The sequence below is a fragment of the Deltaproteobacteria bacterium genome (genome assembly GCA_016235345.1).
GTDB lineage: Bacteria > Desulfobacterota > Desulfobacteria > Desulfobacterales > Desulfatibacillaceae > JACRLG01.
The window spans coordinates 269,979-327,649 of record JACRLG010000002.1 but is presented as its reverse complement, the minus strand read 5'-3'; the positions used below and the strand labels follow the sequence as shown (position 1 = coordinate 327,649).

General features: G+C 58.5%; 49 protein-coding genes and 1 pseudogene (2 of these 50 cut by a window edge). 37 read left to right on the top strand and 13 right to left on the bottom strand.

Annotated elements, in window-relative coordinates; genetic code table 11:
- The 12 genes from HZB23_02170 to hflC form a co-directional block, all read left to right on the top strand.
- Positions 1-774, top strand: partial view of a hypothetical protein gene (locus HZB23_02170; protein ID MBI5843458.1) — the end only. Its footprint begins 1,482 nt before the window's first position; the window shows 774 of its 2,256 coding nt (coding positions 1,483-2,256); its start codon lies beyond the left edge, outside the window; its stop codon occupies positions 772-774.
- Positions 771-2,489 carry a tetratricopeptide repeat protein gene (locus HZB23_02165; GenBank protein MBI5843457.1) on the top strand — a complete coding sequence of 573 codons (1,719 nt, stop codon included), beginning with the start codon at positions 771-773 and terminating at the stop codon, positions 2,487-2,489. Before HZB23_02170 ends, HZB23_02165 begins: the two co-directional genes overlap by 4 nt.
- A gap of 108 nt (positions 2,490-2,597) precedes the next feature.
- Positions 2,598-2,933 carry a hypothetical protein gene (locus HZB23_02160; protein MBI5843456.1) on the top strand — a complete coding sequence of 112 codons (336 nt, stop codon included), beginning with the start codon at positions 2,598-2,600 and terminating at the stop codon, positions 2,931-2,933.
- A gap of 655 nt (positions 2,934-3,588) precedes the next feature.
- Entirely contained in the window at positions 3,589-3,819 is a 231-nt protein-coding gene (locus HZB23_02155) for a cytoplasmic protein (GenBank protein ID MBI5843455.1), read from the top strand.
- 129 nt (positions 3,820-3,948) lie between these two features.
- The gene (locus tag HZB23_02150; GenBank protein MBI5843454.1) at positions 3,949-5,916 is read left to right on the top strand and encodes an aconitate hydratase; all 1,968 of its coding nucleotides are present in this window, start codon (positions 3,949-3,951) and stop codon (positions 5,914-5,916) included.
- A 57-nt stretch (positions 5,917-5,973) separates the two neighbouring features.
- Positions 5,974-7,887 carry a SurA N-terminal domain-containing protein gene (locus HZB23_02145; GenBank protein MBI5843453.1) on the top strand — a complete coding sequence of 638 codons (1,914 nt, stop codon included), beginning with the start codon at positions 5,974-5,976 and terminating at the stop codon, positions 7,885-7,887.
- 93 nt (positions 7,888-7,980) lie between these two features.
- The gene (locus HZB23_02140; protein MBI5843452.1) at positions 7,981-8,253 is read left to right on the top strand and encodes a hypothetical protein; all 273 of its coding nucleotides are present in this window, start codon (positions 7,981-7,983) and stop codon (positions 8,251-8,253) included.
- Positions 8,254-8,273: 20 nt separating this feature from the next.
- Positions 8,274-9,800 (top strand): AmmeMemoRadiSam system protein B, encoded by a 1,527-nt coding sequence (amrB, locus tag HZB23_02135; protein MBI5843451.1) that lies wholly within the window; start codon positions 8,274-8,276, stop codon positions 9,798-9,800.
- Positions 9,801-9,830: 30 nt separating this feature from the next.
- On the top strand, positions 9,831-10,166 hold the full coding sequence (locus HZB23_02130) for a hypothetical protein (protein MBI5843450.1): 336 nt from the start codon (positions 9,831-9,833) through the stop codon (positions 10,164-10,166).
- A gap of 181 nt (positions 10,167-10,347) precedes the next feature.
- Positions 10,348-13,152, top strand: a complete 2,805-nt coding sequence (locus tag HZB23_02125; protein MBI5843449.1) for a PAS domain S-box protein — start codon at positions 10,348-10,350, stop codon at positions 13,150-13,152.
- Between the two features lie 228 nt (positions 13,153-13,380).
- The gene (gene hflK / locus HZB23_02120) at positions 13,381-14,445 is read left to right on the top strand and encodes an FtsH protease activity modulator HflK (GenBank protein MBI5843448.1); all 1,065 of its coding nucleotides are present in this window, start codon (positions 13,381-13,383) and stop codon (positions 14,443-14,445) included.
- On the top strand, positions 14,442-15,395 hold the full coding sequence (hflC, locus tag HZB23_02115) for a protease modulator HflC (GenBank protein MBI5843447.1): 954 nt from the start codon (positions 14,442-14,444) through the stop codon (positions 15,393-15,395). Before hflK ends, hflC begins: the two co-directional genes overlap by 4 nt.
- A gap of 485 nt (positions 15,396-15,880) precedes the next feature.
- On the opposite strand, the gene HZB23_02110 is transcribed toward hflC, so the two are convergent.
- The 6 genes from HZB23_02110 to thrS all read right to left on the bottom strand — a co-directional run bounded on the left by HZB23_02110 (position 15,881) and on the right by thrS (position 24,983).
- On the bottom strand, positions 15,881-17,026 hold the full coding sequence (locus tag HZB23_02110) for a hypothetical protein (GenBank protein ID MBI5843446.1): 1,146 nt from the start codon (positions 17,024-17,026) through the stop codon (positions 15,881-15,883).
- Positions 17,027-17,094: 68 nt separating this feature from the next.
- Positions 17,095-18,090 carry a HEAT repeat domain-containing protein gene (locus HZB23_02105; GenBank protein MBI5843445.1) on the bottom strand — a complete coding sequence of 332 codons (996 nt, stop codon included), beginning with the start codon at positions 18,088-18,090 and terminating at the stop codon, positions 17,095-17,097.
- Positions 18,091-18,512: 422 nt separating this feature from the next.
- Positions 18,513-19,658: a hypothetical protein gene (locus tag HZB23_02100; protein MBI5843444.1), complete on the bottom strand. Its 1,146-nt coding sequence runs from the start codon at positions 19,656-19,658 to the stop codon at positions 18,513-18,515.
- A 70-nt stretch (positions 19,659-19,728) separates the two neighbouring features.
- Positions 19,729-20,724 (bottom strand): HEAT repeat domain-containing protein, encoded by a 996-nt coding sequence (locus HZB23_02095; GenBank protein ID MBI5843443.1) that lies wholly within the window; start codon positions 20,722-20,724, stop codon positions 19,729-19,731.
- A gap of 404 nt (positions 20,725-21,128) precedes the next feature.
- Positions 21,129-22,835, bottom strand: coding sequence for an acyl-CoA dehydrogenase (locus HZB23_02090; protein MBI5843442.1), 1,707 nt, complete (start codon positions 22,833-22,835; stop codon positions 21,129-21,131).
- Positions 22,836-23,069: 234 nt separating this feature from the next.
- A complete protein-coding gene (gene thrS / locus HZB23_02085; protein MBI5843441.1) occupies positions 23,070-24,983 on the bottom strand; it encodes a threonine--tRNA ligase in 1,914 nt (637 codons plus the stop codon).
- 477 nt (positions 24,984-25,460) lie between these two features.
- Between thrS and HZB23_02080 the strand changes: the two genes are divergently transcribed.
- Positions 25,461-25,961, top strand: a complete 501-nt coding sequence (locus HZB23_02080; GenBank protein MBI5843440.1) for a cupin domain-containing protein — start codon at positions 25,461-25,463, stop codon at positions 25,959-25,961.
- 178 nt (positions 25,962-26,139) lie between these two features.
- Here HZB23_02080 and HZB23_02075 read toward each other — a convergent pair whose 3' ends face one another.
- Positions 26,140-27,726, bottom strand: coding sequence for an FMN-binding glutamate synthase family protein (locus tag HZB23_02075; GenBank protein ID MBI5843439.1), 1,587 nt, complete (start codon positions 27,724-27,726; stop codon positions 26,140-26,142).
- A gap of 346 nt (positions 27,727-28,072) precedes the next feature.
- Between HZB23_02075 and HZB23_02070 the strand changes: the two genes are divergently transcribed.
- Complete coding sequence (locus HZB23_02070) at positions 28,073-28,510, top strand: DUF1499 domain-containing protein (protein ID MBI5843438.1); 438 nt, start codon at positions 28,073-28,075, stop codon at positions 28,508-28,510.
- Between the two features lie 213 nt (positions 28,511-28,723).
- Here the strand turns inward: HZB23_02070 and sfsA are convergent, their stop codons facing one another.
- Complete coding sequence (gene sfsA / locus HZB23_02065; GenBank protein MBI5843437.1) at positions 28,724-29,419, bottom strand: DNA/RNA nuclease SfsA; 696 nt, start codon at positions 29,417-29,419, stop codon at positions 28,724-28,726.
- Between the two features lie 77 nt (positions 29,420-29,496).
- Between sfsA and HZB23_02060 the strand changes: the two genes are divergently transcribed.
- Positions 29,497-29,934 (top strand): PaaI family thioesterase, encoded by a 438-nt coding sequence (locus HZB23_02060; protein MBI5843436.1) that lies wholly within the window; start codon positions 29,497-29,499, stop codon positions 29,932-29,934.
- A 13-nt stretch (positions 29,935-29,947) separates the two neighbouring features.
- A complete protein-coding gene (locus HZB23_02055) occupies positions 29,948-31,603 on the top strand; it encodes a phosphotransferase (protein ID MBI5843435.1) in 1,656 nt (551 codons plus the stop codon).
- A gap of 26 nt (positions 31,604-31,629) precedes the next feature.
- On the opposite strand, the gene HZB23_02050 is transcribed toward HZB23_02055, so the two are convergent.
- Genes HZB23_02050 through HZB23_02040 form a run of 3 tightly spaced genes read right to left on the bottom strand, consistent with a single transcriptional unit; the run spans position 31,630 to position 34,569 of the window.
- On the bottom strand, positions 31,630-32,256 hold the full coding sequence (locus HZB23_02050; protein ID MBI5843434.1) for a nitroreductase family protein: 627 nt from the start codon (positions 32,254-32,256) through the stop codon (positions 31,630-31,632).
- A 25-nt stretch (positions 32,257-32,281) separates the two neighbouring features.
- A complete protein-coding gene (locus HZB23_02045) occupies positions 32,282-33,313 on the bottom strand; it encodes a DHH family phosphoesterase (GenBank protein ID MBI5843433.1) in 1,032 nt (343 codons plus the stop codon).
- On the bottom strand, positions 33,310-34,569 hold the full coding sequence (locus HZB23_02040) for a site-specific DNA-methyltransferase (protein MBI5843432.1): 1,260 nt from the start codon (positions 34,567-34,569) through the stop codon (positions 33,310-33,312). Before HZB23_02040 ends, HZB23_02045 begins: the two co-directional genes overlap by 4 nt.
- Positions 34,570-34,827: 258 nt before the next feature.
- Between HZB23_02040 and HZB23_02035 the strand changes: the two genes are divergently transcribed.
- The 6 genes from HZB23_02035 to HZB23_02010 all read left to right on the top strand — a co-directional run bounded on the left by HZB23_02035 (position 34,828) and on the right by HZB23_02010 (position 41,142).
- Entirely contained in the window at positions 34,828-35,802 is a 975-nt protein-coding gene (locus HZB23_02035) for an SMP-30/gluconolactonase/LRE family protein (protein ID MBI5843431.1), read from the top strand.
- 272 nt (positions 35,803-36,074) lie between these two features.
- Positions 36,075-36,515, top strand: a complete 441-nt coding sequence (locus HZB23_02030) for an Hsp20/alpha crystallin family protein (protein ID MBI5843430.1) — start codon at positions 36,075-36,077, stop codon at positions 36,513-36,515.
- A gap of 39 nt (positions 36,516-36,554) precedes the next feature.
- Entirely contained in the window at positions 36,555-38,123 is a 1,569-nt protein-coding gene (locus HZB23_02025; GenBank protein MBI5843429.1) for an AAA family ATPase, read from the top strand.
- A gap of 327 nt (positions 38,124-38,450) precedes the next feature.
- Positions 38,451-38,930: a YbhB/YbcL family Raf kinase inhibitor-like protein gene (locus HZB23_02020; GenBank protein ID MBI5843428.1), complete on the top strand. Its 480-nt coding sequence runs from the start codon at positions 38,451-38,453 to the stop codon at positions 38,928-38,930.
- Between the two features lie 45 nt (positions 38,931-38,975).
- Positions 38,976-39,473 (top strand): hypothetical protein, encoded by a 498-nt coding sequence (locus HZB23_02015; GenBank protein ID MBI5843427.1) that lies wholly within the window; start codon positions 38,976-38,978, stop codon positions 39,471-39,473.
- A gap of 16 nt (positions 39,474-39,489) precedes the next feature.
- Positions 39,490-41,142 (top strand): bifunctional metallophosphatase/5'-nucleotidase, encoded by a 1,653-nt coding sequence (locus tag HZB23_02010; GenBank protein ID MBI5843426.1) that lies wholly within the window; start codon positions 39,490-39,492, stop codon positions 41,140-41,142.
- Here HZB23_02010 and HZB23_02005 read toward each other — a convergent pair.
- Both HZB23_02005 and HZB23_02000 read right to left on the bottom strand, forming a co-directional pair.
- Positions 41,061-42,635, bottom strand: coding sequence for an acyl-CoA carboxylase subunit beta (locus HZB23_02005; GenBank protein ID MBI5843425.1), 1,575 nt, complete (start codon positions 42,633-42,635; stop codon positions 41,061-41,063). The genes HZB23_02010 and HZB23_02005 overlap by 82 nt on opposite strands.
- Positions 42,636-42,845: 210 nt before the next feature.
- Positions 42,846-43,439 carry a DUF4125 family protein gene (locus HZB23_02000; GenBank protein MBI5843424.1) on the bottom strand — a complete coding sequence of 198 codons (594 nt, stop codon included), beginning with the start codon at positions 43,437-43,439 and terminating at the stop codon, positions 42,846-42,848.
- Positions 43,440-43,536: 97 nt separating this feature from the next.
- Here HZB23_02000 and HZB23_01995 point away from each other — a divergent pair, with 97 nt between their 5' ends.
- The 15 genes and pseudogenes from HZB23_01995 to HZB23_01925 form a co-directional block, all read left to right on the top strand.
- Entirely contained in the window at positions 43,537-44,439 is a 903-nt protein-coding gene (locus HZB23_01995) for a hydroxymethylglutaryl-CoA lyase (protein ID MBI5843423.1), read from the top strand.
- Positions 44,440-44,679: 240 nt separating this feature from the next.
- Positions 44,680-45,018, top strand: a pseudogene (locus HZB23_01990) (hypothetical protein).
- A gap of 385 nt (positions 45,019-45,403) precedes the next feature.
- Entirely contained in the window at positions 45,404-46,252 is an 849-nt protein-coding gene (locus HZB23_01985) for a MoxR family ATPase (GenBank protein ID MBI5843422.1), read from the top strand.
- A gap of 9 nt (positions 46,253-46,261) precedes the next feature.
- Positions 46,262-48,049: a VWA domain-containing protein gene (locus tag HZB23_01980; GenBank protein MBI5843421.1), complete on the top strand. Its 1,788-nt coding sequence runs from the start codon at positions 46,262-46,264 to the stop codon at positions 48,047-48,049.
- The gene (locus tag HZB23_01975) at positions 48,036-48,446 is read left to right on the top strand and encodes a pyridoxamine 5'-phosphate oxidase family protein (protein MBI5843420.1); all 411 of its coding nucleotides are present in this window, start codon (positions 48,036-48,038) and stop codon (positions 48,444-48,446) included. The genes HZB23_01980 and HZB23_01975 overlap by 14 nt, the downstream gene beginning before the upstream one ends.
- 119 nt (positions 48,447-48,565) lie before the next feature.
- Positions 48,566-49,033 carry an FKBP-type peptidyl-prolyl cis-trans isomerase gene (locus HZB23_01970; GenBank protein MBI5843419.1) on the top strand — a complete coding sequence of 156 codons (468 nt, stop codon included), beginning with the start codon at positions 48,566-48,568 and terminating at the stop codon, positions 49,031-49,033.
- 5 nt (positions 49,034-49,038) lie between these two features.
- Positions 49,039-49,836: an enoyl-CoA hydratase/isomerase family protein gene (locus tag HZB23_01965; GenBank protein MBI5843418.1), complete on the top strand. Its 798-nt coding sequence runs from the start codon at positions 49,039-49,041 to the stop codon at positions 49,834-49,836.
- A gap of 66 nt (positions 49,837-49,902) precedes the next feature.
- Complete coding sequence (locus HZB23_01960; protein MBI5843417.1) at positions 49,903-50,667, top strand: NAD-dependent protein deacylase; 765 nt, start codon at positions 49,903-49,905, stop codon at positions 50,665-50,667.
- Positions 50,668-50,726: 59 nt separating this feature from the next.
- On the top strand, positions 50,727-52,295 hold the full coding sequence (locus HZB23_01955; GenBank protein ID MBI5843416.1) for an AMP-binding protein: 1,569 nt from the start codon (positions 50,727-50,729) through the stop codon (positions 52,293-52,295).
- A complete protein-coding gene (locus HZB23_01950) occupies positions 52,276-53,241 on the top strand; it encodes a DUF561 domain-containing protein (protein ID MBI5843415.1) in 966 nt (321 codons plus the stop codon). Before HZB23_01955 ends, HZB23_01950 begins: the two co-directional genes overlap by 20 nt.
- Positions 53,242-53,391: 150 nt before the next feature.
- Complete coding sequence (locus HZB23_01945; protein ID MBI5843414.1) at positions 53,392-54,183, top strand: enoyl-CoA hydratase; 792 nt, start codon at positions 53,392-53,394, stop codon at positions 54,181-54,183.
- A gap of 2 nt (positions 54,184-54,185) precedes the next feature.
- Positions 54,186-54,731 (top strand): tetratricopeptide repeat protein, encoded by a 546-nt coding sequence (locus tag HZB23_01940; GenBank protein ID MBI5843413.1) that lies wholly within the window; start codon positions 54,186-54,188, stop codon positions 54,729-54,731.
- 268 nt (positions 54,732-54,999) lie between these two features.
- On the top strand, positions 55,000-55,926 hold the full coding sequence (locus tag HZB23_01935) for a DUF4037 domain-containing protein (GenBank protein MBI5843412.1): 927 nt from the start codon (positions 55,000-55,002) through the stop codon (positions 55,924-55,926).
- Between the two features lie 153 nt (positions 55,927-56,079).
- Positions 56,080-56,598, top strand: a complete 519-nt coding sequence (locus HZB23_01930; GenBank protein MBI5843411.1) for a TRAP transporter small permease subunit — start codon at positions 56,080-56,082, stop codon at positions 56,596-56,598.
- A gap of 78 nt (positions 56,599-56,676) precedes the next feature.
- Positions 56,677-57,671, top strand: the 5' portion of a protein-coding gene (locus HZB23_01925) for a TRAP transporter large permease subunit (protein MBI5843410.1). Its footprint extends 112 nt past the window's final position; only the first 995 of its 1,107 coding nucleotides appear in the window; it begins with the start codon at positions 56,677-56,679; its stop codon lies beyond the right edge, outside the window.

The following is a 57,671-nucleotide window of genomic DNA, read 5'->3' as shown; positions in this document are numbered from 1 at the left end:
GAAAAGGTTTTCGAGTTTCTGTGGCATTTTTTGAAGGAGCACATGCACAGGCAGGAGCGCATAGGCTTCCTGAACTCCCTGAAAGTCCTCATAGACAGCATGCAGGGGCCGGGGCTCGCCCTCTACACCCTTCTCACGGATTTCGTCCACGACCCGGAAACCATCACCTTCTCCGACCGCAACGCCCTGATGCTGGCCAACGTGCTTCTGCGCAAGTTCAACAAGGAGCTTCACCAGGACATCGAAATGACCCCGGAGGAGGTCCTGAACGTGGTGACCGGCCTTGACCGGGACGCCGTGGAGTTTGCCCAGGACCTGATCGACAAGGACCGGGAGCGCTTCTTCCTCAAGTTCCGCCACATTCACGCCACCTTGCGGGAGGCCCTGGACGACAACCCCAGGATCACCGTGCCGCTTCGCTATCTCCTCACCCTGGAGCGCGAGGTTTACATGCTTTTCGCCCTGGTGGGCGGCGTAACCGGGCAGGCCGTACTGCGAAGCGGCCTTTCCGAGTATGGCGACCCGGAATTCGGCATCTACGAGATGGTTCACAGCGCCCAGGAGATGCCCTGGCTGCTGCAAATTTTGAACGTGATCGTTCGGGCCCTGGGAAGGGTGGGGGACGCCTCGGACGGGGTCCTGCTGCACGAAATACGGCCCCGCATGACCAGGCTCATCAACATGAGCCAGGAACAGCGCCACAGGGACCAGGTAAGAAGGCTCATGAAATGGGTGGATGAAAGCGGCATAAAGATTAAAAAGCGCGGGGGATGATGGCCAATTCACCGGAAATGCGAAACGGGCGCGAAGCGCGGCTCACGTGGCGAGAGGCCGTAATGGGGCTCTGCCTGGTTTTCTGCGTGCTGGCCCTTTACCGGCCGGTGCTCGATAACGGCTTCATCAGCTTCGACGATCCGCTCTACGTAACGGAAAACCCGCATACAACGGGCCTCAATGGGGAAAACATCAGGGCCGCCTTTGACCAGTTCCGGGCGGGTTACTGGATACCCGTAACCTGGCTTTGCTACATGGCCGATTTTTCGCTGTGGGGCGACGGCCCGCGCGGATTCCACTTCACCAACGTAATGCTCCACGCGGCGAACACCCTTCTCTTGTTTCTGGTGTTCTTCCGGCTCACGGCCAGCGTCTGGCGCTCCTTTCTGGTTGCCGCGCTTTTTGCCGCGCATCCCTTAAACGTCGAATCCGTGGCATGGGTTTCCGAGCGCAAGGGTCTTTTGTGCGCGTTTTTTTCCTTCGCCTCCTTTCTGGCCTACGATTCCTACGTCCGGAAACCGGGCGTCCTCCGATATGCCCTGGTTTTTCTCGCCTCAATCCTTGCCATGATGTCGAAGCCCGTGGCGGTGGTGCTTCCGGTGCTTTTTCTGATCCTCGACTTCTGGCCCCTTGGACGCTTTTCCAGGCAGGATGGCAGGGCCGGGCGGCTGGTGCTTGAAAAAGCCCCGGTTTTCGCGCTCTCCCTTGTAATCGGCGTTATCACGGTCATCGCCCATGCGGCCTTCGGGGCCCTGAAAAGCGATCTTTCCCTCTCGATCCGGGTCCAGAACGCCTTCATAAGCTACGCCCTTTATCTCAAAAAATTCGTCTGGCCGGTGGACCTTGCGGTTTTCTACCCGCATCCTGCGGGCGGAATATCGATGATAACTGCGGCCTCCTGCGCCCTTCTTCTTCTCGCGGCCACCCTCGTCTTTTTTCAGGTTTCAGCAAAAAGGCCCCAGGTTCTGGCTGGCTGGCTGTGGTTTCTTATCGCCCTTTTTCCGGCCATCGGCCTTGCCCAGGCGGGCGGGCAGGCAATGGCGGACCGCTTCGCCTACATCCCTCTGATCGGGGTGTTTTTCGCCGTCTCGTTTTCGCTTCCCGACGCCTCACGGGGCCTAAAACGCCTTGTTCCGGTGATCTGCGCCTCGGCCCTTGTTTTCTTCGCCGCCGCCACGGTGAGGCAGGTTTCCTACTGGGAAAGCCCAACGGCCCTTTTCGGGCGCGCGGCGGAGGTCACCACCGACAACTACTACGCGGAAAACCGCCTGGGCCTGGCTCTTTCTGAAAAGGGCGAAACCGGCGAGGCCACGGCGCACTTTCAGAAGGCTGCGGCCTTGAAGCCCGGATACGCGGCGGCCCGCAACAACCTTGCCGGAACCTACATGGCAAACGGCGAGTTCGACCGGGCTGCGGACGAATTAAAGGCCCTCCTGAAAATAAACCCCGAAGGCGCGACTCCCGAAATTTACAACAACCTTGGGGCCGCGCTGGCCCAGGCCGCAGACTACGACGAGGCCGCCGTCTGGTTCGGCAAGGCCGCGAAGCTCGCCCCGAAGGACGTCCGCATCCGCTACAACCTGGCCAACACGCTCTTCCTGGCAAGCCGGATCCCCGAAGCCGAGAGCGAACTGAAAGCCGTGCTGGCCCTCGACCCCGCCCACAAAATGGCCAGGGAAAGATTGCAGCAGATAACAGATGGGAAGCAGAGATGATGATGCGGTTTGTTTGATGGCCATATTACACGACTATGCCGCTCAATATGAAATTAGCGATATGTCGAAAATCCAAAAGATTGTTCGTATATGCAGAGAGAATAAAACATGGCAAAAAAACTTTTTTTAATTACAGTATTAATTTTTAGCATTTTTGTAATTGGATGTAAGGAAAAACAATATTCAAAATTGTATTTTATTGATTTTAATTTATATGTTTGGAGCTATATGAAATGTTCATTAAATAATAATTATTATAATTATATTGACACAGAACTACGAGGCGATTTTATTATTAAATTTGAAAATGGAATGATAATATCATCTAAAGATAAGAAAGTATTTTTTTGTGGAAATAGAATTGCGGTAGAGAAAGACTATAGGAATATTGCAATCGATGATGAAGGTGTTCATTATTATGCATTTATACGAATATTTAAATAATTAATTGCCAAATAACTTTGGATGGGAGACAGAAAATGATATGATATAAAAATTTACTGTAATTAATATTAATGAAAAAAAATGAAAAATGTATTATATCGTGGATATATGTTTTGACTATACAAAGAATAGGCCAACTGTGAATAATAAAATTAAAAGATTGATAATTTTTATTTTTTAATTATAATTGGTACGAATGGAGATACGTATTTGAATATAAATAATGATTATTCAATGTTATATTTCAATCGCTATAATTTAACGATTAGTACTTATATGAAATGTTCAATAAATAACAGTGCATTAAACTATTATAAAAATGATTTACAATGTAACGTTATAATAGTGTTCGATAATGGAATGATTTTAACATGTAGGGATAATAATTTAATCTTTTATAATTATAAAAGCAAAATTAAAGTTAATAAAAACGAACTGAATATATATATTGATGATGAAGGTATGCATTATCACTCATCTGTAAAATGGGAAGGATAATCTGTATCCGATAGCTTGGTCTTGTGAGCTTTCCGCTTGCCAAATATTCAAATGAGTACGCATGTGCAAATTGTATCCATCCCCATTGACACCGGCCCTTTTCCCGCCTATTTTCTGATTCATGAATGTGAACGGCTGAAACTTTCGGAGAATATTGATGAATCCCTATAATGCCCAGGGGCAGAGGCCTCAGAATCAATCATCCTTCAAGGAACTGGACGCAACCAGCCTTTACTGCCCGCGCTGCCGCCAGGCCGGGCCGGTGCGCAAAAGGCTCCTCCTGGTGCTTCCCCAGGGCGAGGAGTACGAATACCTCTGCGCCCGCTGCGGAACCTCGGTGGGAATGAAAATCGACAACTCCGCCCAAAACGACCGCCTGATTTATTGACGAAAGCCCCTCTGTTTGATAACTGTTTGCGGATAGCTTTTTTTCGACGCCTGACCGGCCTTCCTCGACTTCCGTACAGACCGGAAATTTTTTTGGCGCTTGAAGTTCAAATAGAACCCGGATGGAACAATGCCCGGAAAAACCATATTCGCAAAAATTCTCGCCGCGCACGGGGTGGAGACCCTCCCCGAACCCGGCCAGCCCTTAGCGATTCCAATAGACCAGACCTTGACCCAGGACGCCACCGGCACCATGGCCTTCGCCCAGTTCGAGGCCCTGGGAACCCCAAGGGTAAAGACCGCGCTTTCGGTATCCTACGTTGACCACAACACCCTGCAGACCGGCTTCGCCAACGCCGACGACCACCGCTTTCTGCGCACGGCGGCGGCGAAATTCGGGGCCGTGTTCTCCGCCCCCGGAAACGGAATCTGCCACCAGGTGCACCTTGAGGAATTCGCAAAGCCGGGCCTCACCCTTCTGGGCTCGGACAGCCACACCGCAACTGCGGGCGGCATGGGGATGCTGGCCATAGGCGCAGGCGGCCTTGACGTGGCCCTTGCCATGGCCGGGGAGCCCTTCACCGCGCCCATGCCCAAAATAGTGGCGGTTCGCCTTACGGGCAGGCTCTCCCCCTGGGTGGCGGCCAAGGACGTGATCCTTGAAATTCTGCGCCGCCTTTCCGTAAAAGGCGGGGTGGGCAGGGTCTTCGAGTATTGCGGCCCCGGAGTGGAAACCCTTTCGGTTCCCGAACGGGCCACCATCACCAACATGGGGGCCGAGCTTGGGGCCACGTCGTCCATTTTTCCGAGCGATGAAAACACGCTGGCCTTCCTGGAAAGCCAGGGGCGGGGCGCTGATTTTTCGCCCCTTTCCGCAGACCCGGACGCGGTTTACGACGAGGAGATGACGCTCGCCCTGGATGAGGTCGTCCCCCTGGCCGCCCGGCCCCATTCCCCGGACAACGTGGCCCCGGTCTCGGAGCTTTCGGGGATGAAGGTGGATCAGGTGATGCTAGGCTCCTGCACCAACTCCTCCTACAAGGACCTGGCAACGGCGGCCCTGATGCTTGCGGGCAAAAGGGTCCATCCCGATCTCAGCCTCGTGGTGGCCCCCGGCTCCCGAAGGGTGCTCCTGGCCCTTGTTCAAAGCGGTCTTCTGGCCCATTTCATTACAGCCGGGGCGAGGATTCTGGAATGCGCCTGCGGCCCCTGCATAGGAACCGGCCAAGCCCCGCCAAGCAGGGGAATCTCCCTTCGCACCATAAACCGCAATTTTTCCGGCAGAAGCGGAACCGCGGACGCGGGCGTTTATCTGGTGAGCCCGGAAACCGCTGCGGCCTCGGCCATAACGGGGGTTTTCACCGACCCGCGCACTCTGGGTGAGGCCCCGAAAGTGGCCATGCCGGAAAGATTCGCCTCAGACGACGCGCTTCTTCTTTCCCCGCCGGGCGAGTGCGACGGGGTCGAGATTCTGCGCGGGCCGAACATAAAGCCGCTGCCCCTGGGACGCGCGGTGGAAGACGGCCTGGCGGGCGAGGTTCTCATGATCTGCGGGGACAACATAAGCACGGACGACATAATGCCAGCCGGAACCCGCATCCTCCAGTTCCGCTCCAACATTCCGGCCATTTCGGAATACGTTTTTTCCAGGCTGGACCAAGGCTTCGCCAAAAGGGCGAAGGAGGCGGGCGGGGGCTTTATAGTGGCGGGCGAAAACTACGGCCAGGGCTCCAGCAGGGAGCACGCGGCCCTGGCTCCGCTGTATCTCGGCATTCGGGCGGTAATCGCCATGTCCTTCGCCCGAATACACAGGGCCAACCTCATAAATTTCGGCATTCTGCCCCTGGTTTTCGAAGACCCCTCCGAAAAGGAAAAAATCGGCCAGGGCGACCGCCTTGTCATACCGGAGGCCCGCGCCGGCCTCCTTTCAAAAAATTTTCTTCTCGTATATAATGAGACGCGCGACCGGAATTTCACGGTACTCCTCGATCTCAACGAAAACGAACGCCAGGCCGCCGCAGCAGGCGGCCGCCTCAACTGGTACAGGCAGAGGGCGGAAGGGCTGTCCTGCCCAGCGCCCGAAACGATATTGGCATGATTTCTCAATAACATTTTTACACGGGCGGGTTTCCCGCAACGGAAAGGGATCGGCGACATGCTTAGCTTCATGCGCAAGCACGCCACATCGTGGGCCATCAAGATAATTCTGGGTTCCATCGTTCTGGTTTTCGTTTTCTGGGGCATGGGCAATTTCGCGCAGGACGATAAGGATTTTGTCGCCACGGTGAACGGCGAGAGAATCACCACGGCCCAGTTTGAACAGGGCCTGAAAAACCTGCGCAACTATTACCAGAACCAGTTCAAGGACAAGTTCAACGAGCTGGAAAAGCAGCTCGATCTTGAGACCAAGACCGTGGACCAGCTCGTGGAAGCCAGGCTCTGGACCCAGGCGGCCACAAGGCTCGGCTTTTCGGTTACGGACGACGAGCTGAGGAAGGAAATAAGCGGGCTTCCCTGGTTCTCGGCCACGGGCGGGTTTTCCGAGGAGCGCTACAAGGAAATTCTGCGCAACATGGGCTACGGACGGGGCCAGTTCGAGGAAAACATAAGGGAGACCCTTTTGCGGCAGAAGCTCCAGGATTTCGCATCCTCGGCGGCCACCGTGAGCGAAAGCGAGATACTGGCCCGCTATAATTCGGACGGACGCCGGATAGCGGTGGACTGGGTGGCCTTCGAGCCCTCCCATTACACCCCCGCCGCATCCTCCGAAAAGGAGGCCAGGAAGTATTTCGAGGACCACGAGGACGATTACCGCACCGAGCCCGTCATGAAGGCCGCCGTGCTGGCCTTTCAGCCCGGAGCCTTTGCGGGCAGGGTGGACGTGCCCGCAGACGACATAGCAGCCTATTACGAGGAAAAGGCATCCGAGTTCGACGCCCCCAAGCAGGTGTCGGCAAGGCACATCCTCATCAAGACCGATCCCAACGCCGCAAAGGAGGTTGACGAGGCCGCGCGCCTGAAGGCCCTGGAACTTGAAAAGCGCGTTCGGTCAGGCGAGGATTTCGCGGAGCTGGCCAAGGCCAATTCGGACTGCCCGTCCAAGGAAAGGGGCGGCGATCTCGGCTTCTTCGATCAGAAGACCATGACCAAGGCCTTTGCGGACAAGGCCTTTTCCATGAAGCCCGGCGAGATCAGCGGGCCGGTGAAGACCGAGTTCGGCTGGCACATCATAAAGCTGGAACAGGTCAAAGAGGGCCACAAGATGAGCCTTGAGGAGGCCTCCGGCCAGATAAGGGCGAGGCTTGCCATGGAAGACGCCGACGAGCTGGCCTTCCAGGAGGCCCAGAAGGCCGAGAGCGCCACCCTTGGCGTTGACAGCCTGGAGGAGGCCGCCAAAAAACTCGGCATGACCGTCATCACCACCGATTATTTCACGAAACAGGGGCCTGCCGGGATGCCCAACGGCGCGGCCTTCGCGGACGCCGCCTTTGAACTGGAAAAGGGCGATTTTTCAGAGACCATCCAGGTTCCGGGCGCATATTACGTGATCCAGGTCCTTGACAAGAAAAAAAGCGCCATACCGGCTTTCGAGGCCGTCAAGGATCGCGTAATGGCCGATCTGGCCAAAAAAAAGGCAGGGGATATGGCCCGGCAGGCGGCTGTGAAGTTCATAGCGGCGACGGCTTCCGGCAAGAGCTTCGCGGAGCTTGCGCCCCTTTACGGCCTTGGCGTGAAGTCTTCGGAGCCTTTCTCGCGCGGTCAGTCCATTCCGGGCATGGCGCCGGACGAGGGCGTCACACGCGAGGTCTTCATGCTTTCAAAGGCCGCGCCCTTTTCTTCAAAACCGGTTCCGGGCAAGGTCGGCTTCATGGTCTTCGCGCTCAAGAAAGAGGAACTGCCGGATCCAAAAGGGCTTGCCGCGAAAAGGGACGAGCTTGTCACCACCCTTATCAGGCAGAAGCAGGCGCGGATACTGGAAGCCTACACCAAGGGCTTAAAGGCCAAGGCGGTGGTGGAGTACGCGCCCGAATTCGAACCCAAGCCGGATGCGCCCGCCCCGGAGGCCTGACGGGGTTTCCGGGAAGAGAGGCCAGGGGCGGTTAAGACAGGAAAAGACACAGAGCGGGAGACCCTTTAAAGGTCACCCTTCAAGGAGGCGGCCATGAAAAAAGACCCAACCCAGGAACACACCAGGATCAAGGTGGTTCCCATAATGACCAAGCGTTGCCCGTTCTGCTCCACCGTCCTGGCCCTTTCGGAGAAGCAGTGCCACTCCTGCAAGCGCAAGGTGGGCGATCCCAACAAGGACGGAGTGGCCAAGGTTCCGGGAGTGTGGAAGACCTACGCCAGCTTCGTTGTCGCCTTTATCATCATGGTTACTTACTTCATGTACGCTCAGGATATCATTAAGGCCGTAAAGGCCATTTTCGGATGATCTGGGGATTTCGCCGGGGCTTGAGACCCCGGCCGGATCCGGCCCGCCCGTGGCGGGAAAGGGCCCTGGCCTTTGTTTTGGGGCTCCTTCTTGCCTTTTGGGCGACCGCCGCCTTTAGCCAGCCGGGTTTCGGGGGCGAAGACCTTCCGGCCCGGAAGGCCGGGCCGGAAAAAAAGGCCCCCACGGTAAGGCTGCCCGCCGTGGCGGGTTCCTATTATCCTCAGGATCCCGAAAAGCTCAAAGAGGCCATAGAGAACTTTCTGGGCAGTGCCGTGCGAAGGAAGGTTCCGGGCCGGATACGCGCCCTGGTGGCTCCCCACGCGGGCCACGTCTATTCCGGGCCCGTGGCCGGGTCGGCCTATGCCGCGCTTTCGGAAAAATACCCGCAGGTGATGATCCTTGCGGCCAGCCATTACGCACGCTACTACGGGGTTTCCATAAGCGACCGGGACGCCCTTCGCACCCCTTTGGGCGACATCCCGGTTTCGCCAGTCGCAAGGGCCTTGAAGGCCCTGCCCGGCTTCATCACCAACCAGGAGGCCGAAAGGCCGGAACATTCCCTGGAGGTCCAGCTTCCCTTTCTCCAGACGGTGCTGGGTGGGGATTTTTCCGTCATACCCCTCATCCTGGGCGAGGTGGACCCAAAGGTGCTGGCAAGGGCGCTTCTTCCCTTTGTCACGGAAGACACCCTTCTGGTGGCGTCCACCGACCTTTCCCATTACCTGCCATACGACCGGGCAAAAGGACTCGACGCCGCCTGCGCCGCCTCCATTGAAGGCCTCGACCCGGACGGAGTGGGCGAGTTTTCGGCCTGCGGAAGGCTGGCCGTGCTCACGGTCATGGAAATCGCCCGCATCAGGGGCTGGAAGGGCAGGCTCATTGATCTCAGGAATTCCGGCGACACCACCGGAAGAATGGACCGGGTGGTGGGCTACGCCGCCATAGCGTTTTATACGGATGGAACGGAGGAGAGAGAAGGCATGGAATCCAGCGTTTCCCAAGAAGACCGTTCGGCCCTCCTGGCCCTGGCCCGCACCGCAATCACCTCGCACCTGATAAGGGACGGGCGGGTCAAGCGCCCGGAAAATCCGTCCGCCGTGCTGAAACAGAAACGCGGCTGCTTCGTTACCCTCCATAAGGGTGGCCAGCTAAGGGGCTGCATAGGAACCATCGAGCCCGTTGTGGCCCTTTCCGACTGCGTGGAGCAAAACGCAATAAACGCGGCCTTTCATGACCCGCGCTTCCCGTCCCTCACTGCGGCGGAGCTCTCCGAGATAAGCATAGAGGTCTCGGTGCTTTCGGTTCCCAAGCCCCTCGAATTCTCCTCGCCCGAAGACCTTCTGAAAAAGCTCAAGCCGGGCGTCCACGGCGTGATCCTCACATCCGGGCACAGAAGGGCCACCTTCCTTCCCCAGGTGTGGGACCAGATAGTGAACGCGGAATCCTTCCTGATCCATCTGTGCGTAAAGGCGGGCTGCACCCCCAATTGCTGGAAATCCCCGGACATCAAAATAGAGACCTACGAAGCCGAATATTTTTCCGAGTGAAAAAACCGTAAGAACGGGGAGCCTTTAATCATGACACATGTTTACGTTCATCATCCCTTAAACGTTGAGGTCCGAAGCGTGTCTGGCGGCTACGTGCTGGACAGGGAGGAGATCGTCAGCGTTGCGGGAAGACAGGCCCTCTGCGTGGCCGGGGTGGGCGTGGTGGACACGGCCTGCTGCGGCATGGGCGGAAGCCGCTACGTGATGGTTCCGGGCTGGGTGGTGGAATGGCGCACCTGCACCGATGGCGAGGGGAACCCCGTGTCCCTTGTGGAGCGCGTAAGCGGCGAAGACGACCGGAAGGCAGTGGCCGGGGCGGCCCAGGCCCTTTTCGGCAACCTCACCGCGCCTGTCCAGTTTCTCTGATTCAGCCCCGGAGCCCGCCCGGTTCCGGGCGGCTTCCGTTCTCACCCGCCGTTCCCTTTCCGACAAAATCGTCCCGGCATTGATTTTCGGCTTCTGATGGAATAAACTGATAAAAATTGCAAAAAGTATTGTCTGATCCGGCTCGGATTCCTTTCCACTGCATCGAAGAAGGGATGGGATCATGGATGACAACGAAGCCCTGGCAATCATGCGCCGGAAGGTGAATGAACTGGCGGAAGTCCTTGGCGAAGTACTGTTTCCGGGCCCTGACGCCCTTTTCAGCCACCTTTTGGACTCCCTCCAGATGGGCATCTGCATCTACGGCGCGGACCACCGGTTTGTCTACGCCAACAAAACCCTCGCCGACCTGGGCGGCTACGGGCGGGAAGAACTGCTGGGGCGGGAGATAACGGATTTCATTCCGCCCGAGGAACTTCCGGTTTTGGCGGCGCACCTTGAAAAAAGAAAAAGCGGGGATTTAAGCTCCTACGAAATTTCGCTGATAAAGAAAGGCGGCGAAAAAATTAAGGTCATAGCGGCAGGCCATCCCCTTGTGGATGAAACGGGCCGCTTCATGGGCGGATTTGTCGTTTTTTCGGATATCTCCGAACGCCTTGCCCTGGAGGGCCTGTTGCGGGAAAAGGAGGAGCGCCTGGCCCAGCTGGTGCAGAACGCACCCGCCGGAATCGTGGAAATGGACCTTCGCTCCAACAGGTTCATTTCGGTGAACGACGTGGTATGCCGGCTCACGGGCTTTTCCCGCGAAGAAATCCTCACCATGCCGGCGTCGGAGCTTTTCGCCGGGGAAGACCGGGAGGTTCACCGCAAAAGGGTGGCGGACATTCTGGCGGGAAAACCGGTGGCCGTCAACTGGGAGTACCGCATCAACAAGAAGGGCGGCGGCCTGATCTGGGTGCTCATCAACATGAGCATCGGCTACGAGGACGGAATCCCTGTGTATTCGCGGGTTGTGGCCACCAACATCACCGAACAGAAGCTGGTCCAGGAACTGACCGCCATGCAGCGGGACCTGGCCATTGCCCTTGGGAAGGCCCACGACGCAAGCGAGGTTTTCCGCCTCCTTTTGAACACACTTTTGACGATAGAGGGCGTGGATTTCGGCGCTGTCTACATTTTTAACCCGGATTCCGGCGCCCTGGAATTGGCGGAGCAACTGGGGCTTTCGGATGAATTCGTGGCCGGCGCTTCAAGCTTTCCGGCGGATTCGGTTTACGCCAAGGCAGTGATGCGCGGCAAGGCGATTTACCATAATTACGAGATGATTCAAAGCTCCGAGGGAGGCACGCGCAGGGCCGAGGGAATGCGCTCCTTCTTGATGATGCCGCTAAACGACGAGGACCGGGTCATCGGCTGCCTGAACACCGGCTCCCGCACACGGGCCGAACTGCCCAGGATGGTGAGGGATTTTTTGGTCTCCATGTCCGCCCACCTGGGAAGCCTTATCGCAAGGCTCAAGGCCGAGAAGCGGCGCAGCGACACCGAGCAGAAATACAGGACACTGGTGGAAAACGCCACGGACGCCATCTGCATCGTGCAGGACGGAATAATAAAGTTCGCCAATCCAGTGGCTCTTTCGATGACGGGATACCCGGAAGCCGAAATGACGGGCATTAGCTTTCTGCAGCTTCTGCACCCGGAAGACCATGCCACCGCAACGCAACGGCACAGGAAGAGGCTTTCCGGGAAGCTCTCCGGAAAGGCCCACAACTACAGGTTCATCACGAAAGCCGGTGAAACCGCCCTGGCCCAGTTGAGCGGCGGACCCATCATGTGGGAGGGGCGTCCGGCGGTTCTCATGGTGGCGCGGGACATCACGGACGAAAAGCGCATAGAGGAGCAGCTGGCCCACGCCGAACGAATGGAGGCGGTGGGAACCCTTGCGGGAGGCGTGGCCCACGATTTCAACAACCTTCTCATGGCGATTCAGGGCAATATTTCCCTCATGCTGCTGTCCCTGCCGGAAGACAGCCCCCTTGTGGAGAGGCTCAAAAGCATAGAAGGTTGTGTCCAGAGCGGAACCCGGCTCACCGGGCAGCTTCTTGGTTATGCAAGGGGCGGAAAATACGCAGTGGCGACCATCGACTTGAACCTTTTGGTTCAGGAGTCCGCTCAGCTTTTCGGAAGGGCCAGGAAGGAGATATGCCTCAATCTCGATCTTGCTCCCGACCTGTGGCGGGTGGAGGTTGACCGCATCCAGCTGGAGCAGGTTCTTCTCAATCTTTTCGTTAACGCCTGGCACGCGCTGCCGGGCGGAGGCGACATCATCGCAAGCACGAGAAACGTTGTTCTTTCCGAGGAAGACTGCGCCGGCTTCGGACTTCCCGCCGGTTTTTACGTGCGGCTTTCCATTGCCGACAACGGCGTGGGCATGGATGAGGCGGTCAAAAAGCGCATTTTCGAGCCCTTTTTCACCACCCGGCAGAAGGGCGCTGGCGCTGGCCTGGGCCTTGCGTCATCCTACGCCATAATCAAGAACCACCGGGGCATGATTCACGTTTTGAGCGAACCGAAAAAGGGCGCGACCTTTTCCATTTTCCTGCCGGCCACGGATAAGGACCCTGAAGTCACCACTGCGGCGGGCTTCTCCCTTTTCAGGGGCGAAGGCCTGGTGATGCTGGTTGACGACGACCCCATGATCCTGGACGTAGCCGCTTCCATGCTCGCAGAAATGGGATTTCGGGTGATAAGCGCAAACGGCGGAAAAAAGGCTGTGGAGCTTTTCAGGGCCAGGGCCTCGGAAATCACCCTGGTCATTCTCGATCTCGTGATGCCCGACATGAACGGAGGCGAAACCTTCAAAAAGCTTCGGGAAGAGCGGGCGGACATCCCCGTGATCCTGGCCTCCGGCTATGGCGAAACAAGCCAGATACGGGAAATCATGGCAGGGGGCGGGGTGGAGTTTCTGCAGAAACCCTTCGACATGACCGATCTTTCCGCGAAACTTCGCAAGATTTTGTCAAAATGAGGGGCTGTCCGCACCGGTCAGGAACGTTTTCCCCAAAAACCCGCCCGGCCATTACCGGTCTTTCTTGACGCAGTGGCCGGGCTTTTCTATACTGCGTCAAAATCCGCCCTTTTCGCCGCCTTTTCCGGCTCCCTGCAACAAGGCCGGAAAAAAAGCGTCCCTGCGGAATTGAGGCGGCACCGCAGGCCGGACAGCCCGGCCTGTATGAATATCAAGGAGAAGATGCGCATGGCATGGGATTGGGACAAACTGAAGGATCAGCAAAAAGACCGCAGGCCGGTGATGCCGCCCATACCGCCCAAAGTGGAGGAGGTTTTCCGGCGCTTTTCAGGTCCGGGCAGGGACAGGTTCGCATGGCTGTGGGCTATACCGGTTTTGTTGCTTTTAATGACGCTTTACAGCATGTTTTACACGGTTCAGGCCAACGAGCAGGCTGTGATGCAGCGCTTCGGCAGGTACACCGTCACCCAGGGGCCCGGCATCCACATGAAGCTGCCGTACCCCATCGAGACCGCCACCAAGGTGAACGTGCTGGAATACCGCACTGAAACCTTCGGAGACGAGGTGGGTGTACAGGGCGAGGCCGGGCATGACCTGGATACCGACAACGTGGCGCTCATGCTCACGGGCGACCTGAACGTGGCCGTGGTCCCCTGGATAGTCCAGTACAGGGTCAGCGAGGCCAAGGATTTTCTGTTCAACGTCAGAAACGCCCAGAAAACGCTCCGGGACCTTGCCGAAGCCGCCATGCGCCAGGTGGTGGGGGACCACAGCATCGACGAGATCATCAGCAAGCGCTCGGAGATAAACACCAAGGTGAGAAAGCTCCTGCAAAAGGAGCTGGATATAGTGAAAATGGGGATAACAGTTAAGGACGTGGCTTTGAAGACGGCCACGGTTCCGCCCCCGGTCCTGGCCTCGTTCAACGAGGTCAACCAGGCCCGGCAGGAGAGGGAGCAGCTTATTTATCAGGCCAAGGAGGAGTACAACAAGGCCATTCCGGCGGCCATAGGCGACGCCCAGAAAACCATAAAGTACGCCGACGGCTACGCCGTTGACCGCACCAACAGGGCCAAGGGCGACGCGGCCCTTTTTTCCAGCGTCTGGGCCGAGTACGAGAAGGCCCCTGAGGTCACAAGGCGGCGTCTTTACCTGGAGGCCATGAAGGATATCCTGCCCAACCTGGGCAAGGTGTTCATCATTGATTCCAGGCAGAGAAACCTGGTTCCCCTTCTTGACGTGGGGAAAACAGGCGTAGCCGGAACCCTGACCGAAGGAGGCGCGCCCAAATGAACGCAAACGTCAAACGAGCCATAGGGGTTGGAGTTGCAACCCTGGCTGTCATCGTCTTTCTTGCTTCGGCCTATATAGTGGACGCGCGCGAACAGGTGGTGGTGACCCAGTTCGGCAGGGTAATCGGCAAGGCCGTCACCGAGCCCGGCCTTCATTTCCGGGTTCCCTTCGTCCAGAACGCCAACTACCTGCCCAAAAACATCCTTGAATGGGACGGCGAGTCGGGTGAGCTTCCCACCGAGGAAAAGACCCTCATCTGGGTGGACACCTTCGCAAGGTGGAGGATTTCCGATCCCCTTTTGTTTTACCGGGCCACCAGGACCGAGCGCAACGCGCTTCTGCGCCTCACCGACCTCATTGACGCCGCCGTTCGGGACGCAGTGGCGGCGGCGCCGCTTATCGACACCGTCCGTGAAAGCAACCGCACCATGGAGATTCTGGACCAGGACATGCGGGAAGTGAACGCGGCCCGGGCCAAGGCGGTGGTGAAGCTGGGAAGGCCCTACCTCACCGAAATGGTGCGCAAGGCGGCTGGCGAGAGGCTGGCCCCCTTCGGCATCGTTCTGGTGGACGTCAAGATCAAGCGCCTGAACTACCGCAAGGAGGTGCGCGACTCGGTCTATAACCGCATGGTGGCCGAAAGGAAGCAGATCGCCGAGAAGTACCGCTCGGAAGGCAAGGGCGAGGCCCGCAAGATTCAGGGCGACATGGAGCGGGAAATGAAGCGCATCACCTCCGAGGCCTACCGCAAGGCCCAGGAGATAAAGGGCAGGGCCGACGGCCTGGCCACCGCCATTTACGCTTCGGCCTACAACCGCGACCCGGCCTTTTACAGCTTTTTAAGGAGCCTGGACGTTTACCGGGAGTCGCTGGGAAAGGATGACTCGCTGCTTTTGTCCACCGACACCGAGCTATTCAAGTACCTGGAGGGCCGGGGGGTTGGGAAGTAAGGGCTTTGCTTGAACGAATAAAGTATGGTAGCTCACGACTGGCGGCCAAATGGCCGCCTTTTGTGTTTCGGGCCTGGGGCTCCCCCCCGTAGGGGCGACCGGCGGTCGCCCGCCTCTTTATTTTTGACGAGGGTCGAAGTCATCAATGCTATTAAAGGGCGACCGGCGGTCGCCCCTACGAGGGTGAGGATACCCTGTAGTTTGTTGCCGCTTTGATCGCAACTTGGCATACTCGTCTGATTGAAACTTGGTATAAATTCATCTCCACAACAATTGGGGATTCGGGGGAGGGCGAAATTCCTTCCCGACCCCTGTCAGGGAAGAAGCTGCTTTCGTTCAAGCTGGAAACTGCCGCAGGAAAATTTTTACTGCCGACTGCCGACTGCCGACTGCCGTCGATAAAAAAAAAGGGTCTGCCCCCCCGTATCGGGGGGCAGACCCTTTTTCAATCAGGGCGGTGTCCGGCCTAAAGCCGGGTTACCGGTTTATCCCACCCAGCCCACGAATCCGGCGACCCACTCGGCGGCCAGCTTGAACAGGTTTTCCGCGTAGATGCGGGCCAGAATCTTGGTGTTGGGGGCAAGCACCGTGGAAAGGTTGTCCGTGGGCAGGACCCGGCGGAACTTGTCCACCTTGAAAACCGCAGGGGCCATGCCGTTTCCGGCTGTGGAGGGCGCGTAGGTGTCCACGCCGCCGTCGATGTTTTCCAGGTAGAAGTAGCGGGCGTCATCCGGGCATTCCCACCAGTCCGGGTTGTTGCCGATGCCGTAGCCTATCCAGTTCCAGCCCACCTTGTCGATGACGTATGCGTCGTTCACGAACCAGCCGCCGTCGTCATAGCGAAGCCCGCCGCCCGTGCCGTAGGGGAACATGCGCTTCAGTTCGCTGTCGGGCTGCCTGTTGCCTTCCCTCTTAACCAGGCTTCCGCCGTAGAAGGTGGTGAGGTAATAGGTGCGCCACGCCACGTTCCTTATGAAGTTGCCGGAGTTGTCGGCTGTCATGGCAGGGTGGGGCAGGCCGGTCTGGGCCGCAAGGCCGCTGTTGGAGGGCTTGCGCACCGCTGCGGGAGCGTAGCTCACGGTGTTGTACCAGTTTTTGCAGAACTCCTCCATGTCGTCGCCGGTGCCGTGAAAGTCTGCGTTGGCGTGTGCCGGGGAGGCCATGTCCTCGATCAGGTGGGCAAAGCGTCCGAGGTGGAAATAACGGTTCCCGGTGGAGAAAATCTTGCCGTAAACCGAGTTCGAGTAATCGTAGGCGTTGTCGAATCCGGGGACGCCGTACCAGGAGACGCCGGTACGGGGATCGTAGCCGTGGCTTTTCCAGGAAAGGAGCGGAACGTTGCTGTCCTGGGAAGAGCCCCACACAGAGGTGTTCCAGTCAGCGGAGACGCCGTAGTCTTCCTTCACCGAGCCTTCGTCGATGAACCGAAGCTGGGGATTGACGGCCAGATTGAAGTTTATGTAGCTGCCAAGATACGAGTAGGCGGTCGGGTTGGTGGAAATGAGGTACGTAACGGCCTTCTTGGTGATTCCGGGATGGGTGATGACGTTGTCCCAGGCAAAAGCCGGGGTGCTCATGATGGCCAGGGCTAAGGCTGCCAGGATCAGCTTTTTGACGATGTTGTTTTTCATGGGTCTAAACCTTTCTCTTAAACCGGGTTCCGCTTGGCGGTAACCTGATGGAGTATTTCGTCAGCCTTTTACCTGGTGGCCTTCATGCGCAGGCGGGCCGCCCTGCGCAGCTTCTGGAAATCCGGCGCGGTCAGGCCGGACATGCTTTCCAGGGCTTTTTTCGCCTCGGCGGTTTTCATTCTTTTCAAAGCGCCCGTTCCCCAGTGGATGTAGCTCGAAGCTCCGAAGTTCCTGGTGAGCTCCTGCTTTATGAAGGCGGCCTTCTGGTCTGCGGGCAGGGCGGCGGCCTTTATCTGGGTTATGGCCAGCATCGCGGCTTCCCGGAAGGTGCGGGCTTCCTGCTTGGCGGTGAAGGGAGTGAGGTCCGCTATGGAGGAGGACGATCCGATCACGCCCAGGGCGCGGATGGAGGCCATGATGACCGCAGGGTCGGCGGAATCGAGGCCGGAGGTCGCAAGGGCCAGACCGGACTTGTTCCCAAGAAGGCCCAGGGAGCCCGCCGCGTAGATTCTCACCAACAGGGTGTTTTTCGCGTTGTTGAGTTCGGCCAGAAGCACGTTTACCGCAGCCTTTTCGCCGCAGAGCCCAAGGCCCATGATGGCGGCCTTCTTGCGGTCGGCGGCCAGGGCGTCCGGGGAGGCGTTTACCATGGCCAGGGTGTCTATAAGGGCCTTGTACGCCTGGTATCCGCCCATGCGGCCTATGGCGCGGGCCGCGTTGGTGATGGCGGAAATGTCGGTGGAGGTTCTCAGTATTTTGGTGAGCACCGGCAGGGCCTGCTGGGCGTTCATGTCGCCAAGGAGCATGATGGCGGTGGCTCTCGCCCTTCCGTTACGGACGGTGGTGGCGTAATCCTGGCCGCTGGTTTCCTGGCCTGCAAGGGTGGTAAGTTCCGGCACCGCGCCCGCGCCCTGGTTCAAAATCTGCTCAAGGATGCCGTCGGCGTCGCCGTGGCGGGTGGTGGGGTCTTTCAGGCGGGATACCGGGGAAGCCGCCGTTGCCAGGGCGGGCAGAAGAACCAGCCCTATGATCAGTGCGGATGCAATGAGGGATTTTCTCGTCATGGGTTTTTGCTCCTTGAGGTGTTGGGTGATGAAAAATGCTTACGACTTTTTTAATGATTGAAGGATACAGAAAAATTGTCGTTAGGAAAATCGGGAGAAAGGGTGTTTTTCGGCTGATTGGGCAGGACGCGACGGGTGATGTTTTTTTTAATTCCCAGGTATGATGTTTTGAAATTATTAGTAGCGTATTTTATGATCAACTACTATATATGGTGGTTTTTGATGGTATGCGCGAATGGAGGAAAAACGGGGTCTGAGAATTTCGAAAAGGTCTTATAAAAAGTATGATCCGGCGAACGGATCGGCAAGGCTTGCCAAGCGTCTTCGGGAAAAGGCTTCAGTAAAAAAGGGGGACTCCCTGTCAAGGAAAGTCCCCCCCTTTTTTCTTCTATGTCGCTTTCAGGCCCTGGGCCGGTCAGCGCTTATCCTATCCATGCCACAAAACCGGCGACCCATTCGGCTGCCAGCTTGAACAGGTTTTCCGCGAAGATGCGGGCGAAAATCTGGGTGTTGGGGGCGAGCACCGTGGAAAGGTTGTCCGTGGGCAGAACCCGGCGGAACTTGCTGACCTTGAATACCGCCGGGGCAACGCCGTTTCCTGCGGTGGAGGGGGCGTAGGTGTCCACTCCGCCGTCGACGTTTTCCAGGTAGAAGTACTTGGCGTCGTTGGGGGCTCCCCACCAGTCCGGGTTGTTGCCTATGCCGTAGCCTATCCAGTTCCAGCCCACCGCGTCGATGACGTAGGCGTCGTTGGTGAACCAGCCGCCGTCGTCATAGCGAAGCCCGCCGCCGGTGCCGTAGGGGAACATGCGCTTCAGTTCGCTGTCGGGCTGGGCATTGCCTTCCACTTCGACCAGGGTTCCGCCGTAGAAGGTGGTCATGTAATAGGTGTTCCACGCCATGTTGCGAATGAAATTGCCTGAATTGTTGGTGGTCAGGGCGGGATTGGGCAGGCCTTTCACGGCTTTCAGGCCGTGGGTGGAGGGCTTGCGCACCGCTGCGGGGGCGTAGCTCACGGTGGAGTACCAGTTTGCGCAGAACTCTTCCATATCGTCGCCGGTGCCGTGAAAGTCTGCGTTGGCGTGGGCCGGGGAGCCCATGTCCTCGATCAGGTGCACAAAGCGGCCTATCTGGAAGTAGCGGTTGGACGCGGACAGGATGTTGTTGTAGACCGTGCCGGAGTAAACGTAGGCGCTCTGAAATTCGGGCATGTCATACCAGGATACGCCGGTCTTGGGATCGTAGCCGTGGCTTTTCCAGGAAAGGCTGGGCACCAGGCTGTCCTGGCTTGATCCCCAAACTGCGGTGTCCCAGTCTGCGGAGACGCCGTAGTCTTCCTTCACCGAGCCTTCGTCCATGAACGTGAGCTGGGGGTTGACCGCGATGTTGAAGTTTATGTAATTGTTCAGATACCCGTAGGCCGTGGGATTGGTGGATACGAGGTATTGAATGGCCTTCTTGGTGATTCCGGGGTGGGTCACCACGTTGTCCCAGGCAAGGGCCGGAGAGGCCATTATGGCAAGGGCTGCCGCCGCCAGAACTATCTTCCTTACGATGTTGTTTCTCATGGATCGAGACCTTTCTTATTGACCGGTTTCGCGCTGTCGGGCAAACCGGAAATGGTTTTGCTTTTTCCTGTTACCGGGCGGCTTTCATGCGAAGCCTTGCTGCGGCGCGAAGCATCTTGAAGTCCGGCGAGGTGATTCCGGCCAGTCCTTCCAGGGCCTTTTTCGCTTCTGCGGATTTCATTCTCTTCAATGCGCCGGTGCCCCAGTGGATGTATTCGCTCGATCCGAAATTTCTCGTGAGTTCCTGCTTTATGAAGGCGGCCTTCTGGGTTTCGGCCAGGGCGGCGGCCTTGATCTGGCTTATCGAAAGCATTGCGGCCATGCGGAAGGTGCGGTTTTCCTGCTTGGCGGTAAAGGGAGTCAGGTCGGCGATGGATGACGACGACCCGATGGCTCCCAGGGCGCGTATGGCCGCCATGATTATGGCCGGCTCATTGGAATCGAGCCCGGAGGTGGCAAGGGCAAGGCCCGCCTTGTTTCCCAGAAGGCCCAGGGAGCCCGCCGCGTAGATGCGGACCAGCATGGCGTTTTTGGTATTGTTGAGCTCGGCCAGAAGGACGTTCACCGCAGCCTTTTCGCCGCAGAGCCCCAGGGCCATTATCACGGCCTTTTTGCGCTCGAAGGCCAGGGCGTCGGGAGCCTGGTTGACGTAGGCCAGAATGCCGGAAAGGGCCGCGTATGCCGCCGCGCCGCCCATGCGTCCCATGGACCGGGCCGCGTTGTTGATGGCCGAGACCTCGCCGGAGGATTTCACTATGGCGGCCAGGGTGGGAATGGCCGAGGCTGCGTTCATGTCGCCAAGAAGGGTGATGGCGGTGACCCGCGCCCTGTGGGAGCGCTGGAATGATTCCACGTCCGAGCCTGAGGAAGCCTGGCCTGCCATGGTGGTGAGTTCGGGAACCGCGCCCGCGCCCTGGTCCAGAATCTGCTCCAGGATGGAGTCGGCGTCGGCGTGGCGGGTGGCCGGGTCCTTGAGGCGCGAAACCGGGGAGGCGGCAGGGGCCAGGGCGGGCAGTATAACCAGCCCGATGGCCAGGATTGATACGATGATGGTTCTTCTTGTCATTTTGTTATGCTCCTTGTTGTGTTGGGGTGGTGAAGATCAACGCTCAACCTTTTACGATGATGAGAGATTATATGAAGTTGGTCTTAAGTTAAATCGGGACAAAGGGTGTTTTTGGACTGATGGGTCTGAAATGGCGGGATGGGGCCTTTTTTAATACCTGAGCATGAGAGTAATTGCTGAATTTGAGTGTTTATTTATAAATAAACCACGACATGTAGTATTTTTGATGCCGGGGGCTTGAAGCGCGGATAGGGACGAATCAGGCGGGTAAAAAATGCGTGATTGTAAAAAGTATTATCCGGCGGAAGGGGTAGTTAATACTTTTTACAAAAAAAGAGGGGGACGCCCTCCACCTGGAAGCCGTCCCCCTCTCTCTTGTCAGTAATATCTATAAAAACCGGCGTCTAAGGATTCATGGTGTAGGCGTCCACCAGGGAATAGACCTCGGAGGCAAGCACCCGCTCGAATTTTTCCGCATCCTGAACCGGGGTTTTCATCATGGCCACGCAGGCCGCCTTCTGGGCCTCTGTGGCCGCGCTCTTGTGCTGGATATCCATGGCGTAGCGCGAGAAATCCCGCACGAACACGTTGAAGATCATGTCCAACAGATCGTCGCTTATTCCCTCGATTTTGGCGCTTTCGATGATCAACTGGCCGTAGGCCACGAGGGTGAAGATTTCGCCCACCGCAAGCAAAAAGTCGAAATCGTTCAGCATCTGGTTTCCCAGCTCCATGCCGCTGGCCATGAGGAAATCCTTGTAGGCCTTGATCTGCTCCTTGAAAACGTTGACGTTGGGAAGGTCAACCGAGTTGTAGGCGATGTTGTAATCGTGGAACTGGATTTTGCCGTAACCCCGCGTCTTGCCCTGCTTGAAAAGGTAGGTGTCGTCCTCCGGGCCGTTCAAGCGCGGAACTTCCGGATATTCCTTGGGGTTGAAGAAGTAGTTGGGCACGAGCTTGGCGATAAGGGCCATGTTGACGTGGCGGGTGCCTTCCAGCTTGGGGAAGCCGCGCAGCTCCACCACGGCCTGGGAGAAGTAGGTGTTCTTCTCGAAGCCCTTGGCGGCGATGATGTCCCAGAGCATCTCGTGGACCTCTTCGCCCTGGAGTGACACCTTCATCTTCATGATGGGGTTGTATAAAAGGTAGCGTTTGTCCTCGGCACTTGCGGCCCGCATGTAGTCGGTTGCCCTAAGCCCGAAGAGCTTCATTGCGGCCAGCCGGCAGTAGGAATCCATGAAAAGCCTGCGCACGTGGGGGAAGTCCGTGACGAACTTGCCGTAGACGTTCCTTTTTGCCGCGTGGTTCAAGGCCTCGTAAAAGGAGTGGGTGACGATTCCGGTGGCCCCGGAGCCGATGTTGAACTTGCAGATGTTGATGGTGTTCAACATGTCGTCCCAGGCCTTGGGGCCACGGGCGGAGATGTCGGCGTCGGTTATGGGGTAGTCATGCAGGTTGAACTCGGAGACGTAGTTCTGGGCCTTGATGACGTTTTGCACGCACTCGAATTTTTCGTGATGGGAATCCACCACGAAAAACACGTAATCGTCGGTTCCGTCGATCTTGCCGAAAACCGTTATGGTGGAGGCCTCGTTGCCGTTGCCGATGTAATACTTGTTGCCGCGCGCAAGGTAGGTCCCGTCCGGCTGGGGGTAGAGCTTCATCTCGCTGGAGTAGATATCCGCTCCGTGTTCTTTTTCGGAAAGCCCGAAGGCGCACAGGGGGTTTTCACGCAGAGTTTTCACCGCCCTGTGCTTCAGCTCCTCGTTGTCGCCAAGATACACCGGGTCGAGGCCCAGGGTGGAGACGTGGTACATGTACCAGTAGGCCGAGCCGTAAAAGCCCGTTATTTCGCTAAATTCGTACATACGGTATGTGGAGTAGTACTGGTCCGGGTCGCCGTAACCCCTGGGAAGGAACAGGGTCTCGAAGATGCGCTCCTTTTTCACGAACTCGGCGAAATCGTTGGTGAAATCGAAGGAGTAGAAATCATCCTTCATCTTTTGAAAGCCCTTGTTCTCGAAAAACTCGATGGTTTTCAGCATTATCTCCTTCGAGCGGGCGTCCGGGTAATTGCGGTCCTGGTACTTCTTGGGATTCAAGAGCAGCATGTCGTCTCCTTTGCGCATGGCGTGGGGGTTTATAAGGTCAATCGAAAAGAGGTAATTGCATTACCTGTCAAACTGTCCGAATTATCGTAAGTTAGGTGGTTCCGAGCCGAAAGGCGAGGGCTCACCCAACATTTCTCAAATGATTCAAAAGTGTTGGGTGAACCTGCCCTTCGGGCAGAACCACCCAACCTACGCAAAAAAATTGCCGTTTTGAGAGGTTGTACAATTACCTCTTTATTCAAAGATTTGCGTACTCCTGTCCCTTCGGGCCACGTGCGCCCTCACCGTTTCCAGGAAGGCCTCGCGGGTGACGCCGTAGCGGACCTTGCCGTCCAGTGTGCGCACCGAAAGCGTGTTGTTCTCCTTTTCCTTGCCTCCCACGGTGAGTATGAGGGGGACCAGGGCGAGCTGGGCGTCGCGCACCTTTTTCTGGATGCTCTCGCTGCGGGCGTCCAGGTCCACCCGCAGGCCCTCGTCCTCAAGGCCCTCCTTCACCGATTTCGCGTAGTCGGCCAGGTCATCGTTCATGGCCAGCACGATTGCCTGGGTGGGGGCCATCCAAAGGGGGAAGCGCCCGGCGAAGTGCTCGGTGAGGATTCCGAAAAAGCGCTCGATGGACCCGTAGATCACCCGGTGGATCATTACCGGGCGGTGCCTTGCGTTGTCCGCGCCTATGTAGGAAAGGTCGAAGCGTTCGGGAAGCGACATGTCCAGCTGCACGGTTCCGCACTGCCAGGTGCGGCCTATGGCGTCCTTTATGTGGATGTCGATCTTGGGGCCGTAGAAGGCCCCGTCGCCTTCGTTGATCTTGTAGGGCATGCCGTAGGCTTCGAGAGCGCCCCTAAGGCCGTTCGTGGCCATTTCCCACTGCTCGTCGCCGCCGATGGATTTTTTGGGCCTTGTGGAAAGCTCGAGATGAAAGCTTAGGCCGAAGGTGGAGTAGACCCGGTCCACAAGGTGCAGAACCCCCAGTATTTCGGCCTCTATCTGATCCGGCATCATGAAGATGTGGGCATCGTCCTGGTGAAAGGCCCGCACCCGGAAAAGGCCGTTCAAGACCCCGCTTAGCTCGTGGCGGTGCACCAGACCGATCTCGCCCGCGCGAACTGGCAGGTCCTTGTATGAATGGTGGCCCATGGAAAAGAGGATCATGCCGCCGGGGCAGTTCATGGGCTTAATGCAATGCTGGGCGTCCTCAATGATGGTTGTGTACATGTTTTCGCGGTAGTTTTCCCAGTGGCCGGATTTTTCCCACAGGCCTTTCAAAAGCATCACCGGGGTCTTGGTCTCGGTGTAACCGGCCTTCCTGTGCTCGACCCGCCAGTAGTCCAGAAGCGCGTTCCACACGTTCATGCCCTTGGCGTGGAAAAAGGGCATTCCCGGAGCCTCGTCGTGGAAGGAGAAAAGGTCCATGGCCTGGCCGATCTTGCGGTGGTCGCGCTTTTTGGCCTCCTCCAGGAAATTGAGGTATGCGGCCAGCTCCTTCTTGTCGAAAAAGGCCGTGCCGTAGATGCGCGTAAGCTGGGCGTTATTGGCGTCCGCCCTCCAGTAGGCCCCGGAGGTCTTCATGAGCTTCACCGCCTTCACGAAGCCCGTGTGGGGAACGTGGGGGCCCCTGCACAGGTCCGTGAAATCGCCCTGGGTATAGAGCGAGATGGTTCCGTCCGGCAGGTCGCCAATGATCTCGGACTTGTAGGGCTCATCCTTATATATGGTAAGGGCCTCGTCCTTTGCCACCACCTTGCGGGAGAAGGGGAGCTTGGCCTCGACGAGCTTTTTGATCTCGGCCTCGATCTTCGGGAAGTCCTCCTCGGAGACGGGCGGCATCTCGAAATCGTAGTAAAAGCCGTTTTCGATCACCGGGCCTATGGTGAGCCGGGCCTTGGGATAGACTTTAAGCACCGCCTGGGCCATTACGTGGGCCGCGCTGTGGCGCATTATATCCAGGGCTTCGGCGTCCCTGGTGGTGATGAGCGTTATGGCGGAATCTTCCGTTATGGGAGTGGAAAGGTCCAAAAGCGCGTCGTTTATTTTTGCCGCCACGCAGCCTTGTGAAAAGCGCTCGGAGATGCGCATTGCAACGTCAAGGCCCGTGGGGGGGGAGTCGAACTGCTCGATTCTGCCATCCGGTAAGGTAATGTTTATCATGGTGGTGCTTTCTTTCTCCTGATTCTTTTTGGGGCTTTTCTCGCTGATTTCCGCGCTGTCCGACGGTACGGACCAATCTAACATGATGGACCATGGGCGTTTGCCCGTCAAGCACATTTAGCAGGCTGTCGAAAAACGCTATCCGGCAGTGTTCTGCATCAAAGCCAATTCCGTCACGTACGAACATATTGATTTAGCCCAAGAATTCTGCGATTTCTTGGGCGGGTACGCTTGACTCCTTGGCTTTTCGCACCGCCTTCACGACTCATCGTTTTTCATCAGCCTGCTCAATTCTATCTTTTCAACAGGCGGTTAAAAGGCATATATGCAAAAATTTTTATGGGTTTGGTGGACGCCGGGGACGAAGCGGGTTTATGGTAAGATTTGGGTCATGACGGAAAACGCGGCGGGCTGGCCGGATATCTGGAACCGTCGGTCCTGCCGCTCCATCGGCTCACTTCACAAAGGATGAGGCTCATGCAAAGCGCAGGGGATCTGATTGAAAGGCTCGGACTTATTCGCCACCCCGAAGGCGGATGGTTCCGGGAGACCTACCGCGCAGCGGAAGAAACGCCCGGCCCGGCGCTCCCCGAAAGGTTCGTCGGTAGCCGCTCTTTTTCAACAGCCATTTATTTTCTGCTGGAAAAGGGCGACATCTCGGCCCTTCACCGAATAAAATCAGATGAGCTCTGGCATTTTTACGCGGGGTCAGCGGTCCTCATCCACGTCATATCACAAGACGGCGGCTATATAGCCCTGCGCCTTGGCCCGGACCCGGCTGCGGGGGACAGCTTTCAGCTCGTCGTACCGGCGGGCTCCTGGTTCGGAGCGGAAGTGATGGGCGGCGCTTTCGCCCTTGTGGGCTGCACCGTGGCCCCCGGATTCGACTTCGCCGATTTCGAAATGGCCGACAGAAGGGCGCTTACGGAGCTTTATCCAGGGCATTCGGAGACCATAAGGCGGCTGACGCGGGGATGAAATTCGTTTTGAAGGTTTGGCGGACTGAATTTTTTTCGCCTTGCACCCAACCTGAGGGCTTTGCAGGGGCGCCGCAGACAAGGAAGACGAAGCGGGGCGGGAAGTCATAGTACTTTGGTACATGACGCCCCGCCCCGCGATGTCTGACGCCGTATCCGGCGATTCCTGCGAAGCCCTGCTATTTGGCGTCTATTATCGCCAGGGCCTCTTCGCGGTACGCATCCATCACGTAGTCAAGACCCGTGACCTTGGCGGCTTCCTCGGTGAGAGCGAAGACGTCGCGGCGGGTGATGAGTTCGGGACGCCATTTGCGAGCGCCCGCCATGAGCTGCTGGAGTCCCACGCGGAGCTTTTCGGAGGCGGAGTAGATACCAACCGCGCCAAGGGGGAACTTCTCGATGTCCTTGCCGAATTTTTCCTTAAGGTCTTCGTAGCACACGAAGATTTCTTCCTTGGTGGTTCCGAATTTGTTGACAGTGGGGGGAAGCCCGCCGTCCTCGCCCTTGAGCCACAGGCCGATGTTCTTTCCAACCATGCCGGGGATCATCAGCGCGCGGCCCATGCACACGGCCTTGCAGTAGGGAGCGCCAAGGGCCAGGGCCTTGAAGATGTGGTCCTCGGAGGAGAAGCCGCCCGCAAAGGCGATGTCCGGCACCCAGCGTCCGGCGGCGGCAAGGCGTGCGCAGAGCTCGTAGGCCATTGAATGGATATACAGGGAGGGAACGCCCCATTCCTGCATCATCCGCCAGGGGCTCATGCCCGTGCCGCCCGAAGCGCCGTCGATGGTGAGAAGGTCGAGGCGGGCGTCCGAGGACCAGCGGATGGCCATGGCCAGTTCCCGCATGGGGTAAGCGCCGGTCTTCAAGGTCACGCGCTTGGCTCCAAGGTTCCTGAGGCGCTGTACTTCGGCCATGAAACCGGCCTGGTCAACGAAACCCAGGCGGCTGTGGCGCTCGAATTCCTTGATGGCTCCTGCCTTGAAAGCGGCCTGGTTGGCGGGAAGGCTGGGATCGGGGGTTACGATGTAGCCGCGTTTCTTGAGCTCAAGGGCGCGCTCAAGCTGGCCCACCTTGATTTCGCCGCCGATGCACTTTGCGCCCTGGCCCCACTTGAGTTCAATGGTCTCGACGCCCAGTTTGTCGATGACGTATTCCGCGACGCCCAGCCGGGTGTCTTCCACGTTCATCTGGACCAGGATGTCGCCGTAGCCCTGGTGAAAGCGGCGGTATTCCTCAACCCGGCGCTTCATGTCCGGCGAGTTTTTCACCTTGCCGTTTTTGTCGAACTCAAGTTTGGGATCAATGCCGCACACGTTTTCGCCGCAGACCAGGGTGATGCCGGAGATGGCCGCGCCGATGGCGAAATGCTCCCAGTTCTTGCGTGCGATTTCGGTGGAGCCGAGAGCCCCGGTGAACATGGGCACCTTCATCTTCACCTTGTCCTTCACGCCGAAGGAGCACTCGGTGGAGACGGCGGGGAAGGTTGCGCTGTCCGGGTCGGGATAAGCGCCTTCAGCGCCCAGGGCGTAACCGGCGATATTCAGGTGGGTGTAGTCCACCGGGTAGTCCTTGTCGCAGCCTGCGGTTATCTCGCCGAAGGGGCCGGGATAGAGAAGCTCGCGGCCACGGAATGTCGCCTTGAACATGTCGCAGTTGCCCTTGCAGCCGTCCATGCAGCGGCTGCAGAGGCCGGACTGGGGAACGACGTCGCGGGAGCGGTTCTTGGTTCCAAGGGTTTCGCTGGAGTTTGCCACGGAAAGGCTCATGAGTCCTCCTAAAAAAAGTAAGGAAAAATTAAGTCCGAACAATCTGCGGACACAAAAAAAGTCCGCATCTTCCGAGAGGAAGGAAAGGCGGACCGGCTACGGGTTATGGGTTCTACGGGCATCAAACGTCAGAATGCTAAATGGTGGTCAAACTGATGTCAAGATGTTTTTATTCAGTCCGAATGACAATTATTCAGTAAAACTAAATAATTAAATTTTACAGACAGTAGAGCTTACTCAAAGGGTTTTTGAGCCGACCGGATCATCCCTTCTTGCGGAATGCCCGGCGAGATCGTACAATGGACCCGGATATCCCCAATCTTCCCCCCTTTATCAAGGAGGCCCCATGAAACATTTCTGGTATTTGCTTCCCCTTCTTGGCATGTTTTTTCTGGGATGCGCGTCAGGCTCCAGCGGGAGCGGCGCTGCGGGCGGACGCCTTGCCGCCTGCCCCAACTCCCCCAACTGCGTTTCGAGCGAGGCCGCCGATGCAAGGCACAAGGTGGAGCCTTTCCGGTTCAACAAGGACGCAAAAGAGGCCCTGGACCGCCTGGCCGAAATAATTTCCGGCATGAAGGGCGGCAAAATCGTTGAGCGCCGGGATGATTACATCCACGCGGTGTTTTCGTCGGGGGTTTTCAAATTCAAGGACGACGTCGAATTTCTGGCCGACCCGGAAAAAGGCATTATCCACGTGAGATCGGCGGCCCGGATGGGATACTCGGATTTCGGGGTGAACCGGAAGAGGGTGGAGAAGATGAGGAATATGTTTGAGGGGCGGTAGGTTTTTCGCATGTCTGTAGCTCAATGGATTAGGTAACGTCCGTCGCCAAGGCGTTGCGCCGGGGGAGGCTCCGTCACCCCGGCGTAGGCCGGGGTCCAGAAATAAGCTGCAAACGGCAAAAAGAACGGCAAAAAGACTGGATTCCGGCCTACGCCGGAATGACGGACGCTTCAGTATTACAGTCAATGCGGGCGGGACGCCCGCGCTCCCGGATTAGAGGATCACCGGCACAGGGCGGTTCAGGCTGATTCTATCCGTCGTGATGCGAACGTCCCAGGCGAGAAGCTCCACGCCGGAAGCAACGGCGGCCCGGACTTCCGCGCCCCAGGCCGGGTCTATGGAGTCCGCCGGTGAGAACGTTTCCGCGTCCTGCCGCTGCACAAGAATGAAGATCACGGCCCGGAAGCCTTTTCCGGCAAGGTCGGCAAGAAGCCGCATGTGCTTTGCCCCGCGCGTGGTGGGTGCATCCGGGAAGAGTGCCTTTCCTCCTTCCACCAGGGTTGAGTTTTTGATCTCCACGTAGCAGCCGGGCTTTCCGGGGCCTTCAAGCAGAAGGTCCAGGCGGGAGCCACCTTCAAGGCGCGGTTCCGGCTTTATCGTATCGTAGCCCGAAAAACCCGGAATCGCGCCGTCCCTAATCCCCCTTGCCACCAGCCTGTTCGGAAGAAGAGTGTTGACGCCCACCGGGCTTTGGGGCATGAGAATGATCTCCCAGGTGTGGGCAAGCCTTCTTCTGGGGTTATCGGAAACCGACAGATACACCGGCCGTCCCGGCTCGCAGCAGGCGGTCATCCTGCCGGAGTTGGGGCAGTGGGCGGTGACTGTGCTTCCGTCGGAAAGCTCAACATCGGCCAGGAAACGCTTGTAACGCCGGACGAGGGTGCCGGGAATCAGCGGCGGCAGGGCGATGGAGCCTTTCAAAGGCGCTTCCGGGCAGGTTTCGGCGGTTTTGTCGGGCATGGGATTTTTTCCGAAGGGATGGTTCAATGACACTATCCGAAGAGCGGAAACGCTTTTTGGCGAATGATTTTTCGCGGGGCTTCATCGCCTTCTGCGGTTTTACGGCCCAAAAGGTGGACGAGGGGGCCTTTTCCTCGCATCTTCTGGTACGCGCAGACCACCGCCAGCAGGACAGCTTCGTGCACGCCGGGGTAATGGCCGCCATGGCCGACCACACGGCGGGCTACGCAGCCTATACCGTGACCGACGAGGATTACCGCGTCTTAACCATCGAGTTCAAGATCAATTTCTTCCGCCCGGCGGCGGGAAGCGAGCTTAGGTGCGAGGCCAAGGTGGTCCGAAGGGGAAGGTTGATCGTGGTAGCGGAGTCCGTTGTGTTCGACCCGGTTTTCGGCCCGGAAAAGCCCGCAGCGAAAGCAACTGTAACCATGATGCCGGTGCCCAACGAAAATTTAATGAAATAACGCCACAATGCCCATGAAAGCCATGATCCTGGCGGCGGGCCTTGGAACCAGGCTCCTGCCCTTAACCGAAACCACGCCCAAGCCGCTTTTCCCGGTGGCAGGAGAGCCCGTGCTGGGCCGCATGATACGGGCCTCTGCAAGGGCGGGCTGCGACGGCGTGGTGGTGAACCTTCATCATCTTCACGAAAAGATCGAGGCCTACCTCGCCGAAAACGACTTCGGGATCAAGGTTCGGGCGGTTTACGAGCCGGTGCTCCTGGACACCGGCGGCGGCATCAAAAACGTGCGGGACTTCTTCGGAAGCGATCCCTTTCTTGTGGTGAACGCCGACATCGTGACGGACATCGATTTGAAGGCGGTGGCGGATTTCCACCGCTCCCACGGGGGGGCCGCAACCCTGGTCCTGCACGATTACCCGAAATTCAACAGCGTGGTGGTTGAAGGTGGCAGGATCACGGGTTTCAAGCGCAAGCCGGTTCCCCCGGATGAAAAACTCCTGGCCTTCACCGGCATCCAGGCCGTCTCCCCGGCCATTTTCGATTTCATCCCCGATGGCATCCCGTATAGTTCCATCACGGCCTACGAGGCCATGATAGAGGCGGGGCTGACGGTTCGGGCCATGACCCTCGACCGGCCCTTCTGGCACGACATGGGGAGTTTTGAGGGCTACGAGCGCGCGGCCCTCGAAACCGGGGCCGTGGCCGCCTTCGGCAAAAGGGGAATAAGCGCCGGGGGCCGGGACCTTTCGGTGACCGCCCTTTGCGGGGACGGTGGCGACAGGCGCTGGTTCCGGGTGGAGGCGCACGGAAAAAGCCTGGTGGCGGCAGCCCACGGCCTCAGGCAGGGGCCTTCCGTCAACGAGGCCGACGCTTTTTTCAGCATAGGGACCCATCTGAAAAAAACCGGCGCTCCGGTTCCCGAAATCGCCTTTTACGAGCCCTTCACCGGCCACGTCTACGTGGAGGATCTGGGCGACCTGAATTTGATGGAAGCGGCCAGGGAGGGCGGGGCGCGGGAGGCCCTTTACCGGAAGGTTGTGGAAAATCTCGCAAAAATGGCCGTGCGGGGGGCTGACGGCTTCGACACGGCCTGGACCTTCCAGACGCCGCGCTACGACGCGGACCTCATCATGGACCGGGAGGCCGGGTATTTTCTGGACGCCTTCGTGAACGGCCTTAGGGGCAAGGGCGTCGATCCTTCGGATTTTCTGCCCGAACTGCGCCCCCTGGCCGAGGAAGCCACGAGCGGCGAGCCCTCCTTTTTTCTCCACAGGGACATGCAAAGCCGCAACATCATGGTGAAAGGCGGCCAGCCCTTTTTCATAGATTTTCAGTCAGGTCGGCTTGGCCCCGCCCAGTACGATCTCGCAAGCCTTCTCATAGACCCCTACGCGAATCTTTCGCCCGGCTTCCAGGCGAGCCTTCTTGACTCCTACCTCGGCCATTTCTCGCACCTCACTCGAGTTGACCCGGAGGACTTCCTTCACCGCTACTGGCTTTGCGCCTTTTTCCGCAACCTCCAGGCCCTTGGGGCCTTCGCGTTCCTGTCGCAGGTGAAGAAAAAACCGGGCTTTTCCGAGCACATTCCCCTGGCCCTGGAATCCCTCAAGAAAAGAAAATCCGTCCTCTCCCGCACCCCCCGGTTCGCGGCGCTGGTGGCCTCCCTTTGACGAAGCCGCCGCGCACGTTTTTTGCCTCAGAAGCTCACCACGATGTCGTCGTAGCCCTTGCGCCACTTGGGGGCGTTTAAGGTTTTTGTTTCGTCGAAATAGCCCACGGCCATGATGAGCGGAATCCAGAAGCGGTCCGGGACCTTGAACTCCTTTTTCACCGCGTCGTGGTCGAAGCCGTCCATGGGGTGGGTGTCAAGGCCGAAGTTCTTGGCCGCGTACATGAGGGCCATTGCGAAAAAAGCCGTGTTCTTGACTCCGAAGGCCAGCGAAAAAAGCTCGCTCGTGCCGTAGAGGGAGTCCACCGCGCCCACGAACCAGTCATATTTCTCCTTGGGAAGCCCGGTTGCAACCATCTCGGAAAAATCCCGCTCGAATGTGGGATGCCCCTTTCTGAATCCGTCCCGGTCGGCCAGAAAGATGAGAACCACAGGCGCGTCGGTGATCTTGGGCTGGTCCCAGGCGATCTTCCGAAGCCTCGCCTTGTCTGCGGAATCGCGCAGAACCATAAGGTTCCAGGGCTGGAGATTGAAGCCTGAGGGGGCCTTGGCCGCCGTTTCCACCACCTTCCGAAGAAGATCGTCGGAGATGGGTTTGGCCGGATCGAAAAAATTCACCGCCCTGCGTTTTTCCGCCACTTCCAGAAAGTCCATGGGCTCCTCCTTAAGTTATGGTGGGTTATTTGAGGTCCAAGAGGGACATCGGTTTTTGACCTTCAATCTCAAGGACATTCAGAAACGCGGCCTTCAAGTCCCCCGCCGGGTCGGAAAGGCCCGCCGCGTCAACCCTTCCGGCCCCTATGCGTCCGTGCCCGCCGCCGCTTCCGCCGATCAGGACGCCTATCTTTTCAGCCGCCTTACCTGCGGTTTCCAGGGTCTTGGCCCTCACCGAGTAAAAAAGCGTCTCCCCGAAAACCCCGCCCGTCACCACCCATTCCAGGTCTTTGAGGCAAAGGAAGAAATCCGCCATCTCCCCCACGTAATCGGGAGTGGAGACCGCGCCCACAAAGACGTGGGCGGCGTTTCCGAAAATCTGCATTCTGGACGCCGCGTGGTGGATGGTTATGAAAAATTCCGCCCCCCTTTCCGGGTGTTCGATTTTCGTCAGTACCCCGTGGTCGCAAAGATCGAACAGGAGCTTGTACGCATTGACGTCGTCGTCGAAGGCGTCCCTTGAGAGCCCCGCCGTGTCGGTCTTTATGCCGTAAAAAAGCCCGGTGGCCACAAGGGGGGGGATGATGATGCCAGCCTCCGCAAGGTAGCCCGTCACCACCGTTGAAACCGCGCCCGCGTTTTTCCTAACATCGTAAAAGTAACCGGCGTTTTCGGGCGGGGTTCCCAGGTGATGATCGAAAACCGCGTGGACTGACGTTTCCGGCGGAAGGGAGATGTTGGCCGCGCCCGGAAGGGCGTCCACCACAACCACCCGGTCGTAAGCGGAAAGGTCGCAGTAGCACAGGGGCTGGAGGAAGATGCCCAGATGCCTCACCATGGCCCGGTTTTCGGCCCTCCCCACGAAGCCCCCGTGGGCTATGGTAACCTCCTTTACCCCTATGGCGTCGGTAAAAAGCAGGGAAAGCCCGAAGGACGCCCCAAGGCAGTCCGGGTCCGGGAAGTCGTGGGTCACGATCAGGACCTTTTCAGCCGGTTCGATATGCTCCGCAAGGGCCTTTAAGCGCTCGGAGTCGGTTTCAAGTTCCGCTGCGTTCACGGTTTTTTGTTCTCCATCATTTTTATGAAGCGGGCCTTATGCCTGTAAGGGGCGTCGGTGCAGGCGTCGGCAAGCCCCGCCTTTATGAGGTGCGCGTTCAGGAAGGTCTTGTTGGCCAGAAAGACGTAGGCGGGGGTCGTACCGTCCCGTTCGGGAACCAGGGGGTCAGTCTTATAGGATATTTTCCCCCGCCCGATCTTTTTAACCAGAAATTCGCGGGCGTCGTTTTCCAAGCCCGGTTTGGGCGCGACCCCCAGAAGGCGCAGAATCCGACCGTCTTTTAGCACCAGCCGGTCGGGGAGGATTTCGGCCACCTTGAAATATTCCTCACGGTCAGGCTCGTCCCCTGAAATTTTGGACCCGAAGGTGGACTTTGGCCGTCCCCGGAGTTTTTTCAGGGGCTTGTGAAGCGGATCGGAAAAAAGATAAGGCTGGTGCTTCATGGCCGCTTGGGGGTCAAAGCCGGATTCCGGGTCCTGTTGGATAACCGTGACGCCTGCCTCGGAAAAAAGGTCGTTGGCGGAGTCCATAATCCTCGTTTCGATCATGGGGATGAAGTCCGGGTTGATCTCGTAAGCCACCGAGTTGCGGCCCAGTTTCGCCGCCGCAGCCGCCGTGGTTCCCGATCCCATGAAGGGGTCCAGCACCGTTTCCCCCGGAAAGGTGAACATGGAAACAAGCCGCCGTGGAAGCTCTTCGGGAAAGGCGGCGAGATGTCCGCGTGATTTTTCACCCGGAAAGGTCCAGTGCCCGGAAAAAAAGAGGTTCCAGTCGGCGGTGGTCATGGCCGCCGCCTTTTTTGCCTCTTCCGACGGCGGCGGGGTGGCCCCCTGCTTCTTGAAGATGAGTATGAACTCGTAGTTGAGCTTTAGAATCCCGTTTCTGGGATAGGGGAAGGAGCCCATGATGGAGGCCCCGCCGGAAGTGTTGGTGGTGGTGACCTTGTGCCAGATGACGGCTCCCATGTAGTCGAGGCCCACGGCCTCGCAGAATCGGATTATCTCCGTGCGTATGGGGATCACCTTGTAGCGCCCGTAATAGGCGGCCCGGGCGAACTGGTCGCCTATGTTCACGCACAGGCGGCAGCCGGGGGCCAGCACCCTTTCGCATTCGGTCCAGACGAGGTTGAGATTATTGATGTAATCCGAATATGTGTCCGCGAAACCGATCTGATCCGGGGAGCCGTAGTCCTTAAGCTGCCAGTACGGGGGCGAGGTCACCACAAGGTGGACCGATTCATCGGCGGTTTCCGGCATGTTCCGGGAGTCGCCCCGGATTATCGCGTGCCGGGTGGAGGTCATTGTCTGCCAGTCCCTTCTTGTATCGTCTCAGGTGATTGTTTTCTCGCCTGTTATGGTCGGCATATAAAGCCGAGTGGCCTGATACGTGGGCAAATCGCGTCGGTGAATTTGATTTTGACTTTTAATTCCTATATCATAAAGGCTGAAAAAATGAAATCGCCGATGCCGCCAAGACTGTGCGGCAGGCCCAACAACAGATACGGGAAAATCGCCATGCGTAAAAATTCCGCCCCCAGCCGGTTCTTCAAGGCGTTTTCGCTCCTGGCCGCAGTTTTGGCGTTTCTCCCGGCTTTCTCCTCCTGCGGCAAGGGCGTGAAATTCGCCCCGGCCCCGGCAGGCGACCAGTGGGGGCATCCATACGTGGCCGGGATGAAGGGGGTGGAAAATCTCGTTTTCGACGGCCAGGGCCTCATGTTCGTCACCGGCCTCGACGGCACACTATACCGGGTGGAGCCCACCAAGGACCCCTTTCAGGGACGCATAACAGACTCCATCAAGCTCGGCTCCATGTGCCTGGGAATAGCCGTTGCCCCGGACGGCTCCCTTTACGTGGCTGCGGAGAACGAAAAGGAGAAGCGCCGCATATTCCGGGTGAGCCGGGATTTTTCCGTGATAAGCCCGGTTTCGCCATTTATTTCGGGACTGAACGGCATGGTGGCCGACAAGGCTGGCAACCTCTATTTCGCGGCGTCCAACGAAAGCCCCTTCGAGCCTTCGGGCCGGATACTGAAGGCGGTGCTGGGGAAGGACGAATCCTTCCAGAACCCGGAGGTCTTTCTCGAAGGCGCGGGGCTGGTGAACGGGCTGGCCTTCAGCCCGGATGAGGGCACCCTATATTTCACCGAGACCTTAAGCGGGGTTTTCGCCCTCAACATGGCCACCCGGAAAAAGGAGCAGATATGGAAGCCCTCCGGCTGGCTTCCGGTTGTGGACGACCTTGCCGTGGCCCTGGACGGAACGGTGTGGGTGTGCTACAACTCCAAGGAGGCCCTCCTGCCCATAAGGGACCGCAAGCCCGCCGAAGTTCTGCACCAGGTGCCGGAAATGGGAGCGCCCTCGTCCTGCCGGTTCGGAAAAGGCCCCGGTTTCCGGCCCGACTGCCTCTACGTCACCGAGTTCGGCCTAAAGGGCCGCAGCTTCACCAAAAACGGCAGGGGCGTGTGGATGTTCCCGGTTTCAGCCCAATGAAGGCAGGCGGCCCGAACGTCCGGGCGTTTTTCCGTGCGCGTCCCGTCCCGCCCTATGAATCAGATTCCCCGCCTGGTCAAAAATTCAGTCAATGATTTTTACTGACCGTAAAACATACCGACAGGCTTTTCCTCAAATTCCCTGAAAATTGACAGGAATACGAGCGGAATTATCTTTTGAAGCAAGGAAAATCAAGGCAGGCGGCAACGGTACGTTTCTTGCGTTGCCATGTTATGTTTCCCCCTCATCATTCAACATCATGGAGGACAGCCATGGACCTGATACCCTGGAAATCCTGGGGCGAGCTTTCCGCCGTCAGGAAAGGCATGGAGGAGCTGTGGAACCGTTTCGCCCAGGAAACCGGGCTTTCGGGTTTCGGCTCCCAGTGGAACCCCAAGGTGGACGTGGTGGAAACCAAGGACAGCTTCATCGTGAAGGCCGAGCTCGCGGGCATGGACGCCAGGGACATAGAGGTCAGCCTCACCGGAAGCGTTCTGGCCATCAAGGGCGAGAAAAAGGAGGAGAAGGAGGAGAAGGACCATCAGCACTATTACTCCGAGCGCCACTACGGCTCCTTCAAGCGGATATTCAGGCTTCCGGGCGTCGTCTCCGACCAGGACGTTGAAGCGGCTTTCGACAAGGGCGTGCTCACGGTTACGGTGCCCAAGTCTGCCTCCACGCCGGAAAAGAAAGTTGACATCAAAATCAGGTAGCACCCCAGAAAAACCGAAAGCCGGGCGAAAGGAGGTTCCGTGAGCGCAGCTCTCGTAAAGGCCATGTCCCAGCCCGGCTTTTATCCCCACGGCCCTGAGCGGGTCAGCGTGTTGCAGACCCATATCTCGTGGGTGTTTTTGGCGGGCGACCTCGTGTACAAGGTCAAGAAACCGGTGAATTTCGGCTTTCTTGATTTTTCCTCTCTGGAAAAAAGGCGCTTTTTCTGCGAGGAGGAGATTACCCTCAACCGCCGCCTTGCTCCTGACACCTATCTGAAGGCCGTGGCCGTCCACAGGGGCAGGGACGGGACCTACAGCCTTGAAGGTCCCGGGGCGGTGGCCGAGTGGGCCGTGGTGATGAAGCGGCTTCCCGACGAGGGCATGGCCGACCGGATGCTTTCCGAAGGCAGGCTTACGGAGAGCGTTCTGGACCTTCTTGCCGGAAGGCTCGCGGCCTTTCACGAGGAAGCGGCTACCGGCGGTGATGTTGACCGGGCCGGTAGCCTTTCGGCCATAGGGAAAAATCACAAGGACAACATGGATGTTCTGGAGCGCTACGTGGGAAGCGTGCTCACGAGGCTCCAGCACCGGTTTCTCTCCGTCTGGGCCGAACGCTTCATAAGCGGAAACGCCGCGCTTTTTGAGGAGAGGATCAAAAAGAAAAGAATACGGGACTGCCACGGAGACCTCCACCTGGAAAACATCTGCGTGGAAAACGGCGTTCCGGTGGTTTTCGACTGCATCGAGTTTTCCCCGGCGCTCCGCCACGGAGACGTGGCCGGTGAAATCGCCTTTCTGTGCATGGACCTCGATTACTCAGGGGCAGGCGACCTCGCCGACCACTTCGCCGCATCCTACGCCAGGTGCGCGACGGACCCCGGCCTTTTCGGCGTTCTGGCCTTCTACAAGTTCTACCGGGCCTGCGTCCGCGCCAAGGTCCTGTGCCTCAGAAGCGACGACCAGTCACTAAGCTCCGCCGAACGCAAGGAGGCCTGGTCCAGGGCCTGCTGTTATCTCGATTTCGCCTTCACCTACGCATCCCGTTTCTCCCGGCCCACCCTCATCATCATATCGGGCCTCATGGGCACCGGAAAAAGCGCCCTTGCCCGGGAACTCGCCGCAACCACCGGAAGCCGCCTGATCAGAAGCGACGTGGTGCGAAAGGAAATCCTGGGCATCAACCCGGCCCGCCACGTCAAGGACCCCTACGGGAAGGGGGCTTACGACCCGGAAACCACCTCAAGAACCTACGAGGTCATGCTCCGGGAGGCGAGGCTTTGCCTGGAAAACGGCCAGAGCGTCGTTCTGGACGCGTCTTTCAAAACCGCAGCACAGAGGAAGATGGCCCAGGACCTTGCATCAGGGGCCGGAGCCGAGTTTTTCGCGGTGGCCTGCCAATGCCCGGAAACCGAGGTGAAAAGGCGTCTGGTCAACCGGAGCAGGATCGGGCAGGACCCCTCGGACGGGCGGGTGGAGATTTTCGGGCTTCAGAGGGACGACTACGAGGAGCCTTCGGAAATCCCGGCCAGAAGGCTCATCCGCATCACCACCACCTTAACCCCCCGGAGGCTCTCCCAGGAGGTCATCACCGGAATCCAGGGCATCTGAACTGTTCCGCCGCGCCTTCGGGCCGGGGCCTGCCTGCTCAAAATACCCGCGTTTTAGGGGTTGTTTCCAAAAAAACTTTTGCAAACGGTAGCGCCTTCATCCCCGCCGACTTTGCCAACGCTCCTTGCGGAATACGTTAAGTATTCCTCAGTCACGCGCCTTGTCGGCGGGGCGAATTCGCTTGCCTCGGTGCCACAAATTTTTTTCGGAAACAGCCCCTAAATTCGGGCTTACCATTTTTTTCCTTTTGGTTTATATGGTATCTACTTTTTAAAAATTCCGCCCCATTACTGCGCCCTCACGCCCATCAACCAAGGGAGTAGAGCCATGTCCACCCTGACGGTATCGAGCCCGTCCTTCAAAGACGGAGGAGCCATCCCCGAAAAGCACGCAGCCTGCGGCGAAAACCTTTCCCCGGCCATTTCCTGGAAGGGGCTTCCCCCCGGAACCAAAAGCCTCGCCATAATCGCGGAAGACCCGGACGCGCCCTGGCCCAGGCTTCCCCTTTTGAAGTGGGTCCACTGGATAGCCTACAACATCCCGGCCTCGGAGGGCGGGCTTGCCGAAGGCGCGGACCGCTCGGAACAGATGGCCAGCGGGGCGCTTTCGGGAAAAAATTCCTTCAAGCGCTTCGGGTACGACGGCCCGGCCCCGGTCCTTGGCCGCCACCGGTATTTTTTCCGTGTCTATGCCCTGGATTCCATGATCGAGCTTCCGGCTGGAAAAGCCAACAAAAAGAGCCTCTTGGAAGCCATGCAGGGGAGGATTCTGGAGCAGGCGGAGTTGATGGGGACTTTTGCCAGATAAAGAAGCCACAGGGGCTATGCGATGTCCCGCCTGAAGGAAAGCGATATGAAAAAGAATCGAGCAAGTATCCTGGCCGCCGCCCTGATCGCAGTCCTTGCGGTTTTTCCGGCCTGCTCCCTAAAGACTGTGAAAACCGAGACCCTGGGAAACCCAGAAGCGATGAAAAGGGTCCTCATCGCCTACGACCACAGCGCCTTCAAGGCCAAGGCGGCCAGCGAGGCCGCAGCCCTCCTGGCCTCGGAGGGCTTTTCCGTCACTCTCACCGACGTTGGGCGGCTTTTGGAACAGGATTCCGAAAAATTCGGCGCGGTGGTGCTCATGGCTCCCCTGGTGGCCTGGCGTATGGACGAAAACGTCCGGGCCTTCATCGCAAAGACGCCCGAAAGGGATAAGATCGTCCTGGTAACAACTGCGGGCGGCCCGGACTGGAAGGCCGACATCGAGGGCGTGGATGCGGTCACCGAGGCCTCGGTAATGGAAAACGCGGACACCCTGGCCCATACCATAGCCGGCAAGGCGAAGGCCCTGATCGATGAAAAATGACCCGGAAAGGCCAGCCATGACCCGCCGCCCAAAGGCATCTTTTTTCATCCTGCCCCTTATCCTGTTTTCGATCCTTTCGCTTTTCCTCCCGGTTCCGGTGGGCGCGGCGGCAGTCAAACCGGATTTCCGCCTGTGCATACTTTATTTCAACGATTTTCACGGCGCGCTGGACGCCGCCGAAAGGCCCGAAAAGGACGGGGCGGCGGGCGGGGCGGCCCGGTTGGTGAAACTTGTAAAGGACATTCAAAAGGCCAACGAAAAGGCAGGGATTCCCACCCTGGTCTTCAATTCGGGCGATTTCGTCCAGGGTCAGCCCCTGTCGAACGCTGGCCAGGGGGCGGTGGAGGCGGCCATGTTCAACATGATGGGCCTATCCGCCTATTGCCTCGGAAACCACGAGCTGGATTTCGGCCCAAGACGGCTCATGGCCCTTATCGGTGAAATCAAGGCCCCCTGCGTTACGGCGAACCTTTCCGTTTCCGGCCAACCGGTGGGAGCGCCGCGTATGTTCACGGTGGGAAACATCAGGGTGGGGGTGGCGGGGCTTGTGGCGGCGGATGATTTTTCCGTCGAAAGCCCAACGGTGGAGCCGTCTTTTTTGAAGGACGTGAAGGTAAGCGGCGAAACCGCCCAGGCCAGGGCGATTGTGGCCGATTTAAGGTCGCGCGGGTCCGATTTTGTGGTGTTTCTGACCCATTTTGGAGACAAAAGGGACAGGCGGCTGGCCGAAAAGGTCTCAGGAATAGACGTGATATGCGGGGCCCACTCCCACACCCTGATTCCGGGAGCGGTAAAAGTGGGCAGGACCCATATAGTCCAGGCCGGAAGCTATGGAAAATACCTTGGGCGCATGGACGTGGAGTTTTTGCGCAAGCGCCCGGCCAGGGTTTCCGCAAGGCTCATACCGGTCACCGCAGGGCTTTCGGAAGACCCGGAAATGGCGCGCCTGATCGCCCAGAAAAAGGAGGCGGTTCCCGACGCGGAAAACGAGGTCCTGGCCCAGAATCGCTGCCTGCTCAAGGTTGACGCCAGGAATATGCGCACCGGGGAAACCCCTGCCGGAAACCTTGTGGCCGACGCCATGAGGTTCGAGCTTCGGGCGGACGCAGCCATGATAAACGGCGGGGCCATAAGGGCGGCGCTTCCGGCGGGCCCGGTCACCCTGGCCCACGTGAAGGCCTTTCTGCCCTTTGCCCAAAGCCCCACCCATCTCGTGTCCATCACCGGGGCCGAGCTTGCCAACGCGCTTCACCACGGGGCCAAACAGGCGGGCAAGGGCGGCTTTCCCCAGGTTTCGGGCTTAAGTTTCACCCTGGTCCCCCTGGTGGGGGCCTTTGACGTCAGGGTGGGCGACGAGCCCCTGGACAACCGTAAGGTCTATACCCTTGCAGTCAACAGCTTCATTGCCACGGGCGGGGACGGCTACACCGTGCTCCGGGACATCCCCGCCGAGCGCCGTTCGGTCCATCCCACGGCGGCCCTTCTTCTTGCCCGCCACCTCAAAACCCGCTACGGGCAGGCGGGCCAGGTGCTTGATTATTGCGAGCCCCAGGACCGAATAAGGCTACCGCTTTCCGCATCCCTGGGCTACAGCGGAATGTTGCCGTGGCGCTTCCTTGGAAGCTCCTTCTTTTTGCCCGAAAGCATGGCGAAGGCTTTGATAAGGTAGCTGCGGGTGGCCGCCGGAGTCACCACGTCCTCCACGTTCATGTTGGAACTTACGTCGTAGATGGGGTTGGCGTAGGTTTCCTTGTATTCGGCCAGTTTCTTGGCGAGGTACTCCTTGTCCCCGAAGCTGGACTGCCCGTAAAGCAGCATCACGCTCTGCTCCGCCCCCAAAATTCCGGTTTCCATTGTGGGCCACAGAAGAACCATGTCGGTTCCGAGCCCCGGAAGCACGCCCATTCCAAGGTTTCCGCCGCCGTATGCCTTGCGCAGAACCAGGCTTATGCGGGGAACGGTTGCCTCGCAAAGGGCGTACAACACCTTGGCCCCGTGGCGGATAATGCCCGCGAACTCCTGGTCCGAGCCCGGCATGTAGGCGGGAGTGTCCACCAGAAGCAGGAGCGGAATGTTGAAGCAGTCGCAGAATCGTATGAAGCGCGCCTGCTTGTCGCTGGAGTTGACCGTTAAAGACCCCGCAAGGCAGTTGGGCTGGTTGGCCACTATGCCCACGGTGCCGCCGTTGAGCCTGCCGAAGCCCGTCACCACCTCCGGCGCGAACTCGGCCTTCACCTCGTAGAAAAAGGCGTCGTCAACGATGACCTCTATGGCCTTCCGCACGTCGTAGGGCGTCGAGGGGCTTGACGGCACTATGTCGTAAAGCTCGTCGCAGCTCCGGTCCGGGTCGTCGTCGCACTGGTAGACTGGCGGATTCTCGTCGCAGTTCTGGGGCAGAAAGCTCATGAGAGCGCGGATGTCCGCAAGAAGCGCGGCCTCGTCCGGGCAGCGGAAGTCGCAGACCCCGGAAACCTGGGCGTGGACCTTCGCGCCGCCCAAATCCTCCATGCTTATGGCCTCGCCCGTCACCATCTGGACCATCAAGGGCCCTGTGATGAACATGTGGCTGGATTTATCCACCATGTAGATGAAATCGTTCAGGGCCGGGCTGTAAACGGAAATTCCGCCGCAGGAGCCCAGGATTGCCGAAATCTGGGGGATGACTCCGCTCGCCAGGGTGTTTGGGTAGAAGACGCTTCCCCCGTGCTTTTCGGAGATGTTGGAGAAAATCGAGCGCTTCAGCTGCCCCAGAAGGTCAAGCTCCTTTGAGTTGGGCACCCTGGCCCCCGGCGAGTCGTGCAGGCCGATCATGGGGGCGCGCATCTCAAGGGCGCGTTCGATGGTGCGGTACATCTTTATTCCGTGCTCTATGCCCACCGAGCCGCCGCGAACCGTGCGGTCCTGGGAATAGACGAAGACCTTCCTGCCGTGGATTTCCCCCGCGCCGCAGATTATGCCGTCGGTGGGCTGGTCGTTGGCGTGGCCCGCGAGCTGGTAAAGCTCCATGAAGCTGCCCTCGTCCAGAAGGGCGTCCAGGCGCTCCCTGGCCGTAAGATGGCCCTTTGCGTGCATCTTGTCGATTTTTTCCTGGCCGCCGCCCAAAAGGGCCTTTTGCCGCACGGCTTCGAGTTCGTTGAGTCTTTTCTCGAAAAAGGGGTCCATTGTTTCCTCCCGAAGGTTTCCTTTGACACCGGCGTTTTAAAACGGTTTGTGCCTCTCAACAATTTTCAGCTTGCCCTTGAAATGAACAGGGAACTTTTCCCCTGGGAGCGCGGGCGTCCAGCCCGCTTTTGCAGCACAATGCGGGCGGGACGCCCGCGCTCCCAGGAAAATCCCCCCGCTGAAAACAGTTAATAGCCACGAAACGGTTTTTCACCGGGCTTGTATGGAGGCTTCCGCCTCCTCAAGCGACTCGTAGCCAAGCTCCCTTATCATCGCCTCGTATATCGCCTGGGCCATGTTTTCGTTTCGATCCAGATACTCCTGCGCGTCGGACATTAGTTCTTGCAAGGTTTGTTCCGAATATGTCTCAAGCTCGCCTTTCAGGTAGCGCTCGAAGGATGTTCCCCGTTCTCCCCCGTCGTCGTCTGAAATCCCCCTGCCGCGCCCCATGACCCCCGGATATTTTTCCGCAAGCTCGCGCTGCCACCCCTTTTGAATCTCAACGATGGCCGGTATCAAAGGGCTTTGGCTCAGGGGCGGGATGAGATCGTCCATGCGGGCGTACTTCAAGGTCATGAGGTTGTCGCCCTCTGATTCCGCCCGTTTGAGGTCTTTAAGGTAGCTTTCGAGGGTCTTTTCGCTCCAGGCCGAAAACTGGGCCGCCCGCATCACCTTGAAGCGCTCCGGGTCCTCCTGGCAGGAGGCCTTTTCGAGGCTTCGGACCGAGAGGAACATGGAAAGCTCGATGGAAAGTATCTGAGCGATGACGCCTTGTTTTCCGGCATGGTCGTAGGGGGTGCTCATGGGGCCTCCGGTTGAAAGATTGGGAGGATTTCTGTAAACTGTATAAGAAGAGTCCAGGCGCAGGGCCGGGCTTTCGGGAAAGGGGACATGGCAATCCATGATGATTGATGAAAAATGCCGTTCCGGGCCTCTCGGCGGAAAGCCAGTCGCCGTCATCCGCGAGGTCGGGCCACGGGACGGGTTTCAGTCCGAATCCAGGTTCATCCCCACAGGCTTTAAGGCCCGGATGATCGGAAATCTGGCTGACGCCGGGTTATCAATAATTCAGGCTGCAAGTTTCGTGCATCCGAAGCTGATGCCCCAGATGGCCGACGCCGAGGAAGTCCTGTCCATGCTGGGTAAAAGGCCGGAAACACGCCTTGTGGGCCTTGTCCTGAACTTTATCGGAGCCGAAAGGGCCAAGCGGGCGGGGATGGCTGAAATCGAGGCCGGGGTTTCCGCCAGCGAGACCCACAGCAGGAAGAACACGGGCTTAGGCAGGGCGGCGGCTTTTTCCGAATGCGAAAAAATCGCGGACCTTTGTAAATCAAGCGGAATGAGGCTCTGGCTCAACGTGCAGTGCGCCTTCGGCTGCGGTTACGAGGGCCGGATTCCGCAGGATGACGTTGCGGAACTTGCGGGAAGGCTGTGGTCGCTCGGCCCCGAATATCTTGTTATCGCCGACACGGTGGGGTCGGGAACGCCGGAGGCGACGTGCTCCCTCCTGGAAAAAATTCTCCGCTTCGCCCCCTCCGACCGCGTGTTCATGCATCTTCACGACACGAAGGGCCTTGCGGTGAAAAACCTTCTGGCGGCGCTGGAGATGGGCGTGACCCGCTTCGACGCGGCCTTCGGCGGCCTTGGCGGCTGCCCCTTCGCGCCGGGCGCTCCGGGAAACCTCGCAACCGAAAGGGCAGTCAACATCCTGGAAAGCAAGGGCTTTTCGACCGGCGTGGACCTTGAAAAAGTTGAGGAAACAACTCGGCTTTTCCATGAGGCGATGTCGGGCAGGACGCTGTAGGCCCGGCATGGCGGGCGTTTCGGGCAGGAATCTTGCATATTCAATATGGTAACCTCCGTCAGTCCGAAAAAAGATCGGATGCAAGCCTGGATATCAATTTTTATAAACGCGATGAAGCGCGAAGGTTGGCGAGCGGCGCGGGGAGGAGTAGTACTTTTCGTACATGACGACCCGCGCCGTGAAGCCTGACACAGCGATTCGCGTTTTTGGACGGGCGCTTACCTTTTCAAGGAGGAACTCATGGATCTGAAATGCCAGAAGTGCGGCTTCAAGAGCGATTACCTGGAATTCAAGTACCTTTGCGCGTCCGGCTGACCGGCTTGCGGAGAGAGCGATCTCCGCGAGTGCCCCCGTTGCGGGGCGCGCGTCCTGTTGAGCCGGGCCGAGGGCCTTGAGGAGGAACACATCGAGATGCAGGGGCTCTGCCAGGAATTGAAGGACTTCGAGAAGACATCCGACATGAAAAAGCTGGAGGAGGCGAGGCGGGTGATCGCCAAGCTCCGGTCCATGAACCAGCGCTGGAACATAAAGGAACTGAACGCCTTCATAAAAGAGCGCCAGAGGGAACTTTTTTTCTGAGGCCCGATTTGGCCGCCCGGTTTCGAACCCAAAGGGGCTGGGCGGTTTTGACCCACTGGGAATAAAAGTCTCATTATGGGTCATTTTTGACACGCATATTAGAAAATATCGTGATTATAGGTACTTAATTTTTTACGTCCTGGAAAGTGGGTCATTATGGCCCATTTTCCGTTTAAGGCCCTAAAATTCCCCGCCCATCCCCGTAACGTGTTTCTTGCTTAACAATTCAATTAAAATCAAGGTCTTGAATATTTATTTCCCGCCCGGTCCTTCTTGGCACCATCCTTGCGGAATAAAACGGCGGATACGCTTTTTATTACGGCGGATTGAAAACGCCAAGGCTTTGACAATCAAGGAAATCCTCACTTGCTTTCAAGGGAGAGTCATGAACGAAAACGCGTGCGGCCTGGCCATTCCCGCGCCTGAGCCCCATTATTTCCTTCCGGGCGAGGTCATTGAAAACATGACCCTCGTGAAAAAGCTCTCCGACCGCCACCCGGTGAACGTGCTTGTGGCCGGAAAGCAGGGTTGCGGAAAATCCACCATGGTGCGCCAGTTCGCGGCCCGCAACAAGCGGCCCCTGGCCACCTTCCAGATAGGCATCCTCTCGGAGCCGGGCCAGCTTTTCGGCGAGCACCGCTTGAAGGACGGCGAGACCTATTTTCAGAAATTCCTCTTTCCCGAAGCCATCCAGACCCCCGGCTGCGTGATTCACTTAGAGGAAATCAACCGGCCCGAACACCCCAAGGCGCTCAACATGCTTTTTTCGGTGCTCTCCCAGGACCGGCAGGTTTACCTGGACGAGCTTGGCCTTTTGAAGGTCGCCCCCGGCGTGGTTTTTTTCGCCACCTTGAACGAGGGCGAGGAATTCGTGGGAACCGAGATGCTGGACGCAGCGCTCCGGGACCGTTTCTACGTCACCCTCCTGGACTATCTCCCCAAGGACGTGGAGGCCGACGTTCTGCATCTCAAAACCGGCGTCTCCCGCAAGGACGCGGAAACCATAGTGACGGTGTCCAACCAGCTTCGGCGCAACACCCAGGAGCCCATCGTGGTCTCCACGCGCCATACGCTGATGATCGCCGAGATGGTGGCGGTGGGGGCGAGCGTTCGTGACGCCTTCGTATTCTCGCTCCAGGTTTCAAAGGACGCGCTGGAATCGGTGCTTCTTTCCCTTCATCTCAAGACCGGACAGACCGAGGCTTCCGACCAGGGAAGGTACAGATCGTATTAAATGGACTGCATGGGCCCCACACCCCTTGTTTTCGCCAGGGCGGAGGACGCCGCCCCGCCGCCCCCGCCTTCAAGCGCCGGGGCCGAGGCCCTCTCGCCCTTCTGGCGCAAGAACGTGTCTGTATCCGAGCCCACGGAACTGGCCAACGTGCTGAGGGCGCTTAGGAAGATCACCGGCTCCATCGGGCCCAACACGGGCCGGGTGGAGTACCTTGGCATGAGCCACGGGGACGCGGCCTCCATCGTGGTGGACCCGGCCATGATAATGGGCGAGTACCCGGTGCCGGGCAACCGCATGGACTACCTGGTGGGCCTGGTCACCCACGAGGCCATGCTCAAAACCGAGTGGACCGAGCGGGTATGGAAGAGCCTTGGCCCGTACTTCAAGACGCTCTCCGGCATTCACCGGGTGATGTTCCAGAAGATCGTCCAGACCGGCGAGGACATCTACGTTGACCGCCTTGCTGACCGCTCGGTCCTTGGCCGCTACGTTGCAAAGACCCGTGGCCGGGCTCTTGCGGAAATGGCGGCCAAGCTCAGAAGCGAAATCCTTACAATGGACGCCCTTGTGTACCTGTGGTGGATGTCCACCTGGACCAAGAACGTGGAGCGCCTTTTGGAACCGGTCTACGAGCCGCCCATGTTTTTTTTGAGGGGACTCACCGAAGCCCTGGAAAGGCTTCCCGATCTGGAACCGTCTGTTGTCAGCCGCTGCGCCCAGAGGGCCGAGCTCTACAAGGCCGCCTGGGAAAACGTGGGGGCCATCTGCGCGAGGCTTACGGTGCTGGACCGAAGGCTTGTGTGGTGGGACGAGGACGACGATTATCTTCCCAAAAAAGTCGAACAAAAGCGCAGGCTGGACGACATCCCCCCAAAGGCGGTTCTGACGTCCGGCCTCGTGCATGAAATCGAGACCCGGCTTGCTTTGGGTTCGGCGGACATAACACCGTTAATTCGCAACGTGGCGGGCCTCGATAACCCGGATGTCGCCCCCATGAGCCGGTGGGACTACAACATCCCGGCCCACCCCGTGGTGGACCGGCGCATGGTGGGGCGCGTCAAGGCCATCTTCACGGATTACGCGGCGCGGCAAAAGGTGGTGACCCGGGGGCTCACCAGCGGCAAGGTGGACAAGCGCCGCCTGTACCGGGCTCCCATTTCGGGAAAATGCTTCACCCAGACCGGGAGCCTCCCGGACCTTGACTGGAACGTGACGCTCCTTCTGGACGCCACCGGCTCCATGCGGGGCGGCAAGTGGCGCATGGTGGAAAACACCGTGGGAAACCTCGCCAGGGCCCTGACCGGGTTCAAGAACAACCTGTCTGTTTACGCCTATTTCGAGATGGACGGAATCGCCATGATTTCAAGCCTTTATTCGGGCGGGAAACTCATGAGCGTGCCGCCCTCAGGCCAGACCGCATCCGGCCAGGCCATAATCGCGGCGGGCTTTTACATGCCCAAAGACGCCAGAAGGAAACTTCTGATTCACGTCACCGACGGGGAAAGCAACTTCGGCGTTGACGTGGAAACCGCCATAGCCTATTGCCGCCGCGAAAAAATCCACCTCGTGACCCTTGGGGTGGGGGTTCCCGACAAACAACTCATGATAAAGCAATACGGCAAGACCATCCAGTTCATAACCAGCTTCGGCCAGCTTCCGGCCGCCGTGGAAAAACTTCTGAAGTGGACCTTCCTGTACGGCGACAAGCGCCGCATGGGGGAGGATCCTGCGTTTAAAAAATGGTTTGATCCGATTGATAATCAAAAGCGGGAGGGGGAGAAAAATGCAGGTAAGTGACGCTGTGAAGGAATTTTTCGCCACCAGGGAGCGCACCAACGTACTGGCCACAAGCGGCAGGGATGGAGAAGTGAACGTTGCGGCCTTCGGCTCCCCCACCCTTCAAAACGACGACACCATCATGATGATGCTGGGCGACAACCGCACCTGGGGCAATTTGAAGGAAAACCCCAACGCGGCCCTTTTGGTCATGATGCACGGCGGAGTCGGCATGGGCATGAAGGGCTGCCGCCTCTATCTCAAACTGCGCGACACCTCCGACGAGGGTGAAAAATTTGACGCCCTCTTAGGTCCAATTCGGGAGCGCATCGGGCGCGGCGCGGATATCCTGAAGCATTACGTGGAGTTCAATATTCTGTCAGCCAGGCCGATCTTAGACTTTGGGCAGGGAATTTAACGGGGCATCAACCTGGGAGCGCGGGCGTCCCGCCCGCTGTGTGCGGCAAAAGCGGGCGGGACGCCCGCGCTCCCAGGAATGCAGCCCTGTTTTCCGTTCGCCCTTATAATGGGGACTCAATGCTCATAGGTCCCGGAACAATCGTCACCATGACCTACGCTGTTCGGGACGAAACGGGCGAGGTTCTGGATGACATTTATCTGAAAAGCCCGGTGAAGTTCGCCTTCGGGGACAAAAGGTTTCCAAGGGGGCTTACCGCCGCCCTGGCCGGGCTTTCGGACGGGGACGCGAAAAACGTGACGCTTGCCCCCGGAAAGGCCTTCGGCGAACGCCGGGAAGATGCGGTGATAAGGATAAAGGCCGGGGAGCTTCCCACGCCGCCAACGGCGCGGGGCGAGCTTTTTTCCAGGCTTTCGGACACCGGGGAACGGGAGGTCTTCACGGTTCTGGGTTTCGTGGGGGACCGTGTGATCCTGGACCCCAACCACCCCTGGGCCGGAAAGACCCTGACCTACGACATAAGGGTGATAGCGGTGGAGCCGGTCAATCGGGAACCCGCCGCAATAAATCCGATTATGGAAGGATGAACAAGATGGCGGAAGATGCGATTTTGGAATCGGTAAAGGACTACGTGGGCACCATCACCTTCAACAGGCCGGAGCGCCGCAACGCTCTTTCCACGGATATGCTCTTTACCCTGCATCTTCTGCTGGAAAAATGGGCGCAAGACGGGGCCGTGCGCTGCGTGGTGATAACAGGAGGCCAGGGCAAGGCCTTTTCGTCCGGCTATGACATAGCCTCCATCCCCACACAGGTAAGCCCTGAAATGGAGGAACTCATCAAGAATCACAACCCACTGGAGCTTGCGTTCTCATCCCTGAAAAACTTCCCGTACCCCACTATCGCGGCCTGGAACGGCTACGCCTTCGGCGCGGGCCTGAACCTTTCCATGTGCTGCGACATGCGCATCGCCTGCCGGGAAGCCAAGGTCGGCATGCCCCCCGCGAAACTGGGCCTCGTCTACCATCCGGCGGGGCTTGTGGAATTCATCCAGGCTGCGGGCATGGCCCCAACCCGCGAGCTTTTCTTCACGGCCAGAAATTTTACGGCCCAGGAAGCATTTGAAATGGGCCTCGTGAACCATGTTGTGCCCAAGGAGGAGCTTTTCCCCTTTGTGGACGCGATGGCAGCGGAAATCGCTTCAAACGCGCCCATATCCTTAAGGAACACCAAGAAGATTTTGAACATGCTGGAAAAATCAATCTCCCTTTCTGCCGAGGACAAGGCCGCCGCCGAGCTTCTCCAGGCCGAGGGCTTTGCCAGCGAGGATTTGCGGGAAGGCCAGATGGCCTTTATGGAAAAGAGGAAGCCCAACTTCAAAGGCAGGTAGAGTGTTTTTAGGGCTTTTCGGCATTGGAGAAAATTTTCGATGATCACGGACCTCGAAAAACTGGCCATGAAGCTCAAGTCGCTGCCCGCCGGGGCGGCCCTCACCGGAAGCGGGGTGTCGGCGGAATCCGGCATCTCAACCTACCGGGACAAGGGGGGCCTATGGGACACCCACCCCAAGGGCGCGTCCGGCGGAATGCTGGGGGTTCTCGCAGCGTACCCTGAAAAGGCCTCCCAGATTCTGGGGGATTTCTTCGGCTCCCTCAAAAGGGCGCTTCCCAATCCGGGCCATACGGCCCTTGCGGAGATGGAGAAGGCCGGATTCATAAGAGGCATCATCACCCAGAACGTGGACGACCTGCACAACCGGGCAGGAAGCAGGGTCGTTTACGAGCTTCACGGAAACGTGATGAGAGTGCGGTGCATGAGCTGCGGGAAAAAGGAGAGACCGCAGAGGGACGAGTTCTTCGAGGTCGCGGAAAGGCTTGCGGCAAAGGCTTCGGGAACCGGCCTTTCCGCACTTTTGGGGGAGCTTCCGCGCTGCATGGCCTGCCACGGAATCTTAAGGCCCGATTTCGTCGGCTTCGGGGAAGCGGTGCAGGACCTAAGCGAAGCCGTAACTCTTGCGGAAAACTGCGGCTTTATGCTTGTCTGCGGAACGAGCGGGCTGGTGCATCCTGCGGCCTCGCTTCCGCTTCGGGCAAGGGAGCGCGGGGCGCTCATCGTCGAGATCAACCCCGGCGAAAGCGCCCTCACCAATATCGCGGACGCCGTGATACGGGAAAGGTCAGCCCAGGCGCTCCCGGCGCTCTTGAAACTCATGACGGGCTGAAAACAGTTGAAACGCAACAGGCCGGAACCGGGCCTTGGATTCACGAAAGGAGATTTATCATGGGCGTTCAATGGGACGTGGGTTACATTATTTACAAGAGGGCCGTGCAGCACCCGGAAAAGACAGCCATCATCTTCGAGGACGAGCCGGTCACCTACAGGGCCCTGAACGAGGGGGCCAACCGCTGCGCCCATTATCTCCAGAAAAAGGGCCTCAAGAAGGGCGACCGAATGGCGGTTTTGATGCTCAATTGCATCGAGTTTCTGGAGCTCTACTTCGGGGCGGCGAAACTGGGGGTGGTTTTCGTGCCGCTCAACTGGCGGCTGGTGGGGCCTGAGCTTGAGTACCAGATAAACGACTGCGCCGCCCGCCTCATCGTTTTCCACGACTCCTTCTTAGGTTCGGTGGACGGCATAAAGGGGCGGCTTACGGTGGAGGAGGACAAGTTCGTCTTCGCCAAAAGCGGCAACCCCGGCCAGCCCACCTGCCCGGCCTGGGCCGAGGACTACCACGACAAGCTGAACGGCAGGCAGGCGGCGGAGCCCAGGCCCGACACCCCCGTGGAGATGGACGATCCGCTCGCCATCGTCTACACGTCGGGCGTCACCGGAAACCCCAAGGGCGCGGTGCTGTCCCACGGCCAGACCTTTTTCAAGTGCTTCCAGACCGCCCTCTACACCTCCGAGGACGCGGGCGGCGACCAGGTGATGGTGGCCCAGATGCCGCTCTTCCATTCCGGAGGCCTCTTCATCGTGGCCACGCCCTCCATCTTCGGCGGCATAACGCTCATCATGCGCCGCAACTTCAACCCGGACGAGTTCGCGGAAGATATCCAGCGCTACCGGGCCACCATCGTTCTGGCCCTCACCACCATGTGGCGCTTCATCCTGGCCACCGGGAAACTTGACCAGATAGACGTGTCCTCGGTCCACACCGTCTTGGGCGGCGGCGAGCGTACCCCCCCATCGCTTTTCGACGAGCTTGCCAAGCGCGGCCTTTACATGCAGCAGGGCTTCGGCCAGACCGAGTGCTCGGCCATGACTTTAATGCCCAAGGCGGACATCCAGCGCAAGATGGGAAGCATCGGCAAATCCGGATTTTTCACCCACGTCTGGGTGGGCGACAAGAACGGAAACGAGCTTCCCCCCGGCGAGATCGGCGACATCCTGGCCAAGGGGCCGACCGTGATGAGCGGCTACTGGAACCTGCCGGAAGCCACCCGCCGCACCATCACCGACGGGATTCTCCACACCGGCGACCTTGGCTACAAGGACGAGGAGGGCTTTCTCTACATCGTGGACCGGGCCAAGGACATGTACCGTTCGGGCGGCGAAAACGTGTATCCGGCAGAGGTGGAGAAGGTGATCTCCGGCCACCCGAAGGTGCAGAACGTCGCCATAATCGGCGTTCCCGACGACAAGTGGGGGGAAACCGGCATGGCCTTCATCCTGCCCATGCCCGGCCAGGAGATAACCAAAGAGGAGATAGTGGAGTATCTTCAGGGCAAGGTCGCCAAGTACAAGCACCCCACGCGCTTCGAGTTCGTGGCGGAGCTTCCCCTCACCGCCACCATGAAGGTGAAGAAATCCGAGCTGAAGGAAAAATACGGTGCGAGACTTAACGGCTGACAAGGGCCCCGGCTGGGCCACCAGGGTCTCCGAAATCCTCGGGGTCCGCTATCCCATAATTTTGGGGCCCATGCGCATGATCACCATGGGCGAAATGGCGGCGGCGGTTTCCAACGCGGGCGGCTTCGGCCAGATTGGCGCATCCGGCCTTTCCGGCCCGGAGCTTAGGGCCGAGATCGCAAAGGCCAAGGCTCTCACGGACAAGCCCTTTGGCATCAACGTGCCGGTTTATCGTGAAAACGCCTTCGAGGCCATTGAGATCGCCATTGAATCGGGAATCAAAACCATCACCACGTCAGCCGGAAACCCGGCCAAGATCATGAGCCTGGCCAGAAGCGGCAATCTCACCGTGATTCACAAGGCAAGCTCGGTGAAGCTGGCCAAGAAGGCCGAGGACGCGGGGGTTGACGCCGTCATCGCCATGGGTTTCGAGGCCGGCGGGCACGTGGGCCGGGAAAACATCACCACCATGTGCCTTGTGCCCCAGGTTGTGGACGCGGTGAGGATTCCGGTCATCGCGGCGGGAGGAATCGCGGACGCCCGTGGGATCGCCGCCGCATTCGCCCTTGGTGCCGCAGGAGTGGAGATGGGCACCCGCTTCGTGGCCAGCGCGGAATCGCCGGTTCCGGGCTTTTTTAAAGATGGCCTCGTGTGCGCCGACTGCGACGCCACCCTTCTTTTGGGCAAGGAGGCCATGCCCATAAGGGTTCTCAAAAACAAGGTGACGGCCATAGTGGCGGGCCTTGCCTCAAACGAGGCCGACAGCGCCATGGTTTCATCCGGCGACGCCGCCTACGTGATGCAGGGCGGGGACCGCGACACCGCCGTCATGCCCTGCGGCCAGATAGCGGGCCTCATCGGCTCGGTGAAATCCGTTGCCGAAATCATGGACGAGCTGGTTTCGGGCGTGGCAGTCATCGCCCGGAGTTTTTCAGCTTTCGGGTAGATTATAACGTTAAGAAAGATAAAAACTAAGCCTGGATAAAAACGATGAACGGGGCAGCGCGAGCCGGGCTGGAGAGGCAATGTACCAGCCCTGTCCGGCTCGCGCCTGACACAGCAGTTCGCGTTTTTAGATGGGCGGATTAGGAGCAATATGAACTGGGAACACGTACTGCTGGACAAAAAGGAACATGTGGCCACCATCACCCTGAACCGCCCGGACCGGTACAACTCCTTCGGCGGGCTCATGCGCCAGGAGATAGTGGCGGCGCTCACCGACGTGGCGGCTGATAAAGACGTGCGCTGCGTGGTGATTACGGGTGCCGGGAAGTATTTCTCCACGGGCGGCGACGTGGGGGAGTTCGCGGCTGGCACCACCAAGGCCCTGGATGCCGCCGTTTCCGCCGAGCGCCCCGCCATGAGCCAGGCCGTGATGCTCATCAACTCCATGGAAAAGCCGGTGATAGCCTCGGTGAACGGAACCGCCGCAGGCGGCGGGTGCAATCTGGCCCTTTCCTGCGATATCCGCATAGCCAGCGAAAAGGCGAAGTTCGGGCAGGTCTTCGTGAGGCGCGGAGTCCACCCGGACTGGGGCGGAATCCATTTCCTGCCGCGACTGGTGGGCTACGCCAAGGCCTGCGAGCTGATCTTTTCCGGCGAGGTGGTGGATGCCGCCGAGGCCCTTAAAATCGGCATGGTGAACAAGGTGGTCCCCCACGAAGAGCTTCAGAGCGCCACCTGGGAAATGGCCCATCGCATGGCCCATAACGCCCCCATCCCCGTGGCCTTCGCCAAGCGCGGGCTTCAGAATTACGGGAAATGGACCCTGGCCGAGGCCCTCGACTACGAGTGCTACACCCTTTCGGTGTGCATGAAAAGCGAGGACATCATAGAGGGCTTCGGGGCCTTCCTGGAAAAACGCGAGCCCGTTTTCAAGGGGCGCTGACAATGGACCCGGCGGTCAAGGTCGCGGCCCTCAATCGAGGCGGCGGACGCCTCCTTTCACGGGGCCGACGTGTAGAGGCGGTGAATTGTTTCACAAAAGCCCTTGATTTGTTGAACGATTTTGGGTTAGAAGATGAAAATATCCGTGCGGCCCTGGAAAACAATCTCGGCCATCTTCTGAATTCCCTGGAAAAACGGGAAGATGCGCTCTCCTGCTTCACCCGGGCCAGGGACTTTTATAAAAGGGCCGGGGACCCGGTCAACGCGGCCCGCCAGGAGGCCAACCGGGGGTCGGTTTACAGGGACATGGAAAGGCTTTCCGAAGCCCTTCCGTGCTACGCCAGCGCCCTTTCGGTTTTCCTCAAGGCCGGGGCGGACGCGGACGCCGCCGACCAGCACGCCAACATAGCTTATATTCTGGCCCTTTCGGGCGATTCCCAGGGGGCTTATCGTCATTACCGGAAGGCGCTTTTGCTTTACCGCAAAACGGGCCAACACGAGCGGGCGGCCCTTGTGGAAAAAAATATCGCCGCCCTGGGGCTGGCCTGAAAATATCAATTGTTTTTGCGGCTCTTAACAATTTTCAGCTTGTCCGTGAAATGAACAGGGAACTTTCACCCTGGGAGCGCGGGCGTCCCGCCCGCAGTGAACGGCAAAAGCGGGCGGGACGCCCGCGCTCCCAGGAAAAATCGCCTTGCCGAGAATAGTTCGGATCGTCATTTCGCAATAGTTTTTTCACGCGTCATGCGGCTTTTCCAGGGGGGAAGGGGCCGCCCGGTTTCGCCATTTTTCCTCCCCGATTTCATGGAATTCCGCCGTGCAGGGTCTTCCTCTTTGCCAGAGCTATTTCGAGGCCGTGGGCAGGCCGGTTCTTGCCTCGCGTTTCGGCCATGTCCTCAGCAGGATGGCGGCGGGGCTTGTTGGCGACGGAAGCGAATGCTACGGCTTTGACGATGAAACAAGCCGCGACCACGACTGGGGTCCGGGCTTCTGCCTGTGGCTTGAGCACCGCGATTACGATGATTTCGGGGCGGAGCTTGGCCGGGTTTACGAGGCGCTCCCCAAAACCTACGCCGGTTTCGGCCCCAGGATAACGAGCCGGTGGGGGGAAAAAAGGGTAGGGGTTTTCTGCATGGAAGACTTCTACGCGGGCTTCATCGGCCTTGGCCGCGCCCCACAAACGCTGGACGAATGGCTGGCCGTTCCCGAAAACTGCCTGGCCGCAGCCACCAACGGCGCGGTTTTTTACGATCCCTTGGGCGAATTCTCCCGAATCAGGGAGGAACTTCTGAAATTTTACCCGGAGGACGTGCGGAGGAAAAAAATCGCGTCACGGCTCATGACCGCCTCCCAGGCCGGACAGTACAATTTCGGGCGTTCGGCGAGACGGGGGGACCTGTTCGCCGCGTCATATTCCAAAATAAAATTCGCGTCGGATTCGATTTCCATGATTTATCTCTTGAATCTGCGCTATACTCCCTTCTATAAGTGGATGTACAGGGGACTGGGTGAACAACCGATACTTGGGCAGGCGGCGCAAAGATTGGTCACGGCTCTGCTTGCCGAGCCCGATTTCAAGAAAAATGAAGATGTTATAGAATCACTCTGCTCCTTGGCCGCTAATGAATTGCGCCGCCAGGGGCTTTCAAATATTCCGGGAAACTTCCTGGCCGACCACGGCCCTGCCGTGGCCGAAGGCATTTCCGACCCGGCAATGAGATCAAGAAACATCTGGGTGGGCTGACAGGCCCGCTAAGATAAATTTTTAAGCGGCCTGTTTATAACCGTCTTTCAGACGCGGGCCTTCCGGCCTGCCGAACTTATTTTTCCGGCCTTTCATTTTTTAAGGATAAACCCGTAGCGAGGCCCGTGTTTTCCGGGCAGGGGAGAAGGGTGAATGAAGATAATAATCGAGTTTTTGTCCCAGGCTCACAAGAGCTTGGTTTACCTGGAAAAAACCGTAGTTATCCTGACCCTGTTTTCGATGATTTTTCTGGCCTTCCTGCAGGTGGTGGCCCGCAACATCTTTTCCTACGGGTTCATGTCCATAGATGAAATCCTTCGCATCCAGGTCCTGTGGCTCACCTTTCTGGGCGCATGTCTCGCCTCGGAATACGCAAGGCACGTGCAGATAGACGTTCTGGCCCATTTCCTCGGCGGCGGCACGGCGGCCAAGGTGCTGAACATTCTGGCCCAGGTTGTCTGCCTTGGCGTTTGCGTGCTTCTTTCCCAGGCCGCCATAGACTACATAAACATGGTGGCCTCCTCCGGCGCAGAGCCGTCCCCGGTGGGCGAGATACCCATGTGGGTGTTCCATCTGGTGATCCCTTACGCTTTCATAGCAATGGGCGTAAGATGCGTCATCAACATAGGCCGCATCTATTCGGGCAACTATTCCCGTTCCATCGAGCCGTAGCAGGAACAGGCGAAGAAACCGGTTTTTTGCCGGAACCGATCCGGCAGAACGGATTTGAGGGGGAAAGGACATCGGTAAATGCTTACCATTGGCTTGATATTGCTTTTCGTGGTTGCCGTAATAGTGGGGTCTCCGCTTTTCACCATCATAGGCGGCGCGGCGGTTCTCCTGTTCAAGTACGTTGCGCTGCAGGAAACGGCCGCAGTCATCATAGAAATGGGGCGGCTGGCCAACGCGCCGGGCATAACGGCGATCCCGCTTTTCATTTTCGCGGGCTACATTTTCGCCGAAAGCAAGGCTTCAAGCCGCATGATCCGCATATCCAACGCGGCCCTGGGCTGGCTTCCGGGCGGCCTCGCCGTGGTCTGCGCCATCGCCTCCTCAATCTTCACGGCTCTTACCGGAGCTTCGGGCATAACAATTATAGCGGTGGGCGGCATAACCCTTCCGGCCATGATTGCCGCCGGTTACAAAAAGGACTTCGCACTGGGCATAGTCACTGCGTCGGGCTCCTCCGGCGTCCTCATCGCCCCCAGCCTTCCCATCATCATCTACGGCATGATAGCCCAGACCGACATCACCCAGCTTTTCACGGCCTGCCTCATTCCGGCCTTCATCATCATCCTGTGCCTTTCATTGTACGGTATTGCCTACGGCATAAGGAGCGACATACAGACCGATCCCTTTTCCGTGAAGGAACTGGCCTCAGCCCTTTGGGAAGCCAAGTGGGAGCTTCCGCTTCCCTTTATCGTGGTGGGCGGCATTTATGGGGGCATCATCACGGTGGGCGAGGCGGCGGCGGCCACTGCGGTCTACGCGCTTTTGTCCGAGTGCCTCATCTACCGCGAGCTTCCGGTGCGGCAGATTTTGAAGATAGGCATAGATTCAATGGTGACGGTGGGTTCCATCCTCATCGTCCTTGGCTGCGCCCTTGGCCTCGATCCCGTCCACCTTGGCGTCATATTCCTGGCCAACCTGGAACTCGGCTACCTCACCCCGCCGGTGGGCGTGAACCTCTTCATCGCAAGCCTTCGCTTCGACGTTTCGGTAATGAAGCTGTACAAGGTCACCTT

What these genes read in the sequence shown, in the direction of transcription:
- HZB23_02110 (MBI5843446.1), bottom strand. Translation starts at nt 17,026, where the DNA reads ATGAAAAACAACATCGTCAAAAAGCTGATCCTGGCAGCCTTAGCCCTG.
- HZB23_02055 (MBI5843435.1), top strand. Translation starts at nt 29,948, where the DNA reads ATGAAAGCCATGATCCTGGCGGCGGGCCTTGGAACCAGGCTCCTGCCC.
- HZB23_02020 (MBI5843428.1), top strand. Translation starts at nt 38,451, where the DNA reads ATGTCCACCCTGACGGTATCGAGCCCGTCCTTCAAAGACGGAGGAGCC.
- HZB23_02050 (MBI5843434.1), bottom strand. Translation starts at nt 32,256, where the DNA reads ATGGACTTTCTGGAAGTGGCGGAAAAACGCAGGGCGGTGAATTTTTTC.
- HZB23_01930 (MBI5843411.1), top strand. Translation starts at nt 56,080, where the DNA reads ATGAAGATAATAATCGAGTTTTTGTCCCAGGCTCACAAGAGCTTGGTT.
- HZB23_02145 (MBI5843453.1), top strand. Translation starts at nt 5,974, where the DNA reads ATGCTTAGCTTCATGCGCAAGCACGCCACATCGTGGGCCATCAAGATA.
- hflK (MBI5843448.1), top strand. Translation starts at nt 13,381, where the DNA reads ATGGCATGGGATTGGGACAAACTGAAGGATCAGCAAAAAGACCGCAGG.
- HZB23_02000 (MBI5843424.1), bottom strand. Translation starts at nt 43,439, where the DNA reads ATGAGCACCCCCTACGACCATGCCGGAAAACAAGGCGTCATCGCTCAG.
- HZB23_02100 (MBI5843444.1), bottom strand. Translation starts at nt 19,658, where the DNA reads ATGAGAAACAACATCGTAAGGAAGATAGTTCTGGCGGCGGCAGCCCTT.
- HZB23_02015 (MBI5843427.1), top strand. Translation starts at nt 38,976, where the DNA reads ATGAAAAAGAATCGAGCAAGTATCCTGGCCGCCGCCCTGATCGCAGTC.
- HZB23_02160 (MBI5843456.1), top strand. Translation starts at nt 2,598, where the DNA reads ATGGCAAAAAAACTTTTTTTAATTACAGTATTAATTTTTAGCATTTTT.
- HZB23_01995 (MBI5843423.1), top strand. Translation starts at nt 43,537, where the DNA reads ATGATGATTGATGAAAAATGCCGTTCCGGGCCTCTCGGCGGAAAGCCA.
- HZB23_02155 (MBI5843455.1), top strand. Translation starts at nt 3,589, where the DNA reads ATGAATCCCTATAATGCCCAGGGGCAGAGGCCTCAGAATCAATCATCC.
- HZB23_02040 (MBI5843432.1), bottom strand. Translation starts at nt 34,569, where the DNA reads ATGCCGGAAACCGCCGATGAATCGGTCCACCTTGTGGTGACCTCGCCC.
- HZB23_01945 (MBI5843414.1), top strand. Translation starts at nt 53,392, where the DNA reads ATGAACTGGGAACACGTACTGCTGGACAAAAAGGAACATGTGGCCACC.
- HZB23_02125 (MBI5843449.1), top strand. Translation starts at nt 10,348, where the DNA reads ATGGATGACAACGAAGCCCTGGCAATCATGCGCCGGAAGGTGAATGAA.
- HZB23_02165 (MBI5843457.1), top strand. Translation starts at nt 771, where the DNA reads ATGATGGCCAATTCACCGGAAATGCGAAACGGGCGCGAAGCGCGGCTC.
- HZB23_01955 (MBI5843416.1), top strand. Translation starts at nt 50,727, where the DNA reads ATGGGCGTTCAATGGGACGTGGGTTACATTATTTACAAGAGGGCCGTG.
- HZB23_01985 (MBI5843422.1), top strand. Translation starts at nt 45,404, where the DNA reads ATGAACGAAAACGCGTGCGGCCTGGCCATTCCCGCGCCTGAGCCCCAT.
- thrS (MBI5843441.1), bottom strand. Translation starts at nt 24,983, where the DNA reads ATGATAAACATTACCTTACCGGATGGCAGAATCGAGCAGTTCGACTCC.
- HZB23_02010 (MBI5843426.1), top strand. Translation starts at nt 39,490, where the DNA reads ATGACCCGCCGCCCAAAGGCATCTTTTTTCATCCTGCCCCTTATCCTG.
- HZB23_02130 (MBI5843450.1), top strand. Translation starts at nt 9,831, where the DNA reads ATGACACATGTTTACGTTCATCATCCCTTAAACGTTGAGGTCCGAAGC.
- HZB23_01975 (MBI5843420.1), top strand. Translation starts at nt 48,036, where the DNA reads ATGCAGGTAAGTGACGCTGTGAAGGAATTTTTCGCCACCAGGGAGCGC.
- HZB23_02060 (MBI5843436.1), top strand. Translation starts at nt 29,497, where the DNA reads ATGACACTATCCGAAGAGCGGAAACGCTTTTTGGCGAATGATTTTTCG.
- HZB23_02035 (MBI5843431.1), top strand. Translation starts at nt 34,828, where the DNA reads ATGCGTAAAAATTCCGCCCCCAGCCGGTTCTTCAAGGCGTTTTCGCTC.
- HZB23_02105 (MBI5843445.1), bottom strand. Translation starts at nt 18,090, where the DNA reads ATGACGAGAAAATCCCTCATTGCATCCGCACTGATCATAGGGCTGGTT.
- HZB23_01965 (MBI5843418.1), top strand. Translation starts at nt 49,039, where the DNA reads ATGGCGGAAGATGCGATTTTGGAATCGGTAAAGGACTACGTGGGCACC.
- HZB23_01960 (MBI5843417.1), top strand. Translation starts at nt 49,903, where the DNA reads ATGAAGCTCAAGTCGCTGCCCGCCGGGGCGGCCCTCACCGGAAGCGGG.
- hflC (MBI5843447.1), top strand. Translation starts at nt 14,442, where the DNA reads ATGAACGCAAACGTCAAACGAGCCATAGGGGTTGGAGTTGCAACCCTG.
- HZB23_02150 (MBI5843454.1), top strand. Translation starts at nt 3,949, where the DNA reads ATGCCCGGAAAAACCATATTCGCAAAAATTCTCGCCGCGCACGGGGTG.
- HZB23_02090 (MBI5843442.1), bottom strand. Translation starts at nt 22,835, where the DNA reads ATGCTGCTCTTGAATCCCAAGAAGTACCAGGACCGCAATTACCCGGAC.
- HZB23_01940 (MBI5843413.1), top strand. Translation starts at nt 54,186, where the DNA reads ATGGACCCGGCGGTCAAGGTCGCGGCCCTCAATCGAGGCGGCGGACGC.
- HZB23_02095 (MBI5843443.1), bottom strand. Translation starts at nt 20,724, where the DNA reads ATGACAAGAAGAACCATCATCGTATCAATCCTGGCCATCGGGCTGGTT.
- HZB23_02075 (MBI5843439.1), bottom strand. Translation starts at nt 27,726, where the DNA reads ATGAGCCTTTCCGTGGCAAACTCCAGCGAAACCCTTGGAACCAAGAAC.
- HZB23_01970 (MBI5843419.1), top strand. Translation starts at nt 48,566, where the DNA reads ATGCTCATAGGTCCCGGAACAATCGTCACCATGACCTACGCTGTTCGG.
- HZB23_02070 (MBI5843438.1), top strand. Translation starts at nt 28,073, where the DNA reads ATGAAACATTTCTGGTATTTGCTTCCCCTTCTTGGCATGTTTTTTCTG.
- HZB23_01980 (MBI5843421.1), top strand. Translation starts at nt 46,262, where the DNA reads ATGGGCCCCACACCCCTTGTTTTCGCCAGGGCGGAGGACGCCGCCCCG.
- HZB23_02080 (MBI5843440.1), top strand. Translation starts at nt 25,461, where the DNA reads ATGCAAAGCGCAGGGGATCTGATTGAAAGGCTCGGACTTATTCGCCAC.
- HZB23_02030 (MBI5843430.1), top strand. Translation starts at nt 36,075, where the DNA reads ATGGACCTGATACCCTGGAAATCCTGGGGCGAGCTTTCCGCCGTCAGG.
- HZB23_02005 (MBI5843425.1), bottom strand. Translation starts at nt 42,635, where the DNA reads ATGGACCCCTTTTTCGAGAAAAGACTCAACGAACTCGAAGCCGTGCGG.
- HZB23_02140 (MBI5843452.1), top strand. Translation starts at nt 7,981, where the DNA reads ATGAAAAAAGACCCAACCCAGGAACACACCAGGATCAAGGTGGTTCCC.